Here is a 48,127-nt window from a genome sequence, read left to right on the forward strand (position 1 = left end):
ACCATGATGGTAGACGACTTACAATATGTGTTCGTAGGTCAATTACCTGACCCCATTCCTGAATCTGATTCTGAATCCTAAAATAATGCAAAAACAACTGATTGATAAAGGGCAATAAATTAAATTGAATATTAATTGAGGATTAATTTTAACGCATCCTCACTCATAACACACTGATTAATAAAGAATATAATTTATATCTTATTTTGTATCTCTTGGTTTATCGTTAACATTTCCCTAATATCTAGCATTGGTTTTCTCTATTTTTAAGGACTTCAGGTGGCTATAGACACTCAATCGTTACAAGCAGCTGCTTGCCCACCCCAAGTATTTTATGATGAAACAGCAGATGATCTATCTCCTCATGTCAAAGGGTTCGAAGATATTGTTCCTGTGATCCTAAATATCTCAACGTTACCGACTATTCCAGAGAAATCAAATACCCTACAGCCGCGGGCTGAACTAGAAATCCAACTTGTTAATGAAAGTGACCCCGCTAAAAAGCTATCGGTTGTTTTTCGTGTTTTAAAAAAAGATACTGATCAATATCGATTGTTTTTTATTGGTAATGCCAATACTGAGCCGTCAGCAGAACGGCTAGCAGCCAGTGTTACTCAAGCCTTTAACCAATGGCAAACCCTAGCAGCAGCAAAAGCTCAGATTATGGCTCTCCCCAAGGCAAATCGCGGAGAGTTTAGCTTAATTTATGATGCAAACTCCAAAATGCTTATCGGCTTCTCACATCTCCTAAAACTAATGAGCGATAATCCGGATTTAAAAGCCGTTAGTGTAACTATCTCAAACTCATCGGGTGAACGAGCAGAGCATTTGTTTTATCAAATTACAGAAAAAGAAAAAAATGTACTGACATTAGTCCCTTTTGTCTTTAAAGCTGGTGACTTACAAGAACAATCATACGCGGTTCACCAATTAGTTCGTGGCAGTTTCGATGCCCTACAAGAAAAATTGCTGCAAACATCATTCAAGCAAAAAATGTATGACGATAAGCATAAGCTGAACGATAAATTTGAACTTTTAGCCTTTGTTTCTCATAAACTGGGGCAATGTTACTTTTATCAAGTTCCAATCTCTTCTTTGGCTCATGCTCCACAATTAGATTCGAGAAATTCAGAAGCCGCCCCCCCCTATGAAATGACGTATGAACAAGCATTAGCCCATGCGAAAGAATATAAATCATTTGTAGCAAATAGAATACAAGTAGCAGCTGGAAACAATCTAATCACCGTAGCTAATTTTGCTAAAGACGCTTTTATTTATTTGCGGAATGGTGGGGCAAGGCCAACGGTCGATTCTCGGAGAGCAACACCCTCTAACATTGATTGTGAATTAGATAAATCACTCAATATTTCACAATTAAAGCATGTCATCATCTCCACTCATGTTCAGATTGATGAAACCCAACTGGCAGATTATTTAAGTGAAGCTCATGCTGAGTTCTCAGCTTTTCCTGCTTATATCAAGCAGCAATTATTACTTATCCCCATAGCCCTTAAGCGAGACAGCTTAGATTCAAAACACGCTGTCTTTTGTATCATTTCGAAACAAGGCGCGATTCTAGTTGATTCACGTAAAACCTTTTCTTCTTATCCAGAGAACATCAGAGTGATGCGTACTGAATGGCAAAATGACCTCGATTGGGAACAATGCACTAAGTATGTGGCCTACTCCATCGAGAAATTGGCCACCTATGCCGATGAATACCCTATAGATTGGAAAAGCATTAACCTAGACAAACAACAGTATTTATTGAAATTAATTGTCGATTGTCAAATCCTACAGCCAAGTGAGAAAAAATTGGCTTCTATGTTTGAAGACCAACAAATGAGTCTCGCTGAAAATGATGACGCTGAATTTGAAGACATTACATTTGACACAAGCTCAGATTAATTTACTTCGATTTTTCTTTTCGATTCACCAAATAAACCAACCACAGAACCGGAAAGCCAATTAAACTTGAGACAATATAAAAGTTTATATAGCCAAAAGCATCCACATAGGCACCAGAAAACCCAGCAACAAACTTAGGGAACATCAGCATAATCGAAGACAACAGTGCATACTGAGTAGCGCTGTAACCGCTGCTGGTTAAGCTCGATAGATAAGCAATAAAAGCCGCCGTCGCCACTCCACCACTAAAGTTATCAATCGAAATGAATACGGTCAGTAATGGCACGTTATAGCCAACTACTGCTTGAATGGCATACAGCATATTGGTTATTGCCACCAATAAAGCACCAAAGAATAAAATCTTCATGGTGCCATAGCGCACCACCAATAAACCGCCCGCAGCAGAACCCACCAGTGTCATGATCAAGCCATACACTTTGCTGATAGAAGCAATTTCAGTTTTGCTAAATCCCATATCCACATAAAACACATTCGCCATCACCCCCATCACAATGTCGGAAATGCGATAAGTGGAGATCAGTAATAAAATCAACAGGGCGTGTTTACCGTAACGTTGAAAGAAATCCGCAAAAGGCACCACACAGGCTTGATAAAACCACGCTAAGCTATCGGCTAATACTATTGGATAACGCTGTCGGTATGCTCGCTTGATCTCATTATCGGCTTGAACACGAGATTGATCATCAACGTTTGGCTCTTTAGCACAAAGAGTTACAATCATTCCGATAACCATTAGCCCAGCCATCACTTGGTACGACGTTTGCCAAGCCTGCAGATGATAACCGTCACTAGGGTCAACCCAAGCTGCTATGGTTAACGCCCCTGCCGTAGCAATAATCATGGCACTGCGATACCCCACTTGATATGCAGCCGCTAATGCCGCTTGCATTTTTTCTTCCGCCGACTCAATACGAAACGCATCTACGGCAATATCTTGAGTGGCCGAAGCGAACGCTACAAGTAATGCAAATAAGGCAAGGTGGTCTAAGTGGCTTAAAGGATCGCTCATGGACATGCCTAATATCGCCACCACGAGTAGACTTTGCGCCAATATCATCCAGCTTCTTCGCCGGCCTAACAAAGGAGTCAGAATAGGAAGAGTTAATCTATCCACTAAAGGTGACCACATCCACTTAAAACCATAAATCAACGCAACCCAACTAAAGTAGCCAATAGCCGTGCGATCAACACCTGCCTCCCTAAGCCAAAACGACAAGGTAGAAAACACCAGCATTAAAGGTAGCCCTGAAGAAAACCCTAGAAATAATAGAATTAACACGCGTTTGTGAGCATAAACAGATAAAGAGTCTTTTAGAGTGGCGATAAATGGCATAATCAAATGAGAATAAATACGATTATTGTCAGGATAGCGAAGTCGGCTATTAAGTGCCAACCTTTAGGTTATCATTGCGTAATTTTATAGAGTCACCTTGCTTCAATAGTCTAAGAATTATTTCAATATAAACAAAGATTAATCTCACAAGATTTAACAAACATACCTTTAAGTATAAAATCAATAACATAAACTGAAAAAATCAAGGTTCACTCATGCTCTCAGAAGTTCAAGCTAATCCTACTACCCTTGATCTCAATACTTCCTCAGCTAATCAGTGTATTTGTGAGCAATTAGAACGCTTTAAGGATAAATTCATTTATACATGCAGTAATGCTTGTGGAAGTTTAGCTCCCAGTTGCTATTCGAAAGGTTTAATCAACGAAAAGGTTAAAATCAATGTAACTGGAACTACAGGGGTTCCAGTTACAGATAAAATACAATGGGTGTTCTCAGCCGTTAAACAGACCATTCAAAAGAGTGATCAACCTCAGGAACGACTTACTGCATTTATAAATATAATAGATGCCTCAGGTCCAGCAGCAAAATTTCTTGCAAAGAACATGAGGGTTCATTTTGGGCTACCAGTTCCTCCGGTAAAAACAACCACAACGCCTGAGCCTGTTGCACAATTTCATTCCGAAGACAGGTATCAATCACCGCAAGCATCAAATGCAGTACCTAATCTAGATACTTTTTGTGTATCAACACCGGCTGCAAGCGCAACATCTCAACCACATAATCAGACGTTAGTTGAACTAGGATCTGCTCTTGAAAAAGCAACTCAACAGCAAATTGAGGAGGCATGGCAAAATAGCTTTGCAGAAATGCATAACATAATAGAAAAAAATGTTATTGAAATAGCAAAACAAGCATTGAAAAATGGTTTGATAAGCGCTGATGCACTATCAGACATTCAAACAACAATTCATACATCAAACAATCAGCAAGCTTTGGTTTTATTGAATGTTATAGAAAGCATGCTTAAAGTTACCCGTGATAACGTAAAAACAACACGTATCAATGTCTTAACGTTCCTCAAAATTTGCGCTGACAATACTAAGCACTATACAAATCCTGTGACCATTTTTTTAGAGAAGCTTAATGCACAAACTGCAGCGCCAGTTCATCCCGCCGCCGCTGACCAACCACCAGCAACACGCACCGAATCAACAGCAACACCATCCCTAGCTCCGAATGCTTACGCAACTTCAATTGCAACAGATGTCCCGCAAGTAAGCATAGAAGAATTAGAGCAAGTTGTTAGATCCTCGACAATGCCTCAAATTAAATCAGCTTGGGAGAAAAGTGCTTATTTCATAGGGCAGCAACTCAAAAAAAACGCGCAGAAGTATATTCAACAAGCCATTGTCAATGGCATAACAACCCAAGTTGAGCTAGATAACATTCCGCTTAAAAGACATGGTGGATTCTCACTTATGTCTCAAGGTGAGTACTTATTGGAAGCAATAGAAGCACGTATAACGTCTCCTCATACTAAGGAGGCAATGGCTCGTAAAATTATCATAGAGCTATTAAAAATTTGCCCTGAGACAACCAATCCGAAAAACAACCCTATAGACGTTTTTTTAAAGAACCTAAAATCAAAAAGATAAAAATTCAAAGCTGAGAATGAAACATTTATACCTAAAAACTTCAGATCTACATAAGCTAACCTCTACAGCAAAGCTACTTATACCAATTTGTATTAAGTTCTTCATGAGACACCAACTGCAATGTTTTGGCTCGCTAAATCAATTTGATACTACCGACTTAAATACATGAAAAAACATTAATTCAATATCAACCACAAGAAGATACTTTGTACGTTAAAATTAACAACATAAACATCACATTCACAAGGTTAATTTATGGCATCCGAAGTTTTAGCTAGTGCAACCGCCTATTCTCATACTATCTCCTGCGATAGGGATAACATCTGTGAAAAATTTGCCCAGTTTAAAGGTACGATTATCTTGGCACTCCCATATGATGCACAATCCTTAGCGTGTAGATTATTTTCGGCTAATCTCATTGAAAGGTCAGTGCAAACCAAAATAAATACGACATTAGGAGTGTCAGGATCAGATAAAATTAAAATGGTTGTTGATGCTCTTCAGCAACACTTAACCTATTGCCAAACCCCGCTTGAAAGTGTCAAAAAAATTATTGAAGCTTTAGAGAATTTAAGCGGCACAGGTCAGAATATTGCAATTAGAATGAGAACTGAGTTTCAACTTCAGTCCCCGTATGCTAAACAGCTACCACCATCGAGCCCCGTTACGCAATTTCAAACAACCGACAGCAGCCAACCTCCTCATCTAACAGACCTTACAACAACATTAGAGGCATTTTCTATTACAACAGAGGCTACAGAAACTGAAGCCTCCCTTCAACATAACACTCAATCAATGAGTGAGTTAAAAGAAGCACTCAATCACGCTACGCAATCACAAATCAAAATAGCTTGGGTAAAAAGTTTCGCCAAATTCCAATTACTCATAGCCGAAAACCTTATTCCTGTTGCTGAGTCTATGTTGTCAGAAGAACTTATCTCGGGAAGTGACCTATCCAACATTAAGACAAGAACAAATTATGAGGATATCGAGGGAGCTACTGAACTTTTAGTGATATTAGGTACATTCATCAACCTAAGCTGTGTACCCAAAGATGACAAAATCAATGTTGTAATAAAACTTATATCCGCTTGCTTACAACATAAAAAAACAGATACAAATCCAGTTGAGGTGTTTTTATCTCAATTAAAAGTATGACTGGTTAGCCATAAAAAATCCCCGATATCTCAAGATAACGGGGATTTTTGCTTTTGATAATTATTATCCAACTCGATGCAGTTGCGCTGAATCTGGTCTCGCACCCACAATACTGTGTGGAACGGTACCATCACCAACTAAAAAATCACAACAATCACTAATTTGTTGACGTAAAACGTGATTTCCCCGGATTGCCCAGGCTGGCCATTTACTAAAACTGTGGAGTAAGTGCCAAAATACGGTCTCTGTGTCGGTTTGAGTATCACCAAGAACATCCAAGCGTTGCCACTCTTCTAAGGTGTCCCACAAATACAGTTGTACTTCATTATAATCAATCTGCTGACTAAGAAATGCTTTGCCGTAATGAGCAAGTTGGGGCGCTTTTTCATCGATGAAGTCTTGCGTCGTCATCGTTCGCCTCATAATTATTTTCTTATGTCCTCATTTTTATCTCCAAACTTCCCCGAAAACAAACATAGCGCTTTCAAATGATTTGGAGGTCAATGCTTTTTTTGTAGCTTATCCAGTATAGGATCAACTTTTGGGTATTGTTTGTTTTTTTGAAAAAAAAATCTTTATTCTCTTGGCAACAATTTAGCACTCTTAAGTACAATCGGCTCTACAGGGACATCTGGCCATTCTAATACAGTATTTGTCTCGGTTTTTACCTGCGACATTTTCATCAGTACTTCTTGCCCTTGAATCACCTCTCCAAACACCGCATACCCCCAACGTCGAGACGAAGGATCTAAGCGCTCATTATCGGCCACATTAAAGTAAAATTGACGAGTCGCGCTATGCGGTTCACTATCTCTTGCCATTGCAATGGTTCCCGTCATATTCGATAGACCATTTCCCGACTCATTGACAATCGGCTTCATTTCAGGCTTTTCTTGTAATTTAGGATCAAGACCACCACCTTGCACTACAAACTCCGGAATGATGCGGTGAAAAATCGTATTGTCATACTCCCCTTTCACCACATAAGTGAGAAAATTATCGACGGTGATCGGAGCACGATCTCTATCCAGCTCTACGACAATTTTGCCCATAGTAGTGTTCATTTCTACTTTCGGAAATAAATTATGCGGTTGAATATCTACCGCCCACGAAGATGCGCTCAAGCACAACAATGCGGCACAGAATATTTTTTTTATCATTTTACTTTCCTTACCCAGCCTTAGAATTAATAAACATTATCAATTTGGGATCGTTTATTAAATCTGAAGTCACTTGGTTGATCAGCTTATTCAGCGCTAATTCTAATTGAGAATAATCTAATTGCAGAGAACCATTCATGTTCCCCGTGACGTGATAACTATTGGTGTATGAATTTCGCCCTTTTTTGACTTGTAGAGATAAGGACACTTTAGAGTCAACTTTATATTTAAAGGTGTCTTGTGTGACATTAGCTAACAATTCATCGATATAGATAGTGATCGCCGTTGAAGCATGAGGCGCTATTGCTGTACCACTACTTTTTAGAGTTTGGGTAAGTGCTTGTTCAATCAAAGTTGAGGGTGGTTCAGATGGTGCCACAAGACGGTTCTCAGACTTATTGTCATCTTGACGCACAATATAATTGGCATTACGGCGATCGATTACCTGTAAACTCACTATCGGTACTTCGATATTGGCTGAAGTAAGTTGTGGTACCGTGGGTGATAATACAATTTGGGTTGGGGCTGTGCTAACGCACCCCGCTAATGTCGTTATTAACATAAACAGCAACGCACGCGTTTTCATACTATCTCCATTAATCAACTGGTTCTGATTGCTTCAATTTATCTGTTATATACGTATTGGCATTCGCTAAACTGCCAAATGTGTTAATAAGATTACTTCTTCCCTTTTCACGAATTTGAGGCTCTTTAGACTCCACCATCATCCAAACCCAAGTTTTGATTAATGCTAACGGCGGTTTTTTAGCCTGTTGATCATTCGACATCTACTTCGTCCTATCCTACTACACAGGTATTTTTATTTTTAAGTGCTAGAGAGTAGCAAACCATCAATTTTAATCACAAGTCTAAATGCTAAATAAATGTAAAAAATTACCACAACGAATTTATCATCATAACGCTTGAAATTCCTCACATTGCCCTTATATCAGAATTATCGACTTGCTCAACAGACTGAGCCAAATCAAAATGAGGAATTACTTGTGACTACTATCGTTTCTGTTCGTCGCAACAACAAAGTGGTCATTGCTGGAGATGGGCAAGTATCCCTAGGCAATACCGTAATGAAGGGCAATGCCCGCAAAGTTCGCCGTCTATATCACGAGAAAGTCCTCGCTGGATTTGCAGGCGGTACCGCTGATGCTTTCACTCTATTTGAACGCTTTGAAGCCAAGCTAGAAATGCACCAAGGCCATTTATTACGTTCGGCTGTAGAGCTTGCCAAAGACTGGCGTACCGACCGAATGCTTCGCAAACTTGAAGCCATGCTAGTTGTAGCTGATGGCGAAAGTTCATTGATCATTACTGGTAATGGTGATGTTGTGCAGCCTGAACATGATCTCGTCGCGATTGGCTCTGGTGGTAATTTTGCACAAGCGGCGGCATTGGCCTTACTTGAAAATACTGAACTTGATGCCAAAGAGATTGCCGAAAAAGCATTGACCATTGCTGGTGATATTTGTGTATTCACCAACCAGCATCACACCATCGAAGAATTAACTTATTAGTGGTAACTGACATGTCTCAAATGACTCCCCGTGAAATCGTACATGAACTTGACGGCCATATCATTGGTCAACAAAAGGCTAAACGTGCTGTTGCCATTGCCCTTCGTAATCGCTGGCGCCGCATGCAGCTAGATGCCGATCTTCGCCAAGAAATCACGCCAAAAAATATTTTGATGATAGGCCCAACCGGTGTAGGTAAAACCGAAATTGCCCGCCGTCTAGCGAAACTGGCTAACGCTCCATTTATCAAGGTTGAAGCTACTAAGTTTACCGAAGTTGGTTATGTCGGTAAGGAAGTAGAGCAAATCATCCGTGATTTAACGGATTCAGCCATTAAGCTTACTCGTGAGCAGCAAATGCAACAAGTGCGTCACCGTGCTGAAGATGCGGCTGAAGAACGCATTTTAGATGCACTACTGCCGCCAGTAAAAGACGACTGGGACGAAGACAACAATAAAAATTCATCGACTCGCCAAGTGTTCCGTAAAAAACTCCGCGAAGGCCAATTAGATGATAAAGAAATCGAAATTGATATTGCCGCGCCACAAGTAGGGGTTGAAATTATCTCGCCTCCTGGTATGGAAGACATGACCAACCAGCTTCAAGGTCTATTCCAAAACATGGGGCAAACGCCTTCTAAGCGTAAAAAGCTTAAAATCAAAGATGCGCTTAAACAAGTCATCGAAGAAGAAGCCGCTAAGCTGGTAAACCAAGATGACTTAAAAGAAAGCGCCATCGAACTGGTTGAGCAACATGGTATTGTGTTCCTTGATGAAGTAGATAAGATTTGTAAACGTGGCGAAAGCTCTGGCCCTGACGTTTCTCGTGAAGGGGTACAACGAGACTTATTGCCATTAGTCGAAGGCTGCACGGTTAACACTAAACACGGTATGGTTAAAACCGATCACATTTTGTTTATCGCCTCTGGTGCATTCCAAATGTCGAAGCCATCGGATTTGATCCCGGAACTTCAAGGACGTTTGCCTATTCGTGTTGAATTAGATGCATTATCGGCCGATGACTTTAAGCGCATCTTAACCGAACCAAATGCTTCATTGACCGAGCAATATGTTGCCCTAATGTCGACAGAAGGCGTGAATATTGAATTTGATGAGTCAGGCATTGAAGCCGTTGCTAATGCCGCTTGGCAAGTAAACGAGCGCACTGAAAACATCGGTGCTCGTCGTCTGCACACTGTTATGGAGCGTTTAATGGAAGAGCTGTCTTACAGCGCTTCTGATAAGTCTGGCGAAACATTCACTATTGATGCTGAGTACGTTAACGGTCATCTTGATAACTTAGTACAAAACGAAGACTTAAGTCGTTTCGTCCTTTAATCTTGTTTAAGGCTGAGCCATGGCTCAGCCTTTTGGTTAGCTCTATGGAAACAACACCAAAAGTCACACACCTTAAGCTCAAGCGTAAAAGCCGTTTATTGGAAATCGCATTTGATGATGGCGAAATCTGCACGTTAAGTTGCGAATTTCTAAGAGTCTATTCCCCTTCTGCTGAAGTCCACCAGCACGGTAACCCTGTACTCGTAACCCACAAAAAAGACGTTAATATTTCGGCCATCGAAACCGTCGGCCACTATGGTGTAAAACTGATCTTTGATGATAGCCACGATACTGGTATCTATTCTTGGTCGCTTTTATATCAATTTACCCAAAACCACCAACAGCTCTGGCAAAGTTACTTAACTCGCCTAAAAGACAATCACGGCTCACGGGAAGCTCTAATCCCTATGGCCATCAAATACACGCCTTAACTCCCCAACCATTCAGCTCCGATTCAGTGGTTTAGGTTTTATATCTTTAGAGGGCGTTCCCAATTAAAGACTTTTTGATTTGTTACAACCTAAAATTTGTAAAATCAAGGCACGAAGAATGAAGTTTAGTGGACTAAACGAAAGATGAGTAACGAAGAGTTTACAAGTTTTAGGCGTAACCCGCAGGGCTGCGTTTCTTTTTTGTTTAAACTGCGTTGTCAAATGTTCGTGTAGAATACTACACTTCACATTTTCCGCCTTGTTTAACCTAAAAAATTAACAGCAGCCAATGCAATAATGACAGCTTTGTATGTCGGTCAATCAAAAATCTAATTGGGAACGCCCTCTCTACTCAGTGTCTTTAGAATTTGTTGTGCTATTGCACAGCTGTTCTGATCTCACCAATACATTTTCATTTTCGAAATAAGGTGTAGTTTATGACTCGAACCATTAATAAAACCGTTCTCAGCATTCTTATTGGAGCCACTTTTTGTAGTAGTGCCTTTGCCGCTGATATTGTCGATGTTAATCAATTGGCTATTAGTGCCAGTAACAATCTCACTCAAGATTTGCAGCTAGACTCAAATTCTCAATATCAAGTTGCCAATACCGCATCGTTACCCAACAATCAAAAAAAATTCCGCTTGCAGCAATACTATAATCAAGTACCTATCTATGGATATACCATTGCAGCCGCCAAAAACTCTGTCGGCAGTTATACCGACCTCCAAGGCTTGGCTGTCGTTAATATCAATCAAGACCAAGGCTTCACTAAACCTAATTTTTCATCCGATGAAGCCCTAAACAAAGCCATAGCCTTAAATGCTTCCAAATCATTAAACCAACATCAAATAACCAACAAAGAAGTCAAGTTGTGGGTGTACCTTGATGCCAAGCAACAACCTAAGCTTGTGTATATCACCTCTTATTTTGTTGATTCTCAGAATCCAAGTCGCCCTTATACCATCATGGACGCTCACTCTGGGCAAGTTATTGCACAATGGGATGGATTAACCACAGCTGAAGTTGCTACCGGCTTTGGTGGAAATGAAAAGATCGGTAAGTATCAATACGGCAAAGATTTCCCAAAATTAGATGTCACTCAAAATGGTGATGACTGCACCATGGAAAATGCTAACGAACAAACCTTTGATTATAAAAAATGGCATTGGTGGCAGCTCCATCATAAACCCATCAAATTTACCTGTCCTAACCACGATGAAAAAGAAGTGCACGGTGCCTATGGGCCAGAAAATGATGCACACTACTTTGGTGGTATTGTGTTCAAGATGTACGGTGATTGGCTCAATACTCGCCCCATCAAGCAAACACTTCAGCTCAGAGTCCATTTCCAACATAATTTAGATAATGCCATGTGGGATGGTAAACGGATGAACTTTGGTGATGGCAGCACACTATTCTACCCATTAGTCTCTCTAGACGTTACCTCGCACGAAATTAGCCATGGGTTTACCCAACAGCATTCAAATTTAGCTTATAGCGGCCAATCTGGCGGTATGAATGAAGCCTTTTCCGATATGGCAGGAGAAGCCGCAAAATTCTATGCTTATGGTAAAAATGATTTTATGGTTGGCACAAGCATAGTAAAAAATGAGAAAAAACTGGGTAAGGCTCTGCGATATATGGATGATCCCACTAAAGATGGTAAATCCATTGCAAGCGCCAAAAAGTACCGTCCAACTTTAGATGTTCATCTAACTTCAGGGGTCTATAACAAAGCCTTTTATGAACTGGCGACGACTGATGGTTGGGACACTCAAAAAGCCTTTGAAGTTTTTGCAACGGCTAACGAATTGTATTGGAACGCCAACAGTAACTTCAAAAAAGGAGCATGTGGCGTGGTAAAAGCCGCTCAAGATCTGAAATTACCTGAAGAGGATGTCATCAACGCCTTCTCACAAGTCGATATTAATAACCCTTGCCATTAACTGACTAAACAGACCATAACCCATTAAGTTATGGTCTTGTTTCTGCGACAATGGATCCAACTTAGATCCATTTACGAGAACTCATTGTGAACCAAGATACAGCAACCATGCTTGCTAACCGTCGCTTTAAAGGTATGGTTGGCGAACCTCTTACCGATAAACCACAAGACTTTAGTTCAGCTTGGGTATTACAGCAACAAGTGGCGCAAGCCTATTGTCAATTAGCACAAACTCACATTGGCGGCTGGAAATGCGTGCTCCCTACCAAAAGCACTACTATGCTTGCTCCCTTATTTGAAAACACAGTTTATGATTTATCATCAAGCTGCCCCCTTTTTGAAACCCCCAATGAGCCAATGGCCTTGGTTGAGCCTGAAATAGTGACGGTATTCGACCGTGATCTTCCTGTTAAAGATCAGGCCTATACTGAAAAAGAAATCGATAACGCCATTGGAAGTACGCGATTAGCATTGGAGCTTATGCAAAGCCGTTATCAAAATCCTGATGAAGTCAGTTATTTTGAAGCTTTTGCCGATGGCTTACTGAACCAAGGCGTGTATTTAGGGCCAGAGGTAAACATCGACCTTTCCCTCGAAGCCATGTCTCAATTTCAATTAACCATTAGTTCAGCTGATGGACACACCCTATTTGATCAAATAGTAACCCACCCAAACAACCACCCAAGAGTAGCTGTATATTGGCTGGTTAACTTCCTACGTGAGCGTGGTGTTGCCATTAAGTCTGGAATGAAAGTGATTACAGGTTCGTATTGTGGTATCGCCAAAGTTCCTTATGACAGCCCTATCCGCTTTAACTATGGCGAATTGGGCGCAATGGAAGTGACATTTACAAAGAAAGACTAATCAGTTTTCTTCAGCGGAAAGTAAGCATGCTGGGTGAAGTCATAGCGATAGGTAGTCCCATCCCATTGATACACCAATTTACCATCTTGCTGAATAACTTTGGCATTAGCAGGTAAATGCGTCAATGCTGTCGTCGTGGCATATCCTGTAGTCACGACTTGTGATTGAGCCACGAGTTCTGGGGCGTGTACGATAACGGCTCGGCTTGGCTCATAAGCTAATGGCACAACGAGATGTAAATGAGATCGCCTCCAGTAAGGTCTATGCCACAAAGGGCGAGGCCACGGTCTATATCCCCAAGCTCTAGGGCGAACAATGACTGGATACGGATACCAGTGATGATGAAAGTGATGAATATGATGCGCGGGAACAATTCGAGCATCATGGGTATGGATTAACGTATGCACTTTCATATGATGATCATGAAATCCAACCTTAACACGATCACCATGGGCTTGTGCTATCAAGGGCATCGTCGCCATCAATAACACCGCTATAATGGATTTATACATAAGTCTTTTCTCTTATGTGTATCGTTACTAATTGGACAATAATTTTCCCTAATCATCCCATTAAATTTGGTTAATCCACTAGCGAATAGAATTTGATGTGACGCACAAAAGCGAAAAATGCTATAGTTCGCGGCAGATTTTAACTCTTTTGGTGTTTGAATTTATGAGTTTTAAAGACTTACGACAATTCATTGATCACTTAGAAGCTAATGGCGAACTAAAGCGCATTGCTCACCCTGTCGATCCCTATTTGGAAATGACAGAAATTTCCGATCGCGTATTGCGTTCAGGCGGACCTGCGTTGCTGTTTGAAAATCCCGTTGGTAAAACCATGCCTGTGCTGGCCAATTTATTTGGTACGCCAAAACGCGTTGCTATGGCTTTGGGTAAAGATGATCCAATGGAATTACGCCAAGTGGGCGAGTTACTGGCTTTTTTAAAAGAGCCAGAACCACCATCGGGTTTCAAAGATGCCTTGAGCAAGTTACCTAAATTTTCTCAAGCGCTGAAAATGCCCACTAAGCAACTTAAATCAGGGAAATGTCAAAAAATCGTAATTACGGGTGATGATGTCGACTTGACTCAGCTTCCTATCCAGCATTGCTGGCCGGGTGATGTTGCTCCACTGGTCACTTGGGGCCTCACCATCACTCAAGGCCCAAACCAAAAACGCCAAAACTTAGGTATTTATCGTCAGCAATTGCTAAGCAAAAATAAGCTGATCATGCGCTGGCTTGATCATCGTGGTGGCGCATTAGACTTTAAAGACTTTAAAGAAAAGCATCCGGGCGAAAAATACCCTGTAGTGGTAGCATTAGGTAGCGATCCAGCTACGATATTGGGCGCAGTAACCCCAGTGCCTGACACTATGAGTGAATACGCTTTTGCTGGCTTATTACGTGGCGAACGAACCGAAGTATGTAAAGCATTAAGTTGTGACTTAGAGGTCCCTGCCAGCAGTGAAATCATTTTAGAAGGGTATATTGATCCAGAAGAAATGGCTGAAGAAGGCCCGTACGGAGATCATACCGGCTACTATAATGAAACTGAGTTTTTCCCAGTCTTTACTGTAACCCATATCACTCATCGTGAAGATGCCATTTATCACAGCACTTATACTGGCAGACCACCCGATGAACCAGCCATGCTGGGCGTCGCACTCAACGAAGTGTTTGTGCCTATTTTGAAAAAGCAGTACCCAGAAATTGTGGATTTTTATCTTCCGCCAGAAGGCTGCTCGTATCGTATGGCGGTCATTTCCATTAAAAAGCAATACCCAGGACATGCTAAACGCGTGATGATGGGAGCTTGGTCATTCTTACGCCAGTTTATGTACACCAAGTTCATCATTGTTGTCGATGATGATGTTAATTGCCGAGATTGGAATGACGTGATTTGGGCGATAACTACTCGAATGGACCCTAGCCGTGATACCACCATGGTAGATAATACGCCCATTGATTATTTGGATTTTGCCTCCCCTGTTGCAGGTTTAGGTTCAAAAATGGGAATGGATGCCACCAATAAGTGGGAAGGAGAAACCACTCGCGAATGGGGCACTCCGATTGTCATGGACAATGACGTAAAACAGAAAGTAGACGAAATGTGGGAGCAACTTGGGCTCTGATACAAAAAAACACTAATAACTTTTGATAGTTACATTTCAAATAACAAAAACAAAAAGGAACAATGAAGCGCCGTATGAACACCCTATCTTGTCAGGTAACTCGTATTACCCCATTTAACGACTCAGTGTATCAAGTCGTGTTAACACCAAGTCAGCCTTTTGAGTTTAAGGCGGGGCAATACCTTTCTATCATAATGGGCGAAAAAGATAAGCGTCCATTCTCGATTGCTTCTGCTCCACACCAAACCGAAATTGAATTACATATTGGTGCAGCAGTAGCTGAAAGTTACCCAATGCAAGTAATTGAACGCTTGCAAGCATGTTTAGCCAATCAAGAAACCATTGACATTGAAGCGCCTGCTGGTAATGCGTTTTTACGCTCCGAGCACACTAGACCACGATTATTGATTGCTGGCGGTACAGGGTTTTCTTACATCAAAAGCATGATTGAACAGCAAATCGAAGAGCATAACGGCACACCAGTGACCTTTTATTGGGGATGTCGCACCGCTGAAGCTATGTACTACCAATCTATCGCTCAAGATTGGCAGCAAACCTACCCATGGCTAACCTTTATTCCTGTTGTAGAAGAAGCCGATGAACATTGGCAAGGTAAGCAAGCCAACCTACTTGAACAAATCAAAATGGATTTTATCGATGTCGCTGACTATGACATCTATATCGCAGGACGTTTTGATATGGCGGCTGCCGCACGTGATATGCTGAAAGGCTTAAATGTAAATGAAGACCACCTTTACGGTGATGCATTTGCGTTTTTAAAATAAGCGAGCTAATCATCGTACAGGTGAGCAATAGGAATACCTTGTTGTTGTATTAGAAGAGTAATTTTCTCTTTGTCCTCTTCTACTTTTTTACGCTTACGGATTTGTTGTTGAGCTAGCCTTTGAACTTCTAGCTCTTTTGCTTCAGCTCTTTTATCCTCTGACTCTAAATGATCGGAGTCTGTCATTTCAACATGTGCAAATAAATCAGCGATAGGTACTTGCTGACCTGAAACTGTTTCGTTATTTTTTAAATCATGATACCAATTTACCCTTGGTTCAAATACTGTTTGTTGCTCTGATTTTTCAAACTTATCTCCCATGATTCCTTTATAATATTGCATTTGGTTTTCAGCCGTTCCTATGAACTCCACTCCGACAGGGTTATATTGTTCAAATGCTTTAGCTATCATTGAGGCTACTGTAACCTCATAAATGTCACTCACTATCACAACCTGATCAAAAGCTCGCTCTCTCTTTTTCTCCTCTACAGTCATGGAGCTGTCAGTGAGTTTTCTGTTTTTTAAGCTCTCATCGGCTTCTTCTATATATCTAGCTGCAATTCCCACGACTTTAGCCGCGGTAGCTTTATGACGTGTTATCGCTGAACCATTTGCAGAATGAGAAGCATAAGCCTGTAACCTATCATAACCAACTGTATTTTTAGTACATTTTTCGATTCCATTCTCAACTAAAAACCCTTTAGTTTCTGTGTGAGTTTGTCCTCTTCGGATGTGTTCAGGGTTAGTCGTTAAAATAAGAACTTCACCTCCAGTGTCCTTGATGTCACTAAGCATCTGCTTTACGCCTTCTACCAGTACCGTTTCTTCCTTATGTGTCTCAGCTGAATACGTATTGGTTACTAATACATTCTCACAAAGAAATACCCACAGCCGCTTTTGCTCTGGTTCTTTCTCTATGGGCATCTGTTTTAATTTAGCAATCGAATAAACACTTAAGTTACCTGTCCTTTCAGTACGCTTTTCTGACTTCATAGGCGTTGAACTTCGTGACACGCCCTCGACTGAAACTGGAGTGGAAATTGCTGAAGCAGAACTTGAGCTTATAGCACCAGCGGCTGATGGTAATTTACTTGACAATTCAGTGCGGACTACTGAATGAGGGTAGGAAAATGGCACGTAGTCTGATGATGTTGACTCTTCCTCTTCCTCTTCCAAATGAACGACTCTCTCTTTAGCCTTCTTTTTGGGAGGGCGTTTATCCTTAGCGCTTCTATGTTCCTTTTCTGCTGGCTCAGCTAGCATAGCTTTTAATGCATTGACCGGAGTTTCACTCCGTTTAGAGGGCTGATTTTTATCCCTTTTCTCAGACATCAACGCTAGTACTTTATCTGTGCTAGTCAAATCAATTTCCGTCAGCGGCTGCAGGGTATGAGCCCCACTACTGGCTTGAGCTACAGAGAACTGAGGTCTAGGTAAGCTTTGCTCGTCCATGAGTAATGTAGGAGCACTACCGGGCCTTTGAATTTCATCTTGGTTGACCAATGGCGAAACATAAGAAGAGCTTGGCTCTGGCGTTTTAGATTGAGCCCTGTTTACTTCATGCTCCCTTTGGCCGCCATTATGTTGCTGATCTGATTCTGCTAAAGACACAGGCTCGTATGATATTGGAAGCACTGCTGGTGAAGATGGACGCGAATCGTTTGGCGACGGGCTTGAGGAAAGAGTAGGTGAAGCTAGACTTGTCTCTTGCTCAGCAGCTGGTTTATTTCTTCTCTTTTTCTTTATCTTACCTGATACTGCTTTTTTAGGTTCATGATGCTGTTGAACAGCTGGTGTAACAGCTTCTTTCTCACTTGGTTGTTCAGCCTCAACCGCTAACAGCTTAGATATTTTTTCAGTTTCACTGATACTAATTGCAGCTTCTCCATCTTGACCTTGAGTACCTTGAACACTACTCAGTAACGGTGGTAAAGGCAGTTCATCTTCTGCCTTCTCTTCAGAGTGCTCCAAGATTTTTGAAGATTCAGCTTGACGATTTCCAGTAGTTTTTTGTCCCGCTAGTGGCGTCTCTATTGAACCAGCCGAGTCACGATTCTCGCTTTCAGAAACAGATACAGTCTGGACGGGCGATTTTGGTGAGGTTGCTGGTTTTGGTATCTCAGGTATAAGATCCTCTAACAGGTGGTAAAAACTCTCGTCCACTTTTACACTCAATTCTACCGATTGTTGATTTTGAAGGGCTTGTGTTGAAACAGATGACTGAACAAAATCTTTGTGAGTGTCGTCAACTTTCGGCCTCTGCTCAAGTTCTGTTAATAACGAAAAAGAGTGAGTAATTTTACTGTCTTCCTTAATGACACTTTGTCTCACAAATTGAGCGTCTCTGTCACTCAGTACCCGCTCTTTCCGCATAAAACGATTGTGTTTTTTTAAGCCACGAGATTGATTACTCTTTTTGAGTAACAAAGCCTGAGTTCTCGCTTTTAACAAGTCGAAGGTATTTCGGTTACTTATGCATGGCTCTGTTATTGCTTTGTTATAGGCTTCTGTAAGAGACTCTGCATATTCTTGATTAGTCTCTTCCAATCCATCAAATTTTAGTTCTTTAGTGTCATCAACAAAGCGAACACAAAACGTTGTGGGGGCAATGCTATCTTCTAGCTCTTCAACCTTAGTGCGAATGCGTACCTCAATAAGTGCCAAAGTTTCCTTTTGCTCTAACAGTGGCTTTGCAAGATACTTGATATGCGATACCTGCTCTTGGGATAAAGCTAGAATTTGCTTGCTTGTACAATATAAAGTGATGAAAGTAGGATAAACATTGGCACTTACATGATAAATCTCGGTTAATTGCTTAGCGAAAAGTGCGCCATTTGGGGTAGCTTCATTGTCTGTAGCATTGAATTTAAAGGTGAGTTTTCCATTAATGGAGTCGACCTTAAACCGATAACTAGCACCTAGAGTACCTTCGATAACAAGTACCTTAACTTCCCCTTTTTGTGCTTCTGTCTCTAACTGTGAGCACAATTCAGGCGATAAGGGGGAAAAGTCATCATAATGACGAACTAATCGAGCTAATGGTGTACTGCTTGAAGCCATATACCCCTCCGGTTTTACACTTTCACTTGTTTATTTGCTTCACTGGTAACTATAGACGCTTAATGTCTCTGAAAAGTTAAATAAGGTGACCAGTAAGTTAATATTGATTCATCATGTTTTTCAATTGAAAATGTAAAGATAATAAATTATCCATTTCAGCCATTAAGATGATGCCATGCAACTAAGACATATCAGCGATACCCTTTATCAACAGCTATACCAAGATATTTCTCAATTTCGCACGACTTTCGACTTACCCGTAGAAGCGCCTGAAACTCTTGACAAGCAAACTGACACCCTTCATACATCACTTATCATCGAAGAACTAACCGAACTTGCTGAGGCCGATTCATTAGTTGAACAAGCCGACGCGATTGTTGATTCAGTCTACGTCCTAATGGGGCGACAGGTACATTTAGGCATAAAACATCCCGCTGATAAACTCGAAATCAGTTACTTTATCGATGTTTTACTGGCCGTTGCTTCTAATCTTGAAATTGACTTTCTCAAGTGCTGGAACGAAGTCCACAGCAGCAACATGAGTAAAGTATGTCAAACAGAAGAAGAGTACCAAGCCACCGAGGCTTTCTATGCCAAGCAAGGAATTACCCTGACCGCTACCTACCAAAACAATGTCATTATTGCTAAATGCGCAGAAGATACATTGGTTGATGGTAAGATGATCCGTCAAGGTAAAGTGCTTAAAAACGTTCACTACCGTGCCGCTAATCTTTTGGGCTGTTTATAGGTGCAGGTAATTTGGAACGAACAACAGTCGCAGCATCACTTGTAGGGCTAACAGGTGATTGCTGTATCTTAGGTGGTTGTGCATGCAAAGCTTCAGGAATAGGGTAGGCTTTTTCCCCTAGTTTAAAGCGGCCAGGAGATGGTTTATCCGGCTTTAGTGTGTCTCCAGTCACTTTGACGGCCGCAACCTCAATTTGATTTTGTTTAAGGCATGTGACGATGCTTTTGAGTTGAGTATAATCATCCCCAATTACCGTAATTTTGACCTGCTTTTCTTGGCCATATTTAGTATCATAAATAGCCTTAATGACTTCGGTTTCCGAATCAGGCTGATATAACATCCATTTTTGATAACCTAATAAATTACGATTCTCAGACGAATCTATTTCTTGTATTATGTCTTGACTTTTTATTTCTCTTCCCACTGATTCAGCCTTATCCCAATGACATATCACAGCAATATACATCTTCTTGTTTATTGCTGAAGCTTGCTCATGCCAATTGTTAAAGCAACATCTTACAGTGACAAAATTATTTGGAGACACTGATCTAAACTTAGGATCAACAAATAGATTATCGCAGATAACTACCACCAAGTTTTTTTCTGATAATAGAAGCTCTTCTTTTACATCCGACAAATTAGTGACAGTATTGATAGCCGCTTCGACTGAAGTAGAGTCGATGGCTGAAGCGGTAGCAACGTGTTCTTGCGGAGTACGGGGTACTGTAACACTAGCCCCTTGTGCTAATGGCAGACTGCTAATAACAGAAGTATTGGCCTTTCTATTTATTTTAACCTTCCTTCTAGACTTTTTCCCTATTACAACTATTTCTTCGTCATCACTACTTAGACTTTCGTCGATGGTTTGTGGTGATTGGGGCTTCGAGGACAAAAAGAACTCTTTATCCTCTTCGGGAGTTGCTGTAGGAAACTCTGAAGTCAACGTATCTTCCCCCTCTGAGCTACTTAAACTCTCGTCCGTTTTAGGTGGAAAGTTCAACCTCGCAGGTAAACTTTTCGTCACTGTAGGAAAGACTGATTGAGTTTCAGGGTCACTAGGGGCGTTCACCGGCTTATTTTTTCCCTTTAAACGTGAACGAGCAGTATTTTTTAACCATGCTCCAAGTTTCCACCTAGCGGGTGATTCATGAGTTGAGCATGGTTTACACACTAAAAGCCACTCATCATCACTTTTATCGCAACAACATGAGTCAATTTCAATCTTGGGAGTCTGTACTCTCGTATAACTAACAGACTTTATGTGTGGGATAATCGCACTCAGCTCTTCTTCATTTCTAGCGTACTCTTTCTCTCTATCAATCGTTTTTTTAAAGGCTTTATTTAATTTGTCTTCTGCAATTTTATTTAAAGATTGTCTATTATTGCGGTGATACGATAAAAACTTCACGCCATATTGTTTGTCAGTTGTTAATAGATAGGTTCTGTTTTCAACAGAAGGAACGCCATTCTTTGGCTCAACGGTCACAGGTACGGTAAACAGAGTCCCCTTTATATAGTCAACTTCAGTAGGCAACAGGTCTTTAAAGGCCGTAAATTGCTCACTGGTCAGTGACCCATATTCACCATATGCTACATGATAGTTCAACAATGGCGTATTGCTTGCCTGCGGTCCTGCCATACCTACCTCAAATAAATAGCTCTTAGGTATTATTTAAGCATGAGTACTTATTTTAACTATGTACCTCAGATTAATTTAAATTAAACCTGCCATATAATACCAGTCCGCATTCAATAGTGATCGCTCAGCAAGAGATAAAAGCTTTCAGTACAAGGCGCAAATTCGAAGTACTATCGGGATAATTCAAGAAGTTGCAACACAGTAATGAAAACTTTTAGCCTTGCCCTTCGGGAGCTTATCAGCTGTCAAACTACTTCTCCTAATTGTCTTGACGTAGAGTAACTATGCCTTCACCAATTACGCTTGTATTTTGACAGCTGATAAAGCTCTGAGTCGTTCACATTTGAATGCGGATTGGTATAAAATCAATGCTCTACCTTTGTAAGTAGCAAAGAAAATTCTTTCCAATCGGTTAAGATTTGGAATTGATACTCTCCTGCTTCTGCGAGTTGAAACTGGTTTGTACTTTTATCCTGTTTTCCCGTCACTCTGAGTTCTACTAATTTATTAAGTTTCATTGGACCACTACATACAATTGGCATTGGTATTCCACTTGAGTCACAAAAATTGAGTTGATGATTCCCAGCCCGTAACTCAAATTCTGCACTGTAGATCTGGTTCGATGTCTCCAACGGTTTTTTCATTTGTCCAGCAATACTTAGCTTACAGTTTTGATACTTAAGCTTATTTTCATGAGCAATGGTATCAATAGGCTTTTTTATCGGCACATCTTGCTGTGTTTCCTGCTGTGCCAGTTGTTTCAGTTTGCCTAATTGAAAACCACTACGGCTGGAATCACTACTTAGGTCACTACTTACACTCGAGGTTCGAAGAAATGCTAATTCATCAGCATCCGTTTCTGATAAAAGAGAAGATAAACAATTCTGATCAATTGACAATTGGTAGGCACTAAGCTGTTGATTCAAAGCCTTACATATTGGTTCATTAGACTCGATGAAAGTCTGTAATTCTGATGTAGTAGCACCTAAAGGATGATCCACACGAAAACAAATGATTTGACTGGTGCTAGCGCCATCAACAGTCAAAATCAATTGTGACTCGTTACCCATAGCTTTAGTGAGAGCACTTAAGCTTGATTCTGAGAGTTGCTTAAGGGTTGAGCTAGCACAATCCCAGTGAAGAGGCTCTGAGATCGTTGGCGTCATAGGTGTGACTGACATAGGCTAAACGGTTAATTTATTTACTAAATTGATAACCAAAATCACAACTAACATCAAACCAAATTTTGTTTTTTTTAAGCCTAGGTTCAGATAAAGTGACTTACATACTCGTGATACTTGAAGGTGCAACTTTCAGGGCTTTTTCAGCGTTGCATTATTCGAGGCGTAAAAGTGCAGAACTAGCGGGCTAATTTAAGCTTTCGCAACAAAGAAGAATCAATACTGACCAAAGCCCTATTAGGGCGTGGAGCGACAGTTTTGTATGTCGAGCGAAGTGTATCAAAGCCCACACAGTGCGACGTACTTAATTTACAAGAGTATTGCCATTTACACTGCGTTATTTACCCTTGAAATAGAACAACTATTACCTACATACAAAACTGTCGTTACTTCGTTTCCTACGGATAAATGCCTTGTCTAAATGGCAATGCTCTTTACTAAAAGTATTCTCGCTGAAATCCTGCATCTTCAGGTATCACGAGTATAAAACATACCCTGCCGCTAGTGCGGTAAACATAGTAAGCCCTGCCCAATTATTATTTAAAAAGGCTTTAAAGCAGTGCTGACGGTCACGGTCTTTGATCAAGTATTGCTGATAAATAGCAAAGCCAACAAAGGCCACTAAACCAATGAGATAAAGCCCCATTTGCCCATGCTGACTGCCTGCCATGAGAAATCCAAACAGCGCCATAAACTGTAAGACACCAATGATAAATTTGTCCCAATCACCAAATAATATCGCCGTCGATTTAACCCCTATTTTTAAATCATCATCTCTATCCACCATGGCATACATGGTGTCATAGGCTACAATCCAGCACCAGTTGCCGAAAAACAACCACCACGCCTGTACAGGTAATTCGCCATTGACCGCTGCGTACGCCATAGGAATTGACCAGCTGAATACCACACCTAAAAACAGCTGAGGAAGATTCGTTACCCGTTTTAAGAATGGATAAATGATAGTAAGAATGATCCCCACCACCGCAAGTTTGAGCACTAACGCATTAAGAAATAACACTAAACTAAATGCCAACAGTGCCAGCACTACAAATAAGCCTATGGCTTCTTTTGACGTTAACTCTCCACTCGCTAAGGGACGATGCTGAGTACGTTTAACCTTACCGTCTACTTTCCTGTCAGCATAATCATTGATCACACAGCCGCAAGCGCGCATGATAAACACCCCAAGGGTAAAGATGATCACCAGTGATAAATCAGGCACACCACCAGCGGCAAAAAATAGTGCCATCAGACACGGCCACAGTAACAACAGAGAACCAATCGGCTTATCCATTCTCATTAAACGCCAATAGGCTGATAGTTTTTGTTTAGTTATCACCACTACAATCCTTACTCGATGAATAAATTTACAAATCCGCCATGCCTAACGAAAGAACAATAGCGCGATAAGACAACCTTCCGTTACAAGGTCTAACGGTGGTCAGCACATGGACGTACGCTTCTGTTGGCGTTCGCGTTATTGTTCATGCTTTTAGAGCAAACACTTATAGTCCCTCTAATTTGGCTATCATCACTTTCAGTTTCTTTACACCATAATCATCAAAATTGACGCGTACACAGGCTTGCTCACCGATACCTTCCAGTTCTAACACTTTTCCCTCACCAAACTTTTTATGGCGAACACGCTGGCCTTCGCTTAACCCACTGTCATGATTTTGAGTAAAACTTGGTTTAGCTGACTTAGCCTGTTGATAACCTGATGACGAGCTACTTCGAAAACCTGAACTATGACCAGAAGTATTGTAGCCAGAGCTAAAACCAGAGCTGAAAGACGGCTTAGGTTGTGTGACTTTGGTTTTCATGCGGATCTCTTCCACATATTGCTCAGGAATTTCTTTAATAAAACGAGATGGTCGACTGTAATCTTCACGACCATAAATACGACGAGATTCAGCATGAGTAATGGTGAGCTTTTGCATTGCTCGAGTCATACCCACATAACATAGACGACGCTCTTCATCTAAGCGGTCACCTTCTTCTAATGCCATTTTGCTAGGAAATAATCCTTCTTCTACACCAGCCATAAACACTTGTGGAAACTCCAAGCCTTTAGCGGAGTGAAGCGTCATTAGCTGCACAGCATCAGTAAAGGCATCGGCTTGCCCTTCCCCTGCTTCTAATGCCGCATGAGATAAAAAGCCATTTAGCTCCCCCATGTCCTCCAGATCCTCTGGCAATTCAAAGGTTTTAGCGGCCGTCACTAATTCTTCTAAGTTATCAATTCTGGCTTGGGCTTTTTCGCCTTTTTCCGCCTGATACATGGTTTTCAAACCAGAGTCTTGAATCACGGTATCCGTCATTCGATACAAAGGCATTTCCATCGTTTGTTGTTGCAAATTAACAATCAAATCCATAAAGCCACGCACTGCATTGGAGGCTCTCGCCGCGAGCATTTTTTCGTCCAATACTTTTATGCTGGCTTGCCACAGCGTCATCTGCTCTTGCCTTGCGGTAGAGCGTAAAATATCAAGGGTGCGATCGCCAATCCCACGTGTTGGCGTGTTAACTATACGTTCAAAAGCCGCATCGTCATCTTTATTTGCCATCATGCGCAAATAGCTCATAGCATCTTTGATTTCTTGACGTTCGAAGAAGCGCAAACCACCATAGATTCGATACGCTAACCCTTTATGCAGTAAAGCTTCTTCCAATACGCGAGATTGCGCATTCGAACGGTACAGAATGGCACACTCAGTAAGACGACCGCCTTTGTCTTGCCAATCAGCAATTCGGCTTACGATGTAACGAGCTTCATCCATTTCATTAAAGGCACAGTAAAGACCAATTTTTTCGCCTTCGACGTCTTCCGTCCACAAACTCTTGCCTAGACGCTCGGAATTATTAGCGATCAATTCGTTGGATGCGTTGAGAATGTTGCCAGAGGAACGATAGTTTTGCTCAAGACGAATGGTTTCTGCACCATTAAAGTCATTTAAAAAACGATGTAGGTTTTCTACCTGAGCGCCACGCCAGCCGTAAATCGACTGATCATCATCACCAACTATCATGACATTGGCATGATTACCAGCAAGCACTCGGATCCATGCATATTGAATCGCATTGGTATCTTGAAATTCGTCCACCAGGATGTGTTTAAATCTGTCTTGGTAGTGGGCAAGAATATGTGGCTTGTTGAGCCACAATTCATGGGCTCTTAATAAAATTTCAGCAAAGTCCACCAAGCCTGCACGATCACACGATTCTTGGTACACCTCATAGATTTTCTTCAGATTCTGCTCGATTGGAAAAATGGTGTTTTCAATGTCTTTCGGGCGCAATCCTTGGTCTTTTTTACCGTTAATGTAGCCTTGTGCTTGACGAGGTGGATATTGCTTTTCATCCAAATTGAGGCTTTTTAAAATTCGTTTGAGCAATCGCAGTTGATCGTCAGAATCCAATATTTGGAAGCTTTGAGGTAAGTTCGCATCTTGATAGTGAGTACGCAGCAAACGGTGAGCTAGTCCGTGGAATGTGCCAATCCACATACGGCTCATATTGGTCCCCACCACATGCTCTACCCGCTCACGCATTTCGGCGGCGGCTTTGTTAGTAAAAGTTACGGCCAAAATGGAGTATGGGCTTTGCCCTAGTTGTTGCATTAACCATGCAATACGATGCGTCAGCACTCGGGTTTTACCGCTGCCCGCTCCCGCCAATACCAACATATTGGACAAGGGTGCAGACACTGCCTGTGCTTGTTTATCGTTAAGACCGTTTAATAAAGAAGATGGATCCATGCTCGCCTCCCAAAATCAGAGAGGCGATTGTATCAAAGAACCATTAGTATTGTCTTTTAAGAGAAGAATTACCCACGCTGCCCCATAAATGGACGTTGGCCACCAGCCGCTGCACCTTTTTTAGGCTTGTCGGCAACATTGTTGGTGAGGTTATAGAGTTTTAAATCCCATTCTTCAGCCGCTTCGATAAGCTCACCCACTGAGTCTTTGATAAACCCTTTAGGTTTTCCTGAAATGATAATATTGCGATAAACAGTAACGTTTTTGCATTCAGGCAGAATACCAATGCCATAACCACCACGGAAAGGCTCGATGGCACGCTCACCAAACGCAAGCATAAAGTCTTCGGGGACCGTTTCTGGAATCGTATTATTGGTGGTGACCGATAAACGAAGGCTCATTTCTTGGTGGTCTCGGTACGCAGATAGGGATAATACAATCTTACGACCCTCTTCTTCACGTGATAATTCACAGGTCAGTACATTGTCATCACCAAAAGTGATCCCTTCAATACCTAACTCAGAAAACGCTTCTTCAAAAATATCCATTGGTTCACCGTAATTGCCTAATTATTGGAAAAGAAACATGCTATATTCAAGCCTAGTCAAGCTGGTTGAAAACGCAAAATGAAAGGGCTTGTGAAATACACGCCCTTATATATTTTGCGCTGACATTGTTACGACTCGCAACATTTAAAGATGAAATTTGCTTAATGTTTCACCTTCATATATGGCGATTATTTTTGCTGTAAATCGACATGAGTAAGCCACTGTTCAAAGTCCATCATATTCCCCGGCAGGATCACTCGGTTACCCTCTTGGCTCAAAGCAGCAAATTGTTTGAGGTATTGTTCACCTAATTGCATCCGTAGTGCATTATGTCCACCAGGAGCGGAAATCACTTCAGCGAGGCGCTCTATGGATTCAGCGGTAGCTTTCGATAAGGTTAATATTTCTTCAGCTTTACCTTCTGCCTCGTTAATTCGCTTTTGCATTTCACCTTCAGAGCGGTTGATCATTTCAGTCTTGATCCCCTCCGAACGATTAATACGGCTTTGCTTATCACCTTCACTTTTGGCTAAAACGGCACGACGTTCACGCTCAGCATTCACCTGCATTTCCATGGCATTTTTCACGGTATCGGGCGGAGTAATGTTTTTGATCTCATAACGATGCACTCGAATGCCCCACAGTGCACCTGCTTGATCCAACACCTCCACCACTTTAGCTGAAATCACATCACGCTCTTCAAAAGTGCGATCTAAATCCAGCGTCCCAATCACTGAGCGAGTTGTGGTTTGTGCTAATTGAATCGCGGCATAACGATAATCAGTGATACCATAACTGGCTTTAACAGGGTCAACCACCGACATATAAATCACACCGTCCACTTCTACTTTGACTTCATCACACGAAAAGCATTCTTGCGGCGGCACACTAATCGTTTCTTCTTTTAAGTCGTGAATGTAGGCCACTTTATCAACAAAAGGGATCAAAGCATGAAAGCCTGCATCTAGGGTACAGTGGTACTTACCAAGTCGCTCAACAACATAAGCTGATTTAGTTGGCACCAAACGAATAGATTGAAATAATTTGAGAATAAACACAAAGAACAGCAGTCCCCAGATCACCATTACAATGAAGTCTTGATTCAATTCGACGTTCATGTTCATTATCCTCGCCCTCCTTGCTTATTGATGGTGGCGCTAACCTGATCCATGCCTTGGAAAAATCCCTCTACCTTAGCGATTTCGGTAGGGATCACCGACACCTGAGTATTATCTAAAATATCACCAACCTGCTTAATAAACTGCTCTTTTAGCAACATGTTCATGGCATCATTACCGCCATTTTTTGACAAGGCTTCAGAAACTTTTGCCATCCCCTCTGCTTTGGCTTTGGCAACAATGGCTATTTCTTGTCCTGTACCAATGGCTTCATTGATGCGTTTTTGTTTTTCACCTTCAGATAGGTTAATCGCTTCTTGGCGCTCACCCTCTGATAAATTAATAGTCGCGGCCTTTTCGGCATTCGCTAAGGTAATTTCCGCTCGCTTTCGACGCTCGGCTTCCATTTGTTTCTCAAGGGTATGGATCACATGATACGAGGGTGAAATATTACGGATCTCGTAACGCAGAACTTTAATTCCCCAAGGCTCTGAGGCCACATCAATTTCCCTGACGATGGACTCGTTTAAGCGCTCTCGTTCGGCAAAGGTTTCACTCAAGGTTAACTTACCGATTTCCGATCTCATGGTAGTTTGCGCTAAGTTCACGGCTGCGCGGCGGTAGTCTTCAATACCATAACTGGCAAGGCGACCATCCATCACTTTTAGATACACCAAACCATCTACTTCTAATTGAGTGTTATCTTTAGAAATACAGCTTTGAGTCGGCACATCTAGCACTTCTTCGCGAGTGTCATGACGGTATGCGGCTCTGTCTAAAAATGGGATCAGAAAATGAAACCCCGGCTTTAATACATCGCGGAATTTACCTAGACGTTCGATCACCACGACCTCACGCATCGGCACCACCAGCATTAGCTTAAATAAAATAAACAGCAGTACTAACACTGCTATGGTAAATGTCATCATGCTCAGTTCCCTTGTTTATCTGATTGTTCTTGTTGATCTTCGTTATCAAGTTCGACAACAAAAGCTATGTTTTGTTGGCAAATAATTTTCACTTGCTCACCAACAGTAATTAGACTGCCATCGGCCACGGCTGGCCAGTCTGAACCATTGAATCGAATACGTCCTTGGTGCTCTCCCGGTCCAATAGTTTCTTTCACTGTGGCGATTTGCCCGTATATATCAATGGCTTCATCAGTGTTATCTACATGAGCATCACCACCAATCATTTTTTGAGTTAAGCCACGAAACCCCAATAAAAGTACGATTGATGATATAAACCATAGTGTGAGACTTTGATTGAACCCTTCTACCACGCCGCCCCACAGCATGCTCGATACCACTAAACAAGCGACGCCAAGTAAAATCACTATACCGCCGGGTAAAATGATTTCAGCTAGGATCAAGAACAAACCAATCAACGCCCAAACTACGATGGGATCGGTTAAAGACATAATACATCCTTGAATTATCGATGAAAGAATAACCCAATATACTCGTGGTTTTCATTATTGTCGACATATTATGTCAGTTTATCTTAACTATCTTCATCATCACTTTGATGCTACCTCGATGCTAATACATCTCTATGAATCAATTGAACACCTATATTAATTTAGCAATACTGTCTCTGAACAACGTATATTTTCATATTGACAACTTATTTTTAGATTATTACACTGCTCACTAATCATTCAATATATTTGAGTTATACAATGACGTTTTTTAAATCTGTATTAGCTACAGCAGGAATCGTACTTGGACTCTGGCTGTTGGTACTGTTTCAGCCTACTCCTATAGAGGCGAATACTCCTCAAACAAGGGCAGAAAGTATAGGCCTACCAGCAAAACCTGCTGTAGACCAGAAACAATACGAAGTGCTGCCAAAAGCTATTGCGGGGATTACAAAAAACATCAAGCTCGATGCGATGGAAAATTTGTGGTCTGAGTTTTTGAAATCTCGAACCTTTAGATCCCAGTTCACAGGATCTCCACTTAACGTGTATGTTGTGTACCAAAACATCAACTCTGATTACACAGAAGCCAAAGTAACCATTGGACTCGACACATCTGTTCTAGACGCAACTCAACGCTCAATTGCATTACCTAAAGCTTCTGAACTTGATGAGTTATTACCAAAAAATAAGTATTCGACAAAACAGCTAGTTCAAGGGTGGAGCAATATAAATTATGCTCGCTCGATTGATATGGTGCTAGAAGCCAATGCTCTTGGCAAAAATGGCCGTTTAAAATCAACTCAGCTTTTTGTGCATTATCAGTAAATGGGGAATATCGCTATGGAATTTATGTCTCAAGTATTCTCAGAAAATACCTTACCTTACATCGAAGCATGGATTGATGATAACTTCTTATTATTAGCCTTAGTGATTTTTGGCTTAGAAATCATTCGTTATGCGGTAAAGAAAAAGCTTACGCTAAACCTGATTGGTGACAGTATTACCAACTTCATCACTCTAGGCTTTTTGATTGTTATCATCTTCACCGTTGGCTTAGCCTATCTTGGTGGCTTTTATTATTTTTACAATAACTGGAGCATCACCCATTTACCCATTACGGGCTGGACAATATTGGCCTGCCTGATCTTGGCGGATCTCGTTTATTATTGGGAACATCGGTTTATGCATGTAAGTGGGTTTGCTTGGGGTACTCACACTGTACATCACAGCTCACCCTACTTTAATATTTCGGTGGCTTATCGCTTTGGTCCATTAGATTGGTTCTTCCCATTCTTCTTCCACTTGCCGCTTATATTATTAGGCTTTAATCCTCTAATGGTATTGATGTGTGAAACCATTGTTCAGGTGTTCCAAACTCTACTGCATACGGAAGCCGTGAAGAAATTCCCTCGCCCAATCGAAGCGGTATTTAACACACCATCGCATCATAGAGTGCATCATGCCACTAACAAGCAATACATTGATAAAAATTATGCCGGTATTTTTATCATTTGGGATCGTATGTTTGGCACCTTTGCCAGAGAAGAAGAAGAGGTCAAATACGGAGTATTCCCAAGAATTAATTCTGTTAACCCATTTAAAGTGTATTTTTCAGGGTATGTGAAACTTACCAAACAACTCTGGAACGCACCATCTTGGGGCTACCGCTGGAATTTATTAGTCAAGCCACCGATTTGGGCTTGGGAACAAGAGCAAGCCGCTAAGAAAGCGGCTGCGTTAAAACAATAACCTATTCATTACCTCTCCCTAGTAAGCAAAAAGCCTGCATTCATCTGAATAACAGGCTTTTTTATTGTTCCAATATCTCAGACGATTAACTGAAGTAATAATGTGGTAAGGCAACCGTCCGTGATAATTAGTTTTTACTATTTTGAAAGCATTTTACGAGCAGTGTTTACTACAATGTTCACCGCGTGGCTTTCAGTTTTCTTCATTGTCGCTTCATCAGGAATTTCTTGCTGAGTACGATTTACGATTACACCCGCCACACAACCTGCACGCCAACCTTGTGAAGCACACATAGTAAATAGAGTCGCCGATTCCATTTCATAGTTCAATACGCCCATGTCTTGCCACTCTTTCATTGAGCCAACAAAACGACGTGTCACACGACCAGATACCGTGTCGTAGCGCTCTTGGCCTGGGTAGAAAGTATCGGAAGATGCGGTAACCCCTACGTGTGGTTCAATACCCGCATCACGACAAGCTTCAACCATGGCTGTAGTACATGTAAAATCGGCTACTGCAGGGAACTCCATTGGTGCGAAATGCAAGCTTGCACCATCTAATCTTACTGACGCTTGGCTGACAATCACTTCACCTACTTTCACGTGCTCTTGGATTGCACCAGTAGTACCTACTCGTAAGAAAGTATCAATACCTAATTGTGCTAACTCTTCAACAGCAATTGACGTTGATGGACCACCAATACCTGTTGAACAAATCACAACAGGTTTACCATCTAAGTACCCTAAATAACTGGTGTATTCACGATGGCTAGCTAAAAAGGTTGGATTATCCATTAGTTCTGCAATACGTTTTACACGCTCAGGATCACCCGGAACGATGGCAACGTTTGCTCCATCCAACATAGCTTTGGTCAATCCAAGATGAAAGACGTCAGACATTTTAAAACCCCTTGTTATTTCTTAATTTTTATAAACTAAACTTTATCTGTAACCAGAGTAACCCAGTTCCATACATTTTGAGGTTAACTGGATCACACTCTTTATTATTATTTTTGGTATGTTAATAACATGTCCCTATGAGGGATCCCATCTTCTAAATACATACCTGAATTCGATTCAAAACCCAAATTTTGATAAAAGGTGACTAAGTATTCCTGCGCACCTAACTGAATACCTGACTGTGGCCAATGATGTTGGGCACAATCAATAGCTTGCAGCATCAACTGCTTAGCTAAGCGCTGATTCCGATATGCTTGTGCCACCAAGACACGACCGATACTGGCTTGTGGGTAACTTAATCCCGGCGGCAATACTCGACAGTATGCCGTAATGTTATCATTTTCGCTGCGAATGAAAATATGATAACTTTCTGAATTTCTGTCTTTTTCGTCCAGTTCAGGATAAGGACAAGCTTGCTCTACCACAAACACATCCACTCTAAGTTTCAAGATTTCGTATAACTCGTCAGTCGTTAGCTCTGAAAATCGCTTGATGATGGTCTTCATTTTTCTTTTTTCCACTCACCATTATGTTTAGGTTTTACCCATGTGTGGGAGAACCAATAGTATCGATTGCTGGTTTTACTCGGTGCTGTACAGTTATAACGAGAGCGCCCCGCTGGCAACCTTTTTTCAGCTTGAATATAAAAAGTATTTTCACTTATCCAAACGGGTGGGTGAGCACCTTGATTGGAGACATAACACATCAACTGAGATTTACGAATGTCTTGGGTATCTAGAGTTAAGGTCAGCTTTGGTCGATGTTCTTCTTTTGTTAGTTGTGATTCTAGCGGTTGCTGCTTAAGCACAGGCATGGCTAAGCTATTAATCTTTATTTTCAGCGCTGACATTTTCGAAAAAGGCACGGCTACAGGGAAACGAGGCAAAGCCGTTAATGGCGAATAGCGTCCTGCTGCACCAGAATGTTGACCAAAAGCGACATACCCCATATCGCTGAGCATTTTCATAATATCAACATTATACTCACCGTATGGATAAGCTAAGGCTTTGAAACTTTGACCTGTATGCTGGTAAATCGTCTGCTCATTTTTTTTGATGTTGGCTTTAATGCGTGACAACCATTGGCTTTTAGTTTCACTGGCAAGTTTTCGAATAAGGTGCACATGATCATAAGTGTGATTCATTATCTCCGCTTTTTCTTTAGCGATAGTTTGTATCTGTCGCCAGCTCATCATTCTATTAACTCGTTGATCAATGGGTTGTGATGCTAAAAACATCGCATAAGGAAAATCATGCTGTTTTAACACTGGGCGAGCATTTTCATAAATGTTTCGATAGCCATCATCAAAGGTGATTGCCACCGTTTTATCTGGTAATGATTGTTCATTTTTTAGCGCATGGATCACCCGACTTAATGGCACAACATTAAACTGATTATCGGCAAGGTATTGCATTTGCTCGGCAAACTGCTCGGGGGTAACGCTTGTAATCGCAGGGGTTTCATTAGAGACATGATGATACTGCAAGATCACCGTCGCCTGAGTGCTTGGCATTACCAAATAAACTAAAACTAAGATAAGCTTGCACATTATTTTCATGAACTTTAATTTCCTATGAGTCGGTTTTCCATTCTCTTTTGTAAAGATCAACATCGACTCTTGTGGTCATTAGCGATCCCCATCATTCTTTCAAACATCAGTGTACCATTGCTAGGTCTTGTAGACACAGCCATGGTTGGTCATTTAGCTGAAGCCTATTACTTAGCCGCTGTTGCTCTTGGCTCTACGGTGATCAGTTTGATGATTTGGCTTTGTGGTTTCTTACGTATGTCCACAACAGGATTGACCGCCCAAGCCATTAGCTCGACCACTTCTCAAGCCAGATTATTAGTTCAAGGTGCAGTTATGGCTGTAGTGCTTGGGTTACTGATACTGGTATTTCAACAACCGATCATTCAATTGGCATTAGCACTAAGTGATACCAGTGTTGAAGTCGCGCATTACTTTCAACAATATGTCAGTATTCGTATTTGGTCGATGCCATTGGCTTTAGTCAATTTAGTGTTTCTCGGTTGGCTGCTCGGCAAACGCTTACCTAAAATCGCCATGTGGCAACTCATCATCGCCAATAGCGTTAATATTCTATTAGATTTATGGTTCATCTGGGGGTTAGGCTGGGGTGTTTCAGGTGCGGCTTGGGCTTCCGTTTGTGCTGATATTACGGCTTTTGCTGTTGCGAGTTACTTTGTCATTCAGCAGTGGCAGAAATTGCAGCTGCCCCTGCTAAAAATTATCGAACTACTTAAACAAACAGGCTACCAACAACTGTTAAGCCTCAATAGAGATATTTTCATTCGCAGCCTTTGTTTACAGTTAACGTTAGCGTTTATGACGTTTTATGCCGCTCGTCTTGGAGATCAAGTTTTAGCCGCTAATGCGGTATTATTGAACTTATTATTATTGATATCTTATGCCCTAGACGGTGTGGCGTATTACGCAGAAGTAGAAGTCGGTGAAGCTTACGGCAAAAAACAGTGGCAGAAGTTAACTGAATCCGTGTGGCTATCGTGGTTTTGGTCAGGGGTGATTGCGCTCGGGTTTGCGATGGCTTTTTATTTATTAGGTCCTCATTTAATCGCTTTACTGACAGATATCCCCCATGTTCGAACCACCGCAAACGATTATGTTATGTGGCTGGCTTTGTTACCCTTATGGAGCTTTGGTTGCTATTTGTTTGATGGCGTTTATATTGGCTTAGCCAAAGGGAAAACCATGCGTAACAGCATGATTTTTTCGACTTTGGTCGTATTTTTTCCTTTGTGGTGGCTCACCAAAGACTGGGGCAATCACGCTCTATGGTTAGCGTTGAGTGTCTTTATGCTCAGCCGTAGCCTGACACTAGGTATCCACTTTTTAAAGCTGCGAGTACGCTTATATTAGCTGCTTGCTATGGCTTGCTCGAGTGTCGGTGGATTATCCATGTCACTGTCCATTTCAAATGGCAATTCTTCTTCTTCAACTTTTGGTAATTCAGGGCCTATCCCTGAATCACTGCTTGCCGTGCTAACAGTACTTATTGGCCTTGTGTTATTGGGTTGCTCAGGTTGTCTAAGTACTACTGTAGTCTCGTCACTTTCAGACAGTGGTATGGGTGTCCTCGATATTGGAATACTCTTAGGCACACTTGATCTGACGCTTTTAGGCGTCCATGAAAGGCCTAAACTTGGTAAAACTGGAGAACGAGCTCCCCCGGTTGCAGAGTTACCTGTTAACGAAAGCGTATCTGGATGTATCAATGGTTGAGATTGAGGTTGATGCGCATTTGAATCAGCAGTATCCGATTCAGCTCTAGTTCTGGTTTGATGACGTAAATCGCCATCACTGTTTGACTGCTTACTCGAAAGCGGCCGTTTCGTATCACTTTTTGTCGCTGACAGCGTATTGGGTGTTACAGGGGCAGATATAGGTGTAGGTGTCGCAGCTGGGTAGTACGACGGACCTATTATTTGTCCTTCATCAGGAATGATCACTGATGGCATTAGCCAAGATACAGTGGTTGGATCCCAAACTGAGCCACTAATGTGTCTATGTTGCTCAGGTGCTTTACTCGCAGGTGAGGATTGGGTAAGCACAGCTCGTGTAACGGGAGGCGTATCATTTTCATCATCTAACTCACGCTTACGAGTTTCAATCATTTTACATAACCCAACTCTTCCCAGTTTACCTGCCAAATCTTCAGCAGTGTCACCATTAATATTCGCCATACTTCGTAAGCCTCGAAGCACTTTAGGCGTACACCTATTCAGGACAAATCCCAATGCCCCTGGCTTATCATGCTTAATCAAAAGGTGTAAAATGTTATTGTTATCTTGATCTATTTCTGTCAACCGATAATGATATTCGAGGTGTTCCGTTCCATCCCTTGAAATCATTAAAAAGCCATCATTTAATTCAAGTAAATGAATGATGGTGTCATCTTTAGCGTGCTTACACGCCGCCTGCAGTAAATTTGCTCCTTGATATCGGCGGTTACAAGCGTCTGGATAACAAACTCCTGCAAATTCATGTAACAATTTGCTGATCTCAGTATTATTTAGTGCCACAGCCGCTACCATAGGATCTAACTGGCCATAGTCATCGTACACAGCTTCAAGCGTTTGCAAGGAAGGGTTTTCTTGATCATGTTCAGACTGACTGACAGGAATACTGTTTTTTTTCGCATACAATGCCTTTGCTAACAACTCTTTAGAAGCTAAACCACCAGTAAGCATCTGTAATTGTTCATTAGCAGTAAACCCTTTTCGTTCTTGTTCCTGAGAGACCTGTGCATGCTCAAGATAGAGCCTAACTAAAGCTGTTTGATTATTTAGAACAGCTTTAAATAATGGAGAAAGTCTATCTCTGTCTTTATGTAACACTAACCTAGGTTGAAGTTCTAATATTGCCCTAATTGCCTTAATGCTCTCTTGGTTATCCAAACAACTAAGGCAGTGTAGCGGTGAATAACCATTTGAGTCAGTCTCTAACAGCAAAGCACTGCAGTAATCATTTGTCTTTAAATGCCCTAGTAACGTATTAAACATGGCTATAGTCACTTTTGATTCAGGGTCATTAATGCCTTTCAAGGCGAGATTGAACACACTCTCACCATTGGCTAGCATAACAAGTCCGATATTAGTATTTTCTTGCTGTGAGAAGAGTAAAAGACTCTTAACACATGCATGTTTTCCATGAATAATGGCTAAATGTAAGGGGGTAAGTCCCTGATCATTTTTCTGCAATAAACCGGATGAATAAATGTCTTTGTGATGCTTTAGCAAGTATTTTAAGGTCTCAGTATCACCCATCACACACAATTTATGTAATGCGTTATTACCTCCACCATAGAGTGGCTGATACTCTTCGTTTTCAACTTTTACAGCAACGTCCTGCCAACCTTGAGCCGACATGCTTGAAGCTACCTTATCCATAGCAGATTTTGGTGCTTTTGCACCTTGTTCGGCTAAATACTTAAAGAGGTCAGGCTCCACATTTTCGTGCTCTGCTACAAGTTCTAATACGGTTTGACCTTGTCCGTTTTTTTCATTAATTCCTAGCCCACCGAACACAAGTGTTTGTGTTTGAACGTCTCCGTCCTCGTTAGTTTTGACCTTAGGTAAAGGCGGAGTTCCCTGTGAACCAATGAGAAGCGATAATAAATCAGGGTCATGAATAGCGGCCAGATGCAATGCGTTATTACCATTAGCATCTACCTCATATATATTGGTTTCTTGGCACCCCAATAAAACTTGAATACACTCACTTTTAGCCTCGTGATTTGTGTCAACTTTTACTGCGGTATGCAATGGCAACTCACCGTGCATATTCGGGGTATTAGTACCTATATCGGAATCAGACAATGTTGCAATTACATCAGGCAATCCAAGCTTTACAGCCTTATGCATCAAAGTATTACCCTCTTCATCGCAAGACCATGCCTTACAAGCAAGCGTTTGTTCATCCATGAATTTCTTGCAATGTTTCAGTAAGACTTTCAGTAGCTCGGTATTACTCTCTTCCAATGCTATATGGACTTGCTGCTTTAGCCATTCAGAATCGCGTCCTTTTTCATCACCATGACTCAATATGAGTCCGATTAGCTCTGCATAAGCAGCTGATTTGTGCAAATTACCTGCCCAAATTAAATCCAGTGGTGTTTGACCATTAGCATTTCTCATTTCTGGATTAAATGCGGGCTTGAGCACGATACGCTCTTCATCTGGGTCTGTAGGTTGCTGAATACCATCAAGGGTAAGAATTTTTACGGCTATCTCAGGTCGATTATTTTCAATCGCAACATGAAGCACGGTGTCTCCACTGTCATCACGCGCGTTTATACTGGCCTCACCTTGAGTACAAGCTTGCAAACCTTGTCTAAACTGTTGTTGATTTACAGGAGCTTCGATATCAGCGATGCAAACCACTTCATGCAGTTTAGTAATATCTCCAGGTACATCTCCACGACTTTCAAAACCAAGCCATTTCAAAAACATATTAATGATACTCCAAAATCCTTTTTTTGCCGCTATTTGAATTGGAGTGATCCCATGGGCATTGGTTGCTTGTGCATAACCTGGATATTTCTCCATAATCGCATTGGCGACGGTTTGGTTTTGGTACCGCGTAGCGATATGGAGTGGGTTGTCATCCCATTCAGCATTAGAGATGGGGGTAACCATAATAAATTCTTCTGGACCGCCAATAGGGACAACTGAGTCAGCTAATGGTTCATCAATATAGCTAACAAGTACTATATCTCCGTTTGCTTGATCACTTTCTATTTCAACTTCTCTGTTTTCAGCATTTCCATCCTCCTCACCTCTCCGTACTGCGCTTAAATATTGTTGTTGAAGAATGGAAACGGATTCAAATTTAAATAACTTTTCCTCCTCGGGATCAAATTTACTCTTATCTGACTTTTCAATAAGGTGTAATGCAAGTTGAGTATGATTGCTGGCACAAGCCAAGTGTAACGGAGTATTTCCTGCATTATCTTTAATTGAGGTATCCACTATCGCGCCAGCACCTGCTCTGCTAGATGTTACTCTGGTTAACTCGTGCGCCAAAGCCAAACGACTAGCGAATTCAGCGTTACAAGCCAAATGAAGCGGCGTTTGCCCCTGACCATTTTTACGATTTAATAAATTTCTTAGCGTTTGTGGGTTTGAAGTAATAGCTGGTTCAACGTAACGCTCTAATGCTTGGCGCGAATTTCCCCCCATGACTAACTGAGGATCTGCGACTAGGTGTTTATTCAAATAAGTAATTATTTTTATTAAGCCAACAACATCACCAACCATACAAGCAAGATGGAATACATTGTTTCCTTTTAGATCAAGCTTGGTTAAATCAAGCCCATCATGCGCTAGTAATTCAGAAACCATGTCTGTTTTTTTCAACAGTACAGCAAACATTAATGGACTGTTGCCGTTAGCATCGACAGCATCAACATTATAATTGGGGTCAGCCAGCAGCGCTCTAACCGTATCAATGTCATCTTGTTGGATGGCTTGATGAAGCACTGTTTTCCCCTCATGATTTAGTTTAGTCACCACGGCCGGCGCTCTGTCTGTTCCTAATAAAGTTAACACATGAACAACATGTTGAGCCGAGTGCATTGCAGCGACATGCAATAAAGTATTTTTGTTTTCATCCACTGCAGTAAAATCAAAATGAGTATGGGGCTGCGAATTTAATGCGGTAATTTGGGCTTGAACAACCTGAGCATCGCTTTGTTGACAAACCACATGAAGAATATGATTGCCTGCATTATCACGGTCATTGAGCTCTACTTTGTAATTGCTAACTAGCGTAGACATTATTGCTAGGCGGTTTAATTGAGAAGCCAGTTGCAATAAAGTCATTCCTGATTCTCGTTGATTCCAATGTTGATTAACACAAGCTGTTGAACATGGTGTGGATTGTATGATCGTGTCTACATTTTGTCGTTTGTCTAATACCACAGCCAGCTGCAACGGAGTAAAACCGGCTAGCCCTTTTGACGTTAATTGTGCTTCGGTCACTGGCACACGCTGAATAAGCCACTTAAGCTCTTCTGTTCCTCCAAGAGAGGCCAGTAAATGTAAGGTACTGTTTCGGCAAGAAGTCATTTGAACAAGTGGCTGTTTCGCTTCTTGAGCCAGTTTCTCAGCTAATTGTTTTTGACCACTCAATAAACATTGCTGAAGTGGTGAAATACGCTGAGTTTTCATTTGCTGATAAAACTGCTTTCTCGCAAGATGTTGTTCTACATCATCAGTGGCAGGGGCAATATCTCTTACTTTGTTGTGAAACTCTACTTCAATCGGTAATGAACATTGCTTAAGTATTTGAGGAGCTTTTTTGGCAATCTTTAATGCCATTTTTTGATTATTGGCATGGGATGATGCACAAGCTGCGTGCAAAGCGGTATACCCGTTTTTATCTGTAATCGAAAACTCAATCTCTTTTTGCTTACACAGAAACTTAACTAGGTCTAAACTGCCTGAATCAACCGCCATATGCAACGGTGTTTTGCCTTGCTTATTTTGGGCATTAATATTGATATATTTCGGCCCTATTAGATGTTTAGCAATCTCCTCATATTGCTTTCGACTCTCAATTGACCCCGTACATTGCGCGCGACAGGCAATCTGAAAAAGATGCAGAAAGAAAAAGCTCTTATCTTTCATTCGAACTTGTTTTGCAATTCTTCCATCTTCCAGTTGTTGTTTTACCCCGTCAAAATTACCTGTTCTGACTGCATGTAACAAGTCTGCCATGTGGGAGTATTGACTTCCGCTGACTAGCCAAGTGTCAGTTTCAATTCGTGTTGCAGCCGAAGCATTACGGTTACGGTTGCGCCTACGACTAGAAGTTCTCTCAGGTTCTACCCACTTCCTCCGCCCTCCAGTTTGACGTTCCTCAATCTGAATACCGACAACACTGAGTAAGTTCCGAGCTTGCTCACTTTTGCTAAGCTTTCCAGGCCTTGCCACAGTTTGATCGTTGCAAATGCATAATATTGCCTGCTGCAATTCTGGCTCCGCAAGGATCTTTCTTCGTAAAGCCGCAACATATTCAAGTTCAGTTTGGGATAAAGATTTTCTGCCTAACTGCATATCATCAACCAAATGAACTAAACCTTCAGCGTCAGTAAGGTGGCTACTCTTTTGAATCCATCGCTTTACTGATGGTTCTACGGCGTGTTGTGGTAGGGTTAGAATACATTTGGTCAATAATTCGTAATTAACGTTCTGAGCTGTAGATTCAAATTGATAAGCAGGCAATAGCGCTAATGCCTGTTGTTGAGCCTCAGTCATATTTGCTAATTCTTGTTCAGGGGTGAGAGAACGATGTCCTCTATCAATAAAGAGTGCTACATGGGCATCATACCCTCCTCCGCATTCTGGCTCCTTTAAGGCAAGCAGTTGCATTAACCCATTTTTAAGAATGTGATTTTTATAGCGATTATTATTTGCTTTTATAACTCTATTGATATGGTGAGAATACATTTGCGCACCGGAGTCCAGTACGTGCGATATAGAGCAACGCTGCTGTATTTCTCTCAACAAATCAGCGTCATCCCTACCCAATACATTTTGAGTTGATCGACTGAATAGTCCCACCCCAGATGGTGGTATATAGTCAATTCCTATTCTAGGGGCGACCTCCCCCAAAATAGCTAGCATCCTACTTTGTTGAACTGTATCCCAACGCCTAGACTTATGCTTCTCTACGTACTCTTTTAAGCTCGGCTCTGTCCCTCTACCTCTACCTATTTGTTCCAACGTATCATCTATACTATCGGCTTTGATATTTCCAAATTCATCATGACGATGGAATCCAAACTCGCTCTGCATCGCGGTTTCAAACAGTAATCTTGCTCTTAAATGTAAATGGGTATGCAGTAAGCCCTGAGTGCTGAGCACTAAATCTTGATAAATTTGATCAAAGGATAAGGAATCTGAGCATGATAGTTGTAATGCTATGGCTTTTAGTGCCTGCTGATGGTTAAGGGCGCTGGGATCGTCTTGAATTTGCTCTCGAAATGCCTGAATAGCTTTGGCGAACGCATTAAAATGTTCTTTGTTTGGTTGGTTATTGGCAATGGTAATTAACTGGTATTGTAATGACTCCCAATTAATACTCCGTTGAGAACAACGAAGCTGCTGCTCAAACAAGGGTTTTAAAGCATTTACATTTTGTACAACTTCGCCCCATACCTCTCTCAACTCTGCTGTGATCATGCTTGGTTGAATTTCGTTATCGCAAAACGAGGGGAGCACATCATAATTTGATGATGAGCTAGACAATGGCGTGTCATGTGCCACTGCTTGTGCTAACACTGCAGAAGTAGCCATAACATTACCCCCTATTTTTTACGAGTAATGAGTTAAAAATATCCGGCTTTTGCCTTATGTACAGTGAAACTTTATTAATAAGCCGCCGAATTTTTATTCAAAAAAGGTAGATTTTAACGCATCAATCAACTGTTAAAATGAAGAAATATCGTTTTTTGAAAAAAGGCATAGGTGTTTATCCACTTTTTCATGAGCAAATACATATAAGAGCAGATTTCAGTAGCAATGAGTTATATAAAAAAAATTTAATTTATAAGAATTTTCTCTATTTTCACTGCATTTTACCCACTAGCCTCTATAAATAGTGAAAAACGACACTCAATTTCAAAAGGATGACAAACACCATCGCTGATCACAAATCATTATTGATTCACCCACTATAGGCAGAATGCTCAACAGAAATCACTAATAGAAGATGAATTTATTAGAACTAAAAGAACCAATATATTCAAAAAGATAGGATTAGAATAATCGTTATTAGAAAGGTTTTTTCTAAAGAAGCCAGAGAATAAGTAATCGTCACTTATTCTCTGAAGTTGACATGAAAAAGTTTAATAGAAAGAATGGTCACCACGCTGATGATCCGTCGCATCGACTACGCCAGTTAATTCACCAGGGAACTGATCTAACAATTGTTTTTCAATACCATCCTTTAGCGTCACGTCCACTTGGGCACAACCATTACAACCACCGCCAAACTGAAGAACAGCTACACCCTCTTCGGTTAGCTCAGTCAATAAAATATTACCGCCATGACTCGCAAGCTGTGGATTGATCTCAGACTGGATCACATATTCAATACGGTCACGCAACGGTGCATCATCAGCCACTTTTCGCATTTTGGCGTTTGGCGCTTTCAATGTCAGCTGCGAGCCAAGTTGATCCGTCACAAAATCAATGCTGGCTTCTTCTAAGAACGGGACGCTCTTCTCATCTACCATGGCACTAAAGCCGTCAAAGTCTAACTGAGTATCATCTTCTTCCACAGCATCAGGTGGGCAATATGACACACCGCATTCCGCCGATGGCGTACCGGGACTAATGACGAATACACGAATATGTGTGCCCTCTGGCTGATCCGCCAATAGTTTTACAAAATGCTTTTGTGCTGCTTCAGAAATACTAATCATGCCGACCTACTTCAATACCTGAGTTATTCACTAAGTTATAGCCCTAATGATACTCTTTGTTGCTGAAAGTTTGTAGCCTTTATCACTGTTTCATTAAATGTTAACTTGATCACAATAATTATTTTCCTTAAATAAGACGAAATAATAACAATGCATAAGACAACCCTGCGCCTCCTTACTTCAGCATTACTGGCAACCAGCTTACTTGCGCCAGCACACGCTAAAATTCAAACAGAGTTTCAACTACCTTCAGCTGAATATTCAACGAGCCTTATCACTCCTGAAAGTTATTTGGGCTATCCGTTAGGGAAATGGCATTTACGCCATGATCAATTGAATGGTTATCTGAAACAACTGGCACAGCAAAGTTCAAAAGTATCAGTAGAAGGTACTGGCAATAGTCATGAACGCCGTCAACAGTTATCGGTTGTGATCACTTCAGAAGATAATCAGCAAAACCTGAATGAAATCATCAAGCAACGAGCTTCAGTCAAAGACGGAAATAAGGTTGATGGCCCATTAGTAATATGGCTGGCTTACTCCATTCATGGAGATGAAGCCAGTGGCGCGCACGCTGCAATGGCTTTGAGTTATTACTTGAGTGCCAGTAAAGAAGCTTGGGTTAAAAAGCTATTAGACGATGCGGTCGTAATTGTTACCCCAAGTCAAAACCCAGATGGTATGGACCGCTTTGCTAATTGGGCCAACAACAACCGCAGTAATGTCCTAAATCTTGACCCTAACAATCGTGAACATCATCAACATTGGGAACGAGGACGATTCAATCACTATCTAGCCGACTTAAATCGTGACTGGGTATTCTTACGTCATCCTGAATCTCAAGGACGTGTTGCCTTATTCCATAAGTGGCAGCCTCACTATGTGGGCGATTTTCATGAAATGGGCCATCGTTCGAGCTATTTTTTTCAACCCGGTGTACCTGAACGCACCCACCCGTTAACACCAGCAAAAAACCAAGTGCTAACGGATAAAATTGCCAATTACCATCGTTCTGAACTGGATAAGTTAGGCCAGCCTTATTTTTCTAAGCAATCATTTGACGACTTCTTTTACGGTAAAGGCTCAACTTATCCAGATATTAATGGCGCGATTGGAGTATTATTCGAACAAGCCAGTGCCCGCGGTAAAGGTGTGGATTCACCTAATGGTGCAGTAACATTAGAGCGTGCGATCCAAAATCAATTTGCGACGTCACTTTCTAGCCTAAAAGGCACCTTGGCACTCAAACAAGAATTACAGGATTATCAAGCTGAATTTTTTAATCAATCTAAGAACAAAGCAGGGCGAAAAGATGGTGCACTTGTCCGAGCAAAACACGACCCTTCTCGATTACAACAGTTTGCAAAGATCTTAACCCAACACCAGATTCGCTTTGAGTATCTCAACCGGGATATCACTAAAGATAAGCTCACCTTCAAGAAGCAAGATTCATTATTTATCCCTTACAAACAGTCACAACATGCACTGATCTATGCATTATTTGATAAACGTCAGTCATTCAAAGATGAAACCTTTTATGATGTATCAAGCTTTGATTTGTCAGCTGCATTCGATTTGCAATTAGCGGAAAACATCAGTGTCGCCGATAAGTACCTAACCGCAGAGTTTAAAAAAGGTACGAATAGCACAATCAACTCTGATGCAGTTGCCATTTTGGTCGACTGGCAGCAATCCAACGCAGCATCATTCTTGCAAAGCCTACTCGCTCAAGGCATCAATGCAAAATTTAGCACTAAGCCTTTGAGTGTTGCTACCGGAAAAAAATCAAAATCATTCGGCTCAGGGACACTGCAAATATTGCTCAAGCAAGATGAGATTAACCGCAATAATTTAGTCGAAGCCATTAAAACACAAGCTGAGCAACACAAAATACAAGTCACACCAGTGACGACTTTTGCGGCTATTTCAGGCATTGACTTGGGAAGCCCAAACTTTGTTCCTGTCACTCCTGTTAAGCCTCTATTGGTTACTAGTGATGGAACTCATCCAATGGAAGTCGGTCAGCTATGGAACTTTCTAGATAATACTCTAAACATGCCTGTAACCTTGACGGATGCTGACAATCTTGGTCGAGTTAACTTGGGGAATTATAGTCATATATTATTGGCTCATGGCTGGTATGGCTCACTACCAGCTTCAGCCGCAGATAAGCTCAAACAATTTGCTCGACAAGGCGGAACAATTGTCGCTCAAAAAGGCGCACTAAACTGGCTTAAGCAACATAACCTTATCAAAACAAGAGTATTTGATAGCAAACAAGCGAATAAACTATTTGAGACTCAAGGGTTACGTTTTGGCGATCAAGACAGTCTTCGTGCACGTAAGACGATAGGCGGTGCAATTGTGAATGTGAAGTTAGACACTAGCCATCCTTTGAATTACGGCATAACCGCTGATCGTATTCGTCTAATGAAAAATCACATCGTAGCTTTTGAAGCACCAAATAAACCATTTATCAGTGCTGGTCAGTACAGTGACTCACCACTGGCGAGTGGCTATATGGCGCAAGAATATCAACAGCATTACCCAAAACTTCATTCAATGATCACCGAAAAATTAGGTAAGGGACGGGTAATAGGTTTCGCAGAAAACTTAATATTTAGAAATATTTGGTTAGGCAGCGAGAAAATTTACACTAATGCACTGTTCTTTAGTAACGGGTTGTAGAGTAAACGGATATGACTTAACCAATGGGGAAACAAATTACAGTTTCATCATTGGTTAACAAAACAACAGTAAATTGATCCTTTAAACGGAATTTAGAGGTGGTATGGAGCCGATACTTTTAGTCATCACTTTCGCTTGCGGAATGCTCATTAATCGATTGGGCTTTCCCCCATTAGTCGGATATCTAATTGCAGGCTTTACCTTATTTTATATCGGTATAGAAGACGCTACGATTCAGCTTCTTCATCAGCTGTCAGAGCTGGGGATCATATTACTGCTATTCGCCATTGGCTTAAAATTGGATATTAAAGGGCTTCTCAGAAGAGAAGTACTAGCGACGTCTAGCCTCCACTTATTAGGTTCACTGCTAATTTTTATTCCCTTGCTTAAGCTTCTCGCAATTTTTGGGCTACAACAAGTCAGTCATTTAAGCATCAATCAATTATTTCTTATTGCTTTTGCACTCAGTTTTTCTAGTACCGTTTTTGCAGTTAAAACGCTGGAAGAGCAAGGTAATATGCAAGCAGTTTCAGGAAGAATCGCCATTGGGATTTTGATAATACAAGATTTATTCGCCGTTACCTTTCTCACTATTTCGAAAGGCGAAGTCCCATCTCTATGGGCATTGTGCTTATTATTACTTCCCCTTATTAAGCCGGTGCTATATCAAATAATGGATAAAATAGGTCACGGAGAACTGATGGTTCTTTTCGGGCTTGTGATGGCACTGGTTTTAGGAGCTTGGACTTTTCAATTAGTAGGGTTAAAAGCCGATTTAGGCGCATTGGTCATTGGAGTACTGTTGTCAGGCCATGCTAAAGCTTCAGCTTTGTCTAAGTCACTATTTTATTTTAAAGAAGTATTTTTAATCGCATTCTTTTTAACCATAGGATTAAATGGGTTACCTAGCGCACAAGACATCACATTAGCACTGATATTAGCGCTTATATTGCCCTTTAAAGTGTTTTTATTAATTTGGCTATTAACTCGCTTTAAATTACGTTCTCGTACGGCCTTACTGAGCGCATTTAATCTCGCAAATTATAGCGAGTTTGGTCTTATTGTTATGGCCGTCGCCATCAGTATCGGAATGATACCCTCTCAATGGCTCGTCATTTTAGCTGTAGCACTGAGTATTAGCTTCTTTATGGCTGCATGGCTCAATCATCACAGTGAATCAATTTACAATTTCTGCGAACAACAGTTGCTTCGATTCGAAGACAAACAACTGATCGAAGATCACAGTCCCATCACATTAGGCTCACCTCGATTTTTGATACTAGGAATGGGGCGAATCGGATCGGGGGCCTATGATGCACTAAAGGATAAGTACGGCTGTGAAGTGTTAGGCATAGAACACGACTCTAACCGAGTTAACTATCATCAGTCAGAGGGAAGAAATGTAATACAAGGCGATGCATCCGATTGTGATTTTTGGAAAAAAGTCGACAGTTTGAGTTGTATTGAACGTGTATTTTTAGCAATGCCTAAACATTCGGGTAACCTATCTGCCATTGAGCAACTGAAAGAGCAGTGCTATCAAGGTCAGTTTAGCGTACTAATCCTGTACACTGAAGATGCTAATTCATTAAAAGAACTGGGCGTTGATGATATTTATAACCTATACGATCTAGCTGGTATTGGTTTTGTAGAACATGTAATGCGAAAAGACTAAGCATAATCTCAGCATTCATTACCCTTTATCCCAACAAGGCTACCCTACAAGGCTCTTTTTACAAGCACAAAAAAGCCCCGTCATTTCTGACGAGGCTTCGTTGTGTTGGCGGAGCGGACTAGCCCTTTGTAAAGAGACGAACCCGCGCCCCCCTACGTGACAGCCCGCTTGCTCGAATAAAGAGTCTAACCAACTGAACTACCGCTCTAATGATTTTCTTACAAGCACAAAAAAGCCCCGTCATTTCTGACGAGGCTTCGTTGTGTTGGCGGAGCGGACGGGACTCGAACCCGCGACCCCCGGCGTGACAGGCCGGTATTCTAACCAACTGAACTACCGCTCCAACTCTTTATGAATCACCGCATTGGCAGTGTATTCAA

The 48,127-nt window shown here is 41.3% G+C and carries 37 protein-coding genes and 1 tRNA gene (1 of these 38 only partly in view); 17 read left to right on the top strand and 21 right to left on the bottom strand.

The window, feature by feature from the left end; all coding sequences use genetic code 11:
* Both AC1EU0_RS05080 and AC1EU0_RS05085 read left to right on the top strand, forming a co-directional pair.
* On the top strand, nucleotides 1-81 hold the 3' portion of the coding sequence (locus AC1EU0_RS05080; protein WP_480300890.1) for a hypothetical protein. Its footprint begins 2,121 nt before the window's first position; 81 of the gene's 2,202 nt are visible here — the last part of the coding sequence; the start codon falls outside the window, past its left edge; the stop codon is at nucleotides 79-81.
* Nucleotides 82-279: 198 nt separating this feature from the next.
* Nucleotides 280-1,908, top strand: a complete 1,629-nt coding sequence (locus AC1EU0_RS05085) for a hypothetical protein (RefSeq protein WP_480300892.1) — start codon at nucleotides 280-282, stop codon at nucleotides 1,906-1,908.
* 1 nt (nucleotide 1,909) lies between these two features.
* Here the strand turns inward: AC1EU0_RS05085 and AC1EU0_RS05090 are convergent, their stop codons facing one another.
* The gene (locus AC1EU0_RS05090; RefSeq protein WP_480300964.1) at nucleotides 1,910-3,262 is read right to left on the bottom strand and encodes an AmpG family muropeptide MFS transporter; all 1,353 of its coding nucleotides are present in this window, start codon (nucleotides 3,260-3,262) and stop codon (nucleotides 1,910-1,912) included.
* Between the two features lie 215 nt (nucleotides 3,263-3,477).
* Between AC1EU0_RS05090 and AC1EU0_RS05095 the strand changes: the two genes are divergently transcribed.
* Together AC1EU0_RS05095 and AC1EU0_RS05100 are read left to right on the top strand one after the other, a co-directional pair.
* Nucleotides 3,478-4,878: a hypothetical protein gene (locus tag AC1EU0_RS05095; RefSeq protein ID WP_480300894.1), complete on the top strand. Its 1,401-nt coding sequence runs from the start codon at nucleotides 3,478-3,480 to the stop codon at nucleotides 4,876-4,878.
* Nucleotides 4,879-5,133: 255 nt separating this feature from the next.
* A complete protein-coding gene (locus AC1EU0_RS05100) occupies nucleotides 5,134-6,036 on the top strand; it encodes a hypothetical protein (protein WP_480300895.1) in 903 nt (300 codons plus the stop codon).
* Between the two features lie 63 nt (nucleotides 6,037-6,099).
* Here the strand turns inward: AC1EU0_RS05100 and AC1EU0_RS05105 are convergent, their stop codons facing one another.
* From AC1EU0_RS05105 to AC1EU0_RS05120, 4 genes are all read right to left on the bottom strand, one after another.
* Nucleotides 6,100-6,447, bottom strand: a complete 348-nt coding sequence (locus AC1EU0_RS05105) for a hypothetical protein (RefSeq protein WP_480300897.1) — start codon at nucleotides 6,445-6,447, stop codon at nucleotides 6,100-6,102.
* 164 nt (nucleotides 6,448-6,611) lie between these two features.
* Nucleotides 6,612-7,196, bottom strand: coding sequence for a peptidylprolyl isomerase (locus AC1EU0_RS05110; RefSeq protein WP_480300899.1), 585 nt, complete (start codon nucleotides 7,194-7,196; stop codon nucleotides 6,612-6,614).
* A 10-nt stretch (nucleotides 7,197-7,206) separates the two neighbouring features.
* Nucleotides 7,207-7,782, bottom strand: a complete 576-nt coding sequence (locus AC1EU0_RS05115) for a YajG family lipoprotein (RefSeq protein WP_480300901.1) — start codon at nucleotides 7,780-7,782, stop codon at nucleotides 7,207-7,209.
* A 10-nt stretch (nucleotides 7,783-7,792) separates the two neighbouring features.
* Complete coding sequence (locus tag AC1EU0_RS05120) at nucleotides 7,793-7,984, bottom strand: hypothetical protein (protein WP_480300903.1); 192 nt, start codon at nucleotides 7,982-7,984, stop codon at nucleotides 7,793-7,795.
* 216 nt (nucleotides 7,985-8,200) lie between these two features.
* On the opposite strand from AC1EU0_RS05120, the gene hslV reads away from it, so the two are divergent.
* From hslV to AC1EU0_RS05145, 5 genes are all read left to right on the top strand, one after another.
* Entirely contained in the window at nucleotides 8,201-8,725 is a 525-nt protein-coding gene (gene hslV, locus AC1EU0_RS05125) for an ATP-dependent protease subunit HslV (protein ID WP_121838271.1), read from the top strand.
* An 11-nt stretch (nucleotides 8,726-8,736) separates the two neighbouring features.
* Complete coding sequence (gene hslU, locus AC1EU0_RS05130; protein ID WP_480300905.1) at nucleotides 8,737-10,062, top strand: HslU--HslV peptidase ATPase subunit; 1,326 nt, start codon at nucleotides 8,737-8,739, stop codon at nucleotides 10,060-10,062.
* 44 nt (nucleotides 10,063-10,106) lie between these two features.
* Nucleotides 10,107-10,493 carry a gamma-butyrobetaine hydroxylase family protein gene (locus tag AC1EU0_RS05135; RefSeq protein WP_480300907.1) on the top strand — a complete coding sequence of 129 codons (387 nt, stop codon included), beginning with the start codon at nucleotides 10,107-10,109 and terminating at the stop codon, nucleotides 10,491-10,493.
* Between the two features lie 437 nt (nucleotides 10,494-10,930).
* On the top strand, nucleotides 10,931-12,442 hold the full coding sequence (locus tag AC1EU0_RS05140; protein WP_480300908.1) for a M4 family metallopeptidase: 1,512 nt from the start codon (nucleotides 10,931-10,933) through the stop codon (nucleotides 12,440-12,442).
* A gap of 86 nt (nucleotides 12,443-12,528) precedes the next feature.
* Nucleotides 12,529-13,305: a hydratase gene (locus AC1EU0_RS05145; protein ID WP_480300910.1), complete on the top strand. Its 777-nt coding sequence runs from the start codon at nucleotides 12,529-12,531 to the stop codon at nucleotides 13,303-13,305.
* Here AC1EU0_RS05145 and AC1EU0_RS05150 read toward each other — a convergent pair.
* Nucleotides 13,302-13,817: a hypothetical protein gene (locus AC1EU0_RS05150; RefSeq protein WP_480300911.1), complete on the bottom strand. Its 516-nt coding sequence runs from the start codon at nucleotides 13,815-13,817 to the stop codon at nucleotides 13,302-13,304. The two genes, AC1EU0_RS05145 and AC1EU0_RS05150, sit on opposite strands and share 4 nt — an antisense overlap.
* 163 nt (nucleotides 13,818-13,980) lie before the next feature.
* Between AC1EU0_RS05150 and ubiD the strand changes: the two genes are divergently transcribed.
* Both ubiD and fre read left to right on the top strand, forming a co-directional pair.
* Nucleotides 13,981-15,444 carry a 4-hydroxy-3-polyprenylbenzoate decarboxylase gene (gene ubiD / locus AC1EU0_RS05155; RefSeq protein ID WP_480300913.1) on the top strand — a complete coding sequence of 488 codons (1,464 nt, stop codon included), beginning with the start codon at nucleotides 13,981-13,983 and terminating at the stop codon, nucleotides 15,442-15,444.
* A 74-nt stretch (nucleotides 15,445-15,518) separates the two neighbouring features.
* Entirely contained in the window at nucleotides 15,519-16,229 is a 711-nt protein-coding gene (gene fre / locus AC1EU0_RS05160; protein WP_480300966.1) for an NAD(P)H-flavin reductase, read from the top strand.
* Nucleotides 16,230-16,234: 5 nt separating this feature from the next.
* On the opposite strand, the gene AC1EU0_RS05165 is transcribed toward fre, so the two are convergent.
* Complete coding sequence (locus tag AC1EU0_RS05165; RefSeq protein WP_480300914.1) at nucleotides 16,235-19,288, bottom strand: hypothetical protein; 3,054 nt, start codon at nucleotides 19,286-19,288, stop codon at nucleotides 16,235-16,237.
* A gap of 175 nt (nucleotides 19,289-19,463) precedes the next feature.
* Between AC1EU0_RS05165 and AC1EU0_RS05170 the strand changes: the two genes are divergently transcribed.
* Nucleotides 19,464-20,036, top strand: a complete 573-nt coding sequence (locus AC1EU0_RS05170; RefSeq protein ID WP_480300916.1) for a nucleoside triphosphate pyrophosphohydrolase family protein — start codon at nucleotides 19,464-19,466, stop codon at nucleotides 20,034-20,036.
* Here the strand turns inward: AC1EU0_RS05170 and AC1EU0_RS05175 are convergent.
* The 8 genes from AC1EU0_RS05175 to AC1EU0_RS05210 all read right to left on the bottom strand — a co-directional run bounded on the left by AC1EU0_RS05175 (nucleotide 20,014) and on the right by AC1EU0_RS05210 (nucleotide 29,703).
* Nucleotides 20,014-21,675 (bottom strand): hypothetical protein, encoded by a 1,662-nt coding sequence (locus tag AC1EU0_RS05175; RefSeq protein WP_480300917.1) that lies wholly within the window; start codon nucleotides 21,673-21,675, stop codon nucleotides 20,014-20,016. The genes AC1EU0_RS05170 and AC1EU0_RS05175 overlap by 23 nt on opposite strands.
* A gap of 365 nt (nucleotides 21,676-22,040) precedes the next feature.
* Nucleotides 22,041-22,856, bottom strand: a complete 816-nt coding sequence (locus AC1EU0_RS05180; RefSeq protein ID WP_480300918.1) for a hypothetical protein — start codon at nucleotides 22,854-22,856, stop codon at nucleotides 22,041-22,043.
* Nucleotides 22,857-23,331: 475 nt separating this feature from the next.
* Nucleotides 23,332-24,198, bottom strand: a complete 867-nt coding sequence (gene ubiA / locus AC1EU0_RS05185) for a 4-hydroxybenzoate octaprenyltransferase (RefSeq protein WP_480300919.1) — start codon at nucleotides 24,196-24,198, stop codon at nucleotides 23,332-23,334.
* A gap of 166 nt (nucleotides 24,199-24,364) precedes the next feature.
* Complete coding sequence (gene uvrD / locus AC1EU0_RS05190; protein ID WP_480300920.1) at nucleotides 24,365-26,617, bottom strand: DNA helicase II; 2,253 nt, start codon at nucleotides 26,615-26,617, stop codon at nucleotides 24,365-24,367.
* Between the two features lie 68 nt (nucleotides 26,618-26,685).
* A complete protein-coding gene (locus AC1EU0_RS05195) occupies nucleotides 26,686-27,165 on the bottom strand; it encodes a hypothetical protein (protein WP_480300921.1) in 480 nt (159 codons plus the stop codon).
* A gap of 188 nt (nucleotides 27,166-27,353) precedes the next feature.
* Complete coding sequence (locus AC1EU0_RS05200; RefSeq protein ID WP_480300923.1) at nucleotides 27,354-28,283, bottom strand: SPFH domain-containing protein; 930 nt, start codon at nucleotides 28,281-28,283, stop codon at nucleotides 27,354-27,356.
* 5 nt (nucleotides 28,284-28,288) lie between these two features.
* Complete coding sequence (locus AC1EU0_RS05205; protein WP_480300925.1) at nucleotides 28,289-29,212, bottom strand: SPFH domain-containing protein; 924 nt, start codon at nucleotides 29,210-29,212, stop codon at nucleotides 28,289-28,291.
* Nucleotides 29,213-29,214: 2 nt separating this feature from the next.
* Nucleotides 29,215-29,703: an NfeD family protein gene (locus tag AC1EU0_RS05210; RefSeq protein ID WP_480300927.1), complete on the bottom strand. Its 489-nt coding sequence runs from the start codon at nucleotides 29,701-29,703 to the stop codon at nucleotides 29,215-29,217.
* Between the two features lie 261 nt (nucleotides 29,704-29,964).
* Here AC1EU0_RS05210 and AC1EU0_RS05215 point away from each other — a divergent pair, with 261 nt between their 5' ends.
* A complete protein-coding gene (locus AC1EU0_RS05215) occupies nucleotides 29,965-30,531 on the top strand; it encodes a hypothetical protein (protein WP_480300928.1) in 567 nt (188 codons plus the stop codon).
* Nucleotides 30,532-30,546: 15 nt separating this feature from the next.
* Nucleotides 30,547-31,455: a sterol desaturase family protein gene (locus AC1EU0_RS05220; protein WP_480300930.1), complete on the top strand. Its 909-nt coding sequence runs from the start codon at nucleotides 30,547-30,549 to the stop codon at nucleotides 31,453-31,455.
* Between the two features lie 137 nt (nucleotides 31,456-31,592).
* On the opposite strand, the gene udp is transcribed toward AC1EU0_RS05220, so the two are convergent.
* From udp to AC1EU0_RS05235, 3 genes are all read right to left on the bottom strand, one after another.
* Nucleotides 31,593-32,354 (bottom strand): uridine phosphorylase, encoded by a 762-nt coding sequence (gene udp / locus AC1EU0_RS05225; protein ID WP_480300932.1) that lies wholly within the window; start codon nucleotides 32,352-32,354, stop codon nucleotides 31,593-31,595.
* Nucleotides 32,355-32,461: 107 nt separating this feature from the next.
* Entirely contained in the window at nucleotides 32,462-32,920 is a 459-nt protein-coding gene (locus AC1EU0_RS05230) for a GNAT family N-acetyltransferase (RefSeq protein WP_480300934.1), read from the bottom strand.
* Complete coding sequence (locus AC1EU0_RS05235) at nucleotides 32,917-33,966, bottom strand: polysaccharide deacetylase family protein (protein WP_480300968.1); 1,050 nt, start codon at nucleotides 33,964-33,966, stop codon at nucleotides 32,917-32,919. Before AC1EU0_RS05235 ends, AC1EU0_RS05230 begins: the two co-directional genes overlap by 4 nt.
* Before the next feature lie 21 nt (nucleotides 33,967-33,987).
* On the opposite strand from AC1EU0_RS05235, the gene AC1EU0_RS05240 reads away from it, so the two are divergent.
* On the top strand, nucleotides 33,988-35,313 hold the full coding sequence (locus AC1EU0_RS05240; protein ID WP_480300936.1) for an MATE family efflux transporter: 1,326 nt from the start codon (nucleotides 33,988-33,990) through the stop codon (nucleotides 35,311-35,313).
* Here the strand turns inward: AC1EU0_RS05240 and AC1EU0_RS05245 are convergent.
* Nucleotides 35,310-42,254 (bottom strand): ankyrin repeat domain-containing protein, encoded by a 6,945-nt coding sequence (locus AC1EU0_RS05245; RefSeq protein WP_480300937.1) that lies wholly within the window; start codon nucleotides 42,252-42,254, stop codon nucleotides 35,310-35,312. The genes AC1EU0_RS05240 and AC1EU0_RS05245 overlap by 4 nt on opposite strands.
* 551 nt (nucleotides 42,255-42,805) lie before the next feature.
* Nucleotides 42,806-43,384 carry a Fe-S biogenesis protein NfuA gene (gene nfuA, locus AC1EU0_RS05250; protein ID WP_480300938.1) on the bottom strand — a complete coding sequence of 193 codons (579 nt, stop codon included), beginning with the start codon at nucleotides 43,382-43,384 and terminating at the stop codon, nucleotides 42,806-42,808.
* 150 nt (nucleotides 43,385-43,534) lie between these two features.
* Between nfuA and AC1EU0_RS05255 the strand changes: the two genes are divergently transcribed.
* Both AC1EU0_RS05255 and AC1EU0_RS05260 read left to right on the top strand, forming a co-directional pair.
* Nucleotides 43,535-46,072 carry a M14 family zinc carboxypeptidase gene (locus AC1EU0_RS05255; protein WP_480300940.1) on the top strand — a complete coding sequence of 846 codons (2,538 nt, stop codon included), beginning with the start codon at nucleotides 43,535-43,537 and terminating at the stop codon, nucleotides 46,070-46,072.
* 103 nt (nucleotides 46,073-46,175) lie between these two features.
* A complete protein-coding gene (locus tag AC1EU0_RS05260; RefSeq protein WP_480300942.1) occupies nucleotides 46,176-47,747 on the top strand; it encodes a cation:proton antiporter domain-containing protein in 1,572 nt (523 codons plus the stop codon).
* Nucleotides 47,748-48,013: 266 nt separating this feature from the next.
* Here the strand turns inward: AC1EU0_RS05260 and AC1EU0_RS05265 are convergent.
* Nucleotides 48,014-48,090 (bottom strand) — tRNA-Asp (locus tag AC1EU0_RS05265).
* Nucleotides 48,091-48,127 lie beyond the last annotated feature (37 nt).

The organism is Parashewanella sp. 2210YD4-3, assembly GCF_056591735.1.

Coding starts and splice junctions, on each gene's coding strand:
- nfuA (WP_480300938.1), bottom strand. CDS start 43,384: ATGATTAGTATTTCTGAAGCAGCACAAAAGCATTTTGTAAAACTATTG.
- AC1EU0_RS05215 (WP_480300928.1), top strand. CDS start 29,965: ATGACGTTTTTTAAATCTGTATTAGCTACAGCAGGAATCGTACTTGGA.
- AC1EU0_RS05210 (WP_480300927.1), bottom strand. CDS start 29,703: ATGTCTTTAACCGATCCCATCGTAGTTTGGGCGTTGATTGGTTTGTTC.
- AC1EU0_RS05195 (WP_480300921.1), bottom strand. CDS start 27,165: ATGGATATTTTTGAAGAAGCGTTTTCTGAGTTAGGTATTGAAGGGATC.
- AC1EU0_RS05110 (WP_480300899.1), bottom strand. CDS start 7,196: ATGATAAAAAAAATATTCTGTGCCGCATTGTTGTGCTTGAGCGCATCT.
- AC1EU0_RS05150 (WP_480300911.1), bottom strand. CDS start 13,817: ATGTATAAATCCATTATAGCGGTGTTATTGATGGCGACGATGCCCTTG.
- AC1EU0_RS05230 (WP_480300934.1), bottom strand. CDS start 32,920: ATGAAGACCATCATCAAGCGATTTTCAGAGCTAACGACTGACGAGTTA.
- uvrD (WP_480300920.1), bottom strand. CDS start 26,617: ATGGATCCATCTTCTTTATTAAACGGTCTTAACGATAAACAAGCACAG.
- AC1EU0_RS05135 (WP_480300907.1), top strand. CDS start 10,107: ATGGAAACAACACCAAAAGTCACACACCTTAAGCTCAAGCGTAAAAGC.
- AC1EU0_RS05180 (WP_480300918.1), bottom strand. CDS start 22,856: ATGTCAGTCACACCTATGACGCCAACGATCTCAGAGCCTCTTCACTGG.
- AC1EU0_RS05105 (WP_480300897.1), bottom strand. CDS start 6,447: ATGACGACGCAAGACTTCATCGATGAAAAAGCGCCCCAACTTGCTCAT.
- AC1EU0_RS05200 (WP_480300923.1), bottom strand. CDS start 28,283: ATGAACGTCGAATTGAATCAAGACTTCATTGTAATGGTGATCTGGGGA.
- AC1EU0_RS05090 (WP_480300964.1), bottom strand. CDS start 3,262: ATGCCATTTATCGCCACTCTAAAAGACTCTTTATCTGTTTATGCTCAC.
- AC1EU0_RS05100 (WP_480300895.1), top strand. CDS start 5,134: ATGGCATCCGAAGTTTTAGCTAGTGCAACCGCCTATTCTCATACTATC.
- hslU (WP_480300905.1), top strand. CDS start 8,737: ATGTCTCAAATGACTCCCCGTGAAATCGTACATGAACTTGACGGCCAT.
- AC1EU0_RS05205 (WP_480300925.1), bottom strand. CDS start 29,212: ATGATGACATTTACCATAGCAGTGTTAGTACTGCTGTTTATTTTATTT.
- AC1EU0_RS05245 (WP_480300937.1), bottom strand. CDS start 42,254: ATGGCTACTTCTGCAGTGTTAGCACAAGCAGTGGCACATGACACGCCA.
- AC1EU0_RS05175 (WP_480300917.1), bottom strand. CDS start 21,675: ATGGCAGGACCGCAGGCAAGCAATACGCCATTGTTGAACTATCATGTA.
- AC1EU0_RS05255 (WP_480300940.1), top strand. CDS start 43,535: ATGCATAAGACAACCCTGCGCCTCCTTACTTCAGCATTACTGGCAACC.
- ubiD (WP_480300913.1), top strand. CDS start 13,981: ATGAGTTTTAAAGACTTACGACAATTCATTGATCACTTAGAAGCTAAT.
- AC1EU0_RS05240 (WP_480300936.1), top strand. CDS start 33,988: ATGAGTCGGTTTTCCATTCTCTTTTGTAAAGATCAACATCGACTCTTG.
- AC1EU0_RS05220 (WP_480300930.1), top strand. CDS start 30,547: ATGGAATTTATGTCTCAAGTATTCTCAGAAAATACCTTACCTTACATC.
- AC1EU0_RS05260 (WP_480300942.1), top strand. CDS start 46,176: ATGGAGCCGATACTTTTAGTCATCACTTTCGCTTGCGGAATGCTCATT.
- AC1EU0_RS05120 (WP_480300903.1), bottom strand. CDS start 7,984: ATGTCGAATGATCAACAGGCTAAAAAACCGCCGTTAGCATTAATCAAA.
- udp (WP_480300932.1), bottom strand. CDS start 32,354: ATGTCTGACGTCTTTCATCTTGGATTGACCAAAGCTATGTTGGATGGA.
- AC1EU0_RS05170 (WP_480300916.1), top strand. CDS start 19,464: ATGCAACTAAGACATATCAGCGATACCCTTTATCAACAGCTATACCAA.
- AC1EU0_RS05140 (WP_480300908.1), top strand. CDS start 10,931: ATGACTCGAACCATTAATAAAACCGTTCTCAGCATTCTTATTGGAGCC.
- fre (WP_480300966.1), top strand. CDS start 15,519: ATGAACACCCTATCTTGTCAGGTAACTCGTATTACCCCATTTAACGAC.
- AC1EU0_RS05115 (WP_480300901.1), bottom strand. CDS start 7,782: ATGAAAACGCGTGCGTTGCTGTTTATGTTAATAACGACATTAGCGGGG.
- AC1EU0_RS05095 (WP_480300894.1), top strand. CDS start 3,478: ATGCTCTCAGAAGTTCAAGCTAATCCTACTACCCTTGATCTCAATACT.
- AC1EU0_RS05165 (WP_480300914.1), bottom strand. CDS start 19,288: ATGGCTTCAAGCAGTACACCATTAGCTCGATTAGTTCGTCATTATGAT.